The sequence below is a fragment of the Flavobacterium ovatum genome, assembly GCF_040703125.1.
GTDB classification, from domain to species: domain Bacteria; phylum Bacteroidota; class Bacteroidia; order Flavobacteriales; family Flavobacteriaceae; genus Flavobacterium; species Flavobacterium ovatum.
On record NZ_CP160035.1, the window covers coordinates 288,358 to 346,028 of the forward strand.

The window sequence follows — 57,671 nt, forward strand, 5'->3', positions numbered from 1 at the left end:
GAAAACTTAGAAGAACTAGACCGTTTTTGTGAAGCCATGATTTCAATTCGTAAAGAAATCGAAGAAGCTTCTATCGAAGATAAAAATAACGTTTTGAAAAACGCACCTCATACATTAGCAATGCTTACTTCCGAAAATTGGTCTTTGCCATACAGCAGAGAAAAAGCAGCTTTCCCGCTACCCTATATTGCCGACAACAAATTCTGGCCGTCTGTACGTCGTGCCGATGATGCTTTTGGAGATAGAAATTTAGTATGTAGCTGTGCTCCTATTGAAGCGTATATGGAAAGTTAATATCCAAACAATACTCAAAAAACGTCTCGATTACTCGGGACGTTTTTATTTGCTGTTTTTTTTTCGAAAATACAATCCTGATTAACTCGTTTCAATTTTGTTACTAAAACAACGAAAACACAAACAATTGCACAACAAAACAAGGTTTCAAAGTGGTAAGAATTTTAAATTTACAATTATGCATCCATAGTAATTTGTTCTTCATATAATCCTTACATTGCCTTAATTATTTCACAACACACCCATGACCATAAAAATAACAGGCTCAGGAAGTTACATTCCTGATAACAAAATATACAATACCGATTTCTCCGAGCATAAATTCTTAAACGAAGATGGAAGTCCGTTTAAATACCCTAATGATGTTATTATTCATAAGTTCAAAGGGATTACAGGAATTGAACAAAGACGCTATGCCGAAGACCAATACAACTCATCGGATTTAGCTTTTTTCGCAGCTCAAAAAGCAATTGCAAACGCAAACATCGACCCAGAAACAATTGACTATATCATTTTTGCTCACAACTTTGGCGATGTTAAAAAAGGGGCACTTCAGTCTGATATGTTGCCTAGTTTAGCGACTCGTGTCAAAAATAAATTGCAAATCAAAAACCCAAAATGCGTGGCTTACGACTTGCTTTTTGGATGCCCAGGATGGATTGAAGGCGTATTGCAAGCCAATGCCTTTATCAAATCAGGCATGGCTAAACGTTGTTTAGTTATTGGCTCAGAGACTCTTTCGAGAGTAGTTGACGACCACGACCGTGACTCCATGATTTATTCTGATGGTGCTGGAGCAACGATTATCGAAGCTTCAGAGGATGAAACTGGATTATTGGCCTACGAAAGCGCTACTTACGCCATTGATGAGGCAGGTTACTTATTTTTCGGGAAATCATATAATACCAATTTGGATCCAGACACCCGTTACATCAAAATGCACGGACGTAAAATCTACGAATTTGCACTCAGCAATGTTCCTACTGCCATGAAAAGCTGTCTAGATAAAAGTGGTGTTGCCATTACCGATGTCAAAAAAATCTTGATACACCAAGCCAACGAAAAAATGGACGAAGCCATAGTAGCTCGTTTCTTCAAACTATACGACCTACCCACGCCAGAGAATATCATGCCAATGTGCATTCAGGAGTTAGGAAATAGCAGTGTTGCCACAGTACCAACACTTTTCGATTTATTAGTCAACGGTCAAATCGAAGGCCATGAAATCAGCAAAGGCGATGTGGTGATTTTTGCCTCAGTTGGCGCAGGAATGAACATTAATGCGTTTGTTTACAGATATTAAAAAGATAAAAATTAACCGCAAATTGCACAAATTTCCACAAATTACTCTGTGAAAATTTGTGCAATTTGTGGTTATAAATTTTCAGGAGCTAATTAAGTCCCGACACTTTGCCCCTATCTAGGCTAAAAAAGCAACACAAAACACATTTATCACTATATTTGCACCACAATTTCCAATTCAAAATTGGAAGCAACGGAAATCAAACCACTAATTTAATGAACGATAAATCAGTTCGTTCTTGGCAATAACTATGTACGAAAAAACATTTCCCAACAAGCGATTCAAACACACTCTAGAATTTTTACAAAAACACGTTTCAACTTCCGAAACTATTTTTGATTTAGGAGTTCCCAATCCCTTTTCCAAAATCATGGTCGAGAATGGCTACACCGTCAAAAACACAACTGGAGAAGATATTGACAAAGACCAAACCGCTTTACAAACGGAACAATATACAGTCTTTACCGCTTTCGAAATATTCGAACATTTACTAAATCCATTTACAATTTTAGAAAATGTAAAATGTGATAAATTGTTAATTTCAATTCCGTTGCGACTTTGGTTTTCATCAGCCTACAGAAGCAAAATAGACATGTGGGACAGACATTACCACGAATTTGAAGACTGGCAATTGGACTGGTTACTCGAAAAAACAGGTTGGAAAATCACCGCAAGAGAAAAATTCACACATCCGGTCAAAAAAATAGGTTTCAGACCTCTTTTGCGTTACTTCACACCAAGATACTATATGGTTTACGCTGAAAAAGCAAAATAGATTAACGAATTTCGACTAACTATTTTTGATTTTTGATTTTAGTGCGACATCAGCATTCTAGAATCATTAATCTAAAATCTAAAATTTTTTAAATGAACTACTACCTAGTCATTCCCACTCATAACGAAGAAGCATTCATTTCCTTAACCTTAGATTCTTTGGTAGGGCAAACCGTTCCTCCAACAAAAGTGATTGTGGTCAATGACAACTCTACTGATGGAACTGAGGAAATCGTGAAATCATACGCCGCAAAATATCCTTATATCACTTTGGTCAACAAAAAATCTTCGGCTGTACACATGCCAGGAAGTAAGGTGATTCAAGCGTTTCACGAAGGCGAAAAACACATCGATGACAAATACGACATTCTAGTAAAAATTGATGCCGATTTAATTTTTCCGCTTAATTATTTCGAAACTATCATCAATCATTTCAAGTCCGATGACCGCATCGGAATGGCAGGTGGATTTTGCTATATCGACAAAAACGGCGAATTTGTTTTAGAAAATCTAACCGATAAAGACCATATTCGTGGCGCCTTAAAAGCGTACCGAAAAGAAACCTACAAACAAATTGGCGGCCTAAAACCAGCCATGGGTTGGGATACCGTAGACGAATTACTTTGTAAATTCTACAACTGGAAAGTCGTGACCGACCAATCGCTAAAAGTAAAACACCTCAAACCAACAGGTGCAAATTATAACAAAACAGCACGCTACAAACAAGGCGAAGCTTTTTACACCTTAGGATACGGTTTTTTGATTACTGCAATTGCATCGGCAAAACTGGCAATGATGAAAAAAAAACCATTGCTTTTCATTGATTACATCACCGGATTCATGAAAGCCAAAGTAGCCAAAACACCTTTATTAGTTACGGCAGAACAAGCCAAATTCATTCGTAAGTACCGCCTACAAAAAATGAAAGAGAAGCTTTTCTAGGAAAAAGGCATAACTCATAACTTATAACTCCTAACTATTTTTGTAATTTAGCCCATATTCACATATTATGATGCTCATTCGATACATATCACAAATAGGGAAATACTTCCTAATGATAAAGGAAATTTTCAGCAAGCAAACCAAATGGTCGGTAATGCGAAACCTTATCTTTAAAGAAATTGACGACTTAATCATTGATTCACTTGGAATTGTGGCCTTCATTTCCTTTTTCGTAGGTGGAGTTGTTGCTATTCAAACGGCTTTAAACTTAACCAATCCCTTAATTCCAAAATACCTAATCGGATTTGCTACACGTCAATCGATCATTCTAGAGTTTGCGCCTACTTTTATCTCTGTAATTATGGCGGGAAAAATGGGATCGTTCATCACTTCTAGTATTGGAACGATGCGCGTAACCGAACAAATTGATGCATTAGAAGTTATGGGTGTCAACTCACTAAACTACTTGGTTTTTCCAAAAATAATTGCCCTACTTTTATATCCTTTCTTAATCGGCATTGCCATGTTCCTCGGAATCCTAGGTGGATGGATTGCTGGTGTTTATGGAGGTTTCACCTCGGCCGACGACTTTATTACTGGCGCGCAAATGGATTTTATTCCGTTTCACGTAACCTATGCCTTTATCAAGACACTCATATTTGCCCTTTTATTGGCAACCATACCCTCCTTTCACGGCTACTATATGAAAGGTGGCGCACTGGAAGTAGGTAAAGCAAGTACCGTATCTTTTGTATGGACATCCGTTAGCATTATCTTATTCAATTATATTCTAACGCAATTATTACTGAGCGCATGATAGAAATAAAAAACATAGAGAAATCGTTTGGCGAGAACAAAATCCTAAAAGGTATTTCCACCGTTTTTGAAACAGGAAAAACCAACCTTATCATTGGGCAAAGTGGTTCTGGAAAGACCGTTTTACTGAAAAGTCTTTTGGGAATTCACACGCCAGAAGCTGGACAGATCATCTTCGATGGCAGAGTATATTCCGATTTAGAAGAAGTCGAAAAACGAGAATTACGTACCGAAATCGGAATGGTTTTTCAAGGCAGTGCTTTGTTTGATTCGATGACCGTATGCGAAAACGTAGCTTTCCCGTTAAAAATGTTCACCAACGACGACAAAGAAAAGATTGCCGATAGAGTTGAATTTGTTCTCAAAAGAGTTAACCTTATTGATGCTCACAAAAAATTACCTTCGGAGATTTCTGGCGGAATGCAGAAACGTGTTGCCATCGCCCGTGCGATTGTCAACCATCCCAAATACCTTTTTTGCGACGAACCCAACTCTGGATTGGACCCAAACACTTCCATCCTTATTGATAACCTCATCAAGGAAATCACCGAAGAATACAACATCACCACCGTGGTCAACACCCACGATATGAACTCGGTTATGGAAATTGGCGACAACATCCTTTTCCTAAAAAACGGACTTAAAGAATGGCAAGGTAACAAAGACGAAATTTTCTATACCGATAACGAAGCCGTAACCGCATTTGTGTATTCGTCCAACTTATTCAAAAAAGTTCGCGAAGCGCATTTGAAGAAATAAAATTAGGAGCAGGAAATCAGATTTCATAATTACGATTCCTCCCGCTATTCACTATAATCTTTTGTTCCGGAAGGCCGTCACAAAAGGATTTTCGTTTCTATCGGGGCTAAAAAACAACTTATTATTTCCATAACAAAAAAAGCACTGTACGTTTTATGCGACTGTGCTTTTTTTGTATTTATAAAAGTAATATCTCATTACTTCAAATGGTCAAAACTGTTGCTTTAAAATAATATATTTTGAACAAAGCTCCCCTAACAGGTTCATAACTTAGTCCTAATCTTCTACTATAATGTAATACCACTTTGTCCGTCTGAGCTTGTCGAAGACTTTTCTCAAAGGGAAGCTTTTTTGGATTGCACTTCGACAAGCTCAGTGTGACAGATTTAGTATGAAATTAATGTTTTACTATTAATTTAACCTAATGAGTAAACTACCTACAAAAAAAAACTCTACCTTACTCCAAAGCCAATTTAACAACAGCAATTAGAATACCAACCAAACCACCAACAACGGCGCCATTGAGTCGAATATACTGCAAATCATTACCCACTTTGTCCTCAATTTGATCGACTAATTCCTTATTGTCTAATTTAACGAGACTGTCACGAACCATATTCCCTATTTCACCGTGAAACTCGGTAATCAAGTTCGAAATCGTATCTTTTATCCAACGGTTGACATTTGCTTGTGTTTCTGGATTTTGTTCTAAGTCGGATAATATAGCATTCAGCTTGGAAATCACAAATTGCATCAGCGGCGTTTCATCATTCTCCAATTGTTCGGTAAGTGTTTGTTTGAAATTCACCAATAGCTTCTGAATCATTTTTTCGGAATCGGCGTTTTCAGTAAAACCATTGATAAAATTATCCACCAATTTTTTGCTTTCTTCGTCTCCCGTAGCCAATTTGTGTGCAAAATCCAGTATCCAGTTGTCAAATTTATTTCGAATAGGATGCTCAGGATTGGATTGCGCTTCTATAATAAAGTCCTGCGCCTTTGCAAGCAAATCATCGGCTATGACATCCAAATCTATTCCGCCACTAGTTTTTGCTAGAAATAGTGTGAATTTTTTAAGCATGCTTTTGTCGCCATATTCCGTAGCGGCAAATTGTAACTTATCGAGTAACATTTCCTTGGTCTCTGGATTTTCAATCGCTTTTGAGCCAGCCTGAATCATCAAGTCCCAAATCTGGTTGTGGTCGCCGTTTTTAATCGATTTCTCCAACCATTCTCCCATAGTAGCAGCCAAATCCAATTGACCAATTTGCTTCGTAAAAATCGTCTTTAAATTCGCCGCCAATTTTGGACTATCTAAATCATCCGCAAGTATCAAAACTATTTTTTGAACGACTTCAATAGACTTCTTTTGATTGTCTGGCTTTTTCAGAAACTGAACTATCTTTTCGACTAAATTAATTTCGCTCAACTTGCCCGAAATCACTTCTGGCGAAAGCCATTTATTTGTCACCAAATCAACAATTCCCTCCGTTAGTTTCTCTCGATTTTTAGCGATGATATTAGTATGCTTCCGCACAATCGGAATTGGAATCTCCCGAAACAAAGCACTGACCGCAAACCAATCAGCAAAGCCACCAATAGTTGCCGCCTCAAAACCTGCTATAACGATTTTCCAACCTGGATGGACTAGGAAATCCATGCGGACAAGCAGTTCGAACAGCACTAAGCCTGAGAAAGCGATTATAAGTGATATGGAGCCTAGGTTGTTTTTCATAAGTTGTTTGCTTTTAAAAAGCATTGCTTTATTTCACTAAAATACAAATTTCTGCAAGCTCTAGATTCGAACAAAGGTGAATTAATTTTGAATAGAATATTTTAAATCTTATTCTCCGCATTTTATTTGACAAAGTGATTTTACGATGAAAGCAAATAGAAAACTAAATTACCTCCCTAGCCCCGGTTAAGGCGGTATCCTCGTAACGGAGTGGAGAGATATAGCCGAAGACGGGAACCCAACTCTCCTGAAAAAGCCTAAACTTTCGCTCCAAATTTTAAACCTGAATAATTTCTACCTCGGCATTGGGGTTGAATAAATAGGTTTTGCCAGAACTAATTTCGATGCACTCGAAGCGTTTGGTGCGAACGGCCATTTTCTTAAAAACTTTTCCGTTTTTGATTCGGAATACGGTGCCGTAGGGGATTTCGAAAACATAATTTTTGTCGTCACTTTGCTGGTCAAATTGTTTGAGTGCCAAAGACAAGGTGGTGTCGGTGTCGCTGCTGGCGGAAGGATTTCTGAAATGCCTCGCCAAAAGTGGCAACAATTGGTTGGGGAAAATTTCGGGACGAATGTACGGCACCATCAACTGCTGAAAGGTGTGTTTCCACTCGTTTCCGTGGGGTTTGATGTTGCGACCGTATTTTTCGAAAGCTACTAGATGCGCAATTTCGTGAATAAGGGTAATCAAAAAACGGTACTTATTCAAACTGCCGTTGACGGTGATTTCGTGTTTTCCGTTTAAGGCTTTGCGGTAATCACCATGTCGAGTCGATCGCTCGTTAACGATTTTTAGATGCACGCCATGTGTCACAATCAACTCAAAAGCGGGTACGACGGCGAAATCTGGAATGTATTTGGTTAAGGTTCCTTGCAAATTAGTTATGAGTTATGAGTTGCTGGTGCGTATAAGTTGTTGTCTTTATTTTTCGAGGTTTTTCTTGGTGGTTATGATGATACTTCTAATTATTTTAAGCACTTCATGACTTTGATTATGAATTTTTTGAAATTCTTCGTGAGAGATATAATCTGTTGCTTGTAGTAGTTCTAGCCAATACATAGTTTCATCACACTCTTTTTGAGCGATAGCTAATTTATGTATAAAATCAGGTTTTCTTTGTGCATTTACAGCTTCACGAACATTTGCACCCACAGAGGTTATGGAACGTAAAAACTGCTTGCTCATGATATATTCTTTCTTTTCATTCACAATATGTTTATAGAAAAAAACGCCACTCACTGCCAAATCAAAACTCTTGGTTTTAACGATGCTATCACTCATAATTTATTACTAATAATTAATTAACTCTTATTTTTAACGATGCTGTCACTCATAACTAATAATTCATAACTAATTTAAGGGTTCGATGATGTAACTTGTATCACTCTTCCATTAAAATATTTGTTTCCTGTAAGGGTAAAATCATAGATGTAATTGGCCATTTCTTCGGCAGAAACTGGTGCTTGATAACCCGGAAAAGCTTCTTGAAGCATTTCGGTTTGAACAGCTCCTAAAGCTAATACATTGAATGCAATTCCTTGCTCTTTATATTCTTCGGCCAATAGTTCTGAAAGGGTAATTACCGCACCTTTACTAGAGCTATAAGCTGCTAATCCTGGGAATTTTAGACTCCCTTGGATTCCGCCCATCGAACTAATCGTAACAACATGGCTTCCTTTTTGGAGGAACGGCAAGCATATTCGGGTCAAGTTAGCTACTGCAAAAACGTTGACTTTATATACGTTTTCAAAATCAGTTTGCGTTAAGTCTGCAAATGGTTTATTGACCAAACTTCCTGCGTTGTGAATAACGGCATCTACATTTTTCCAGCTAGTCGCTATGAAATTGGTGATTTTATCTAAATCATTTTCTGTCGACAAATCAACCGATAGACAAGTGATGTTTTTGTGTTCTATTAAGATACGAGGTGTTTTTCTCGAAAGTGCCAAAACTTGATGCCCTGCATTGGCAAATTGCAATGCCAATTCATAACCAATTCCACGACTGGTTCCGGTGATAATAATGTTCTTCATAAAACAAAAATACATAAATTCGATTAATACCAAACGAAATTAAGAACAAGTACTAGCTGTTCGCTTTCAATTATCCACAAAAAAATAAAAGTTGACACGAATTTCACAAATTGCCACTAATTTCAACAGGGAGAAAAGACTAATTCCACGAATTTTGCTCGAGCTGATAGTGTATTCGATTGACTATGAAAATTAGAATCATCAAACACATTTGAAAAACATATAATAGTCAACTGTTTTTTTGTCACATAGAGGAGTAATTTTTATTCTAAAAAATGCAATATAAAATGACGTTATATGAATGTTTGTACTTCTAATTCCCCTCTTGAGAGGGGCTAGGGGTGTGTTTTTTTAAGTATTCGTAATTCAGGTATTTAAAGCAAAACGTCATAGGTAGCGAAGTCGAGATGCTGTTGTGGTTCTCGACTTCGCTACCATTGACGTTTTTATGTATGTCGCTAAATATCAATTAGTTGCAAATTTAATTCTTTAGTTTTTTTTGTTAGAAATCTAATTTGTTGATCTTTTTGATGTTGTAAATATATTTCTACTCCTTTTTCGACATATTGCATTCCATTATCAAATGTTTTATAATAGAGTTCTGCTATTTTTCTTGCACTTGCCTTGATTGCTATTGCTGCTCCTCTTCTTGCTTTAAGTTTTCTTGCAAAAGCTCCTAAACCTGGTTGCTTGCTAACTAATAAGCTTTGAGCTGCTTGTTTGAATATTTGACCTGATCTTGTCATCGCTTTTTTTTTGCTTCTTTTGTTCATTTTCCCTGATTGATGCTTTCCAGGAGCTAATCCCAACCAGGATACAAATGCTTTAACATTTGGCCACTGCTTTATGTTATTACCTAGTTCTGCTGTTAATCGCATTAGACTATAATCAGTAAGTCCTGGCAAGACAGTAGGGTTTGCACCATGAATTCCCATTAACAAATTATGTAAGTTTTCTATATCAGGCTTGTTATGTCTAATCGGTTTTATTTTATTATCGTCTTGATAATCATTATTCGTTTTGTCCTTAAATTGTATAAGTATTTTTTCAATTTCCTTATCACAATGTTGCACTTGGTTTAAATAAAGCAGGTATCCATCATGTGCCTGTTGCAGTTCAAAAATATATTCCTCTTTGTAATTACCTTCCAAAGCCAATAAAATATCTGCTGCTTTTCTTTTGCGTAAATCTTTAGTGCAATAACTTAATAAAACTTGCGGATCTCTTTCTCCTTCTAAAATAGCTTCTATCATTTTCATTCCACTTGCACCATGGGTTTGGGATAAAACATCTTTAAGACGAATATTCATTTGTACTAATGCTTTATGCATATGAAGTATATGTGAAGATCCCATTTGTAATTTATCTTCACGCATACGAGTATAAACTCTCAACTTTCGAACAATATCATCAGGAACAAAACTTTTCCTTAGTAAACCGTAACTAAATAACTGTTGTATCCATTGGCAATCTTGTACATCAGTTTTTCTACCAGGTAAATTTTAACTATCTGCTGGATTAACTAAAGTAACATCAAATTCCATTGCTTCTAAAATATCATAAAGAGTAATCCAGTATACACCTGTTGCCTCCATTGCTACATGAGTTATAGAGTGTTCCCGCAAATAAATACCCAACTCTCTATAAGATCTTGTAAAAGTTCGAAAACTTCTTACTTCTTCTGATTCAATGGCAACAAAAACTTTTTCACTACCAATATCGATACCAGCACAATTTTTAATAATTTTCTCTAAACTACTCATCGCTCTCGAATTAATGAAATAGAAATAGGCTCAAAGTATACTATGTGAAAGATATTACTACCATGGGGGAAATTCATCTTAAGCGAACTCACCAATATTGCATACTATAATACTTTGAAACAAAACTCGAACTCAGGTAATTAACACTAATTTGATTTACTGTTACACTGCCTAATTCTAAATCAGGTTATTAGCAAAGGTAACATCATTTTATATTGTATTTTTTGAAAAAAATTATACCTCGAACTGACAATAGGACTTATTTCTCATCATTCTTGACATTATAATCAAAATGAGATAAATTTAAGGCTAAAATAATACGCTATTAAGAGATTAACTTAATGGTTACCAATTTCTATTTACACTTACTAGCTTAAAATTATTTATTGTTTTGTAATTCACCTCTCCTACAACAAAACAAAACCTATTTTCTATGGTTCCAAATGGATTTTATTTGAAAAGTACTTTTGAAACACTTTATAGGATTGAATTATAGCCATTACAACAAAAAACACTGGAAAAATAACAGGAATTAAGTAATCGGTCAAAAAGGCAATTTGCTTGGATATTTTGTCTAGAAAATAAATAATGAACAACATTCCGATAAATACGCCTACCATCGTGCCTCCAACATAATACAACTTTAATCGTTTATGAATACTAATGTATTTGCCGTTGATGAAATAGAGATTCCACACTAGCCAAAACGGAACTTGTAAAAAATTGAGACAGTTCAAGAAAACACCCAACCAAAACATATTCCAACCTTGATAATTTTGCAAAAAACCACTGCTATGACCTGTTTCGGTTGATTGATTATAAAAAACAAAGGCGATGATTAGAAAAAAAAAGATTCCGAAAACATCAATCCACTTCATAAGTTTTTTATTTCTAACCAACTCATTGGCAAAAATCAAAGTGTAATAACAAACAACGGCTTCGATAGCTATAATTCCGAGAATAAAGAGCGACACTGCTTTTAAGCCTAAAGTTCCATAAACTTCAAGCCCAACAATATTAAGAAAACCCAAAGGCAAAGAGCCCAAAAAGCTAACTATAAAACCTACCGCTATATTTTTAACTACTTGCATGGATTAAAAATTAACTATTTTGGCGGATTGTTCAAAATGCAATCGCATTTCTTGCATGCCTACTTTGTGAGGTAAAAACGGAATTCCGTTTTTATTATTCAGCATACTTATTTGGTACATATATTTAAGATGTCGCGCCAATTCTTTCCATGCAAAAAATAACGAATGCTTTGGGTCATAGATGTGTGTAGGCTCACTAGCTGCTCCGTTTAGCTCTACAATAGAAAAGTTTTTTCCTTGTTTAAAATCTTCTAAACTATCATACATAACATCCAATCGTCCAAAGTAAAATCCTGGAATTTGAACACAAACATCATTGATTACAGTTTCTAATTCTGGCGTAATCCAATCACTTCCATCTACAAACTTGGCGCCTCGAGCATGATTACCATAGGGAACTAGGTTTCGTTTTTCGCCTAGAGGCAAAATTGTGCCTAGTTCATTTCCGTATTCCTTTTTTAAAACTTCATATTGTAAAGCATAACGCGGATTTTGGCTAATCAATATTGCAATCGTAGCTTTTCCATCTCCGGTCACGACCAAAAATTCTTTGGAAACGATTCCTGTAATTTTGCCTTTCGCTTCATTTGGAAACCGCACATAAAAAATCCCAACTTCATTTTCAAACGGAATCAAATCTTGGATTAAGTAGTCAAAATCAGCTTTTTGACTGTAATTGAATAAGTCATTAAGCGAATTGATTTTTTTTACTGCAGAACCTCTTAGACCTATATCGGGTTTAGCAATGAAGGGAAACTGAATTCCTGACTTCATTCGAGCTTCATCTAGTTTTGGCCACGTAGTTCTTTCCTTTATCAATTCCGTTTTAGGGTAATATTGTTGCGGAATTAAATCATAAATTTCTTTTTTGGACTCCATAATAAACCCACCATTTTTTATCGAAGGATTGGAGGCGCTAAAAAAGAAGAAAGACTTTGCTTTGATGATATAAAAAACCAACAAAAACCAAATTGGAATATAGACCAATTGATATGGCCAATATTCCCAATGGGTAATTTTATGAAAAAAAAGTGGAATGCGATTGTAGATTGTCAATGGGCTAACTTTTTAATAATTGCAATTGAGGTATTGTATTCTTGGTTGTGTATCAAATCATAATGTTTCATTTCCAATGTATTGTGTTCCAAAACAGATTGTGTGATACTCAACGTCTTTAGTTCATTGTTGCGATTGATTATCAAACCATTTTCGGGATTATCAGCATCTGTATAGCGATGAAACTGATACAATTCTTCCTCGGACACCTGTTCTTTTTTATCCAGAAATTCATGAAATAATTCAGCTCTTTTTGCTCGAATTGCCGCAGGATACAAAGTAGACGATGCCCAAATGTGTTTTTTATCGGTATCCAAAGACAATGTTTCTTTCTGTTTTCCATCCCAACGCAATTGATACAAATTTTCTTCTTGGTACAAAACCAAAGTAAACGGTTCGATGTTGTCTAAATCAATCCCTTTCCAAAAATCGACTGCAGATTGACTACCTATTATATCCAAAACAATCAATCCCCTACTCATTCGATAAGGAGGAGCCATTTGATGTTTCTCCTGAGCGCCATTAAGTAAAACTAAAATCGTTCCACATTGGTCCGCAACATACCAAGTCCCTCCAGCTTTGGGGTCTTTGGGATAGATAACAATTTTATCTTTTATAGTATATTTTTTTGGATGAATCGCATTCAATCTTACAACACTTTCGTCACGATTGGAGGTAACAATTACTTTATTCCCAGATTTTACAAAACTTACTGTGCACATTGTTGCCTGTATTCAATTGTAGAGGGAGCGACTCCAAAGTTTTCATTCAAAACAATTTTGCAATTCTGAAGTACGCCTACTTTGATTAAGGCTTGATGATGAATACAATGTTCTAGGTTGTACAACAATTCCCGATAATAATTAGTTTCGATACTTAGTTCATCACCATCAATAATCTGTTGTAACTGCATTTTTTTATCGCCTTTGTCTACCGCTTTTTGAATATTTTCAATTTGTAGAATTGCAAACTGTGTATCGGTTTGGATTTGATGATTGCGTTCTCGTTTATCATAATTCACAACACCCAAATCATAATTATTTTGCAAACATTGAAACATTTCTATAATATGCCTTGTGTGTTCGCCAATACTAGAATTACTCAAGGTAGCGCATGACTTTGAATACTCTTCATTGGACAATTCATCCAACAAATGAACTAATTCATTCAAACTATTATTTACAGACTGTTTAAGCATATTGGGGTAAATTTTCTAAGTGATTTCTCTATTCTTGTTATATAGACTTTCAAAAGCCCAAAAACTGACAACTTTCAGAATAAAAATAAACAAAACGATTATTTTATAAATTTAAGCTTTTTTATTGAGTAATTTTCTTCCAATTAGAATTGGCTTTTGTTTTTAAATTTGCTTCGTCTTTATTCCAATCTTTCAAAGTGTTATTGAAAAAAGCATTGTAGAACAAATATAACTTTCCGTCAACAATTTTAAACGTTTTAGGGTCTATCGAAACTTTCTCACCAGAAAGTCCCATGGCATAAGCACACCAACCACCATATTCTGGTTCGTATTTGTTTGGAGTTTTTAAAAACAACTCCTTGTTCTCTGAAGAGGAAAAAAGATACCGCACTCCTTCATTATTGGTCGAATATTCTTTTTTGCCTTTCATCGCTTTTGATTGAGTAAAATAAGCAACAGGGTCATAGCCTTGAATGGCTGCCTTTTTTTCTAAGTTAAATTCCGCTATTCGTTTTTTTCCTTTTTGAGCGAAAGAAAAAACAGTAAACAAACTCAGTACCAAAATGAAGATGACTTTTTTCATAACTCCTTAATTTAATAACTCGATGAAGGTTTTATTATGGTGAAATTACTTTACACTTTCCCTTATCTACTTTCATATACGAGAATATTCAAACCATAGTTTTTATAAATTGTAAAAAAAATAGAATTGAACATTTAACAAACCAAAAAATCCCCCTTTACGGCTGCAAAGATGGATTTTTCTATAAATTTAAGCATTCTATCCTAAGAAATCAATGTTCTCGAAATCACAATTTTTTGAATCTCCGAGGTCCCTTCGTAAATCTGAGTGATTTTGGCATCACGCATCATACGTTCCACATGATACTCGGACACATAACCGTTTCCTCCGTGTACTTGAACAGCCTCAATGGTCACATCCATCGCTGTTTGAGAAGCATATAATTTGGCCATTGCACCCGATTGTGTAATGTCTTGCCCTGCATCTTTTTCGGTTGCTGCTTTGTAGCACAACATTTTGGCAGCCATAATTTGAGTCGCCATATCAGTCAATTTGAAAGCTATGGCTTGGTGTTTAAAAATCTCTTTACCAAAAGCTTTTCGCTCTTGCGAATATTTCAATGCTAATTCATAAGCGCCAGTTGCGATTCCAAGAGCTTGTGCCGAAATTCCGATTCGTCCTCCGTTCAACACTTCCATAGCAAATTGAAATCCGAAACCATCGGCTCCAATTCTATTTTCTTTGGGCACTTTTACATCATTGAATAGTAATGAATGCGTATCAGACCCTCTAATTCCCATTTTTTTTTCTTTGGGACCAATATCAAAACCAGCCCAACCTTTTTCGACAATAAAAGCATTGATTCCTTTATGTCCTTTTTCAACATCTGTTTGCGCCATTACTATATAGGTAGAAGCCGTTGAACCATTTGTTATCCAGTTTTTGGTTCCGTTCAATAAATAATAATCACCTTTATCAATAGCAGTTGTTTTTTGCGAAGTCGCATCCGATCCCGCTTCGGGTTCTGACAAGCAGAAGGCACCTAATACTTCTCCTTTAGCCAGTGGCACCAAATATTTTTGTTTTTGTTCCTCATTACAGTATTTCTCCATTCCGGCACAAACCAAAGAATTATTCACTGACATAATCACAGCCGCAGAAGCATCTACTTTTGCCAATTCGACCAAAGCCAAAACATAAGATAGATTATCCAAACCCGCGCCGCCGTATTCTGGAGAAACGACCATTCCCAAAAATCCCAGTTCTGCCAATTTCTTGACTTGCTCGGTGGGGAATATAGAAAATTCGTCCCTTTCGATTACTCCGGGCAACAATTCGGTTTGTGCAAAATCCCTAGCAGCTTGCTGAATCATTAACTGCTCTTCTGATAAATTAAAATCCATGTATTCTATTGGTTTTTCGATTAAATAGTACTTTAAAATAAAATTAAAGTATCTGATTTAGAATTCTTAATTTTACCTTTCAGAAAATTAGCGTATTTATTTGACTAAAACAACTATGCGTGCATAATAATTTTTTTCGAAAACAAATCTTATGACAAACAACGACACTTATCATGTATTAGGTATCATGTCTGGAACTTCACTTGACGGAGTTGACTTAGCCGAAATACAGTTTACCATCAAAAATAATCAGTGGCATTTTGAGATTTTGAATAGCGAAACCATTAGCTATAATGGTTCCTGGCTTTCGATGCTAAAAAACGCGGTCACTTTTTCACACGACCAATTGCAGGAACTCAATAAAGACTATACTTTATTATTGTCTTCCATAATCAATGATTTCATCAAGAAACATACGATTGAAAATCTAGATGCCGTTTGTTCTCACGGACATACTATTTTGCACCAACCACAAGATGGTTTTACTTTGCAAATTGGAAATTTACCCGAAATTGCCAAACTTTTAAACCAAACCGTTGTCTGCGATTTCAGAGTACAAGATGTAGAGTTAGGCGGACAAGGCGCCCCTTTAGTTCCTATTGGAGACGGAATTCTATTTGCGAGTTATGACTACTGCATGAATTTAGGTGGTTTTTCGAATGTCTCCTTCGCCGAAAATGGCAAGCGAATTGCGTTTGACATTTCGCCTGTCAATACTATTTTGAATTTTTATGCAAACAAACTAGGATTAGATTATGACGACAAAGGAGCAATTGCAAGAACGGGAGAAGTAAATTCAGATCTTTTAGAAGAACTTAATGCCCTTGGTTTTTACAAACTAAAACATCCTAAATCATTAGGTTTCGAATTTGTCAAAGAAATCGTTTTACCGATTATGGAAACTTATGACATCTCCATAAAAAACAAATTAGCTACATTTATTGAACATGTCGCTATCCAAACTTCTTTGGCATTGCCAACAAAAAAAGGAACGCTATTCGTAACTGGAGGCGGCGCTTACAATGCTTTTTTAGTCGAAAGAATTCAAAATCACTTACCCAAAATGCAAATCATTATTCCAGAAAGTGAAATATTGGAATACAAAGAAGCTTTGATTTTTGCATTATTGGGCGTTTTAAAACTACGTAATGAAGTCAATGTTTTGAGTAGTGTTACGGGGGCATCAAAAGACCATAGTTCTGGCATAGTTTATGTAAAGTAAAAACAGATTTTAAAAATTAATCCCTTTAATAAATAAGAAATTCGAATAGCAAATTATAAAAATCCATGAGGTATTTGTTTTGGTATTTTAACCTATAACTTACAATTTTTATAATATCTTAGCGTTTCAATAAAAAAGAAAAAAGTATATGAGTTTATTGTTACAAGCAGACACTTTATCTGTTGCAAATGAAAATTTAGCCGATGCGGTTCCAGTTGAAAAAACCTTATCTATAATTGAGTTGTTAACTAGCGGCGGATTGGCTGGTCAAATCATTATGACTGCCCTTTTTCTAATGTTATTTGTAGCCCTTTATCTTTATTTCGAAAGATTGATGGCTATAGGCGAAGCATCCAAAATGGACAGTAGTTTTATGAGTCAAATTAGAGACAATATCCGTAACGGACGTATCGACAACGCAAAAATGACTTGCGCTCACTCAAAATCCCCGGTGGCTCGATTAATCGAAAAAGGAATTTCAAGAATCGGAAAACCTCTTGACGACATCAATACAGCAATCGAAAACGCTGGTAAACTAGAAATTTACAAACTAGAAAAAAACATAAGCATCCTAGCCACTATATCTGGAGCAGGTCCTATGACAGGTTTCTTAGGAACAGTTGTCGGAATGATTCAGGCGTTTCACAAAATGGCTTCTGCTGGAGGACAAATCGAAGTTGGCGCCCTTTCAGAAGGAATTTATACCGCTATGACAACGACCGTAGTTGGACTTGTTGTTGGACTTATCGCTTATATTGGTTACAACCACTTAGTTGTCAAAACCGATAAAATTGTACACCAAATGGAAGCCAATGCAGTAGATTTCTTAGACTTATTAAATGACCCCGCTTAATTATGAATATTAGAGGAAGAAATAAAGTAAGTGCCGAATTCAACATGTCATCCATGACCGACATTGTGTTCTTGTTGTTGATATTCTTCATGCTTACATCGACCATGGTTACGACTAATGCTTTGGATTTAGTTTTACCAAAAGCCAAAGGAAAAACCGATAGCAACAAAAATATCTCTGTAAGTATCAACAAAAAATTAGAATTTTTTATTGACAAAGAGGCTGTACCAGAGGCTGAATTAGAAACAAGGCTCCTTGGACTTTTTACAGCTGATAAAGAAAAAGCTATTATACTAAGAGCTGAAGAAGGTGTACCAATCGAAAAAGCGGTCAACGTTTTGGACATTGCCAATCGAAATCAAATTAAAGTTGTTTTAGCGGTGAGACCAAAATAAAGGCAGCCGTTTTTCCAAAACAAGATTCACAATAAATGAAATATTTAGAAACAGACGAAGAGAAAAAATCATTTGGTATCACAACTGTTATTTTTGCGATACTACTTATTTTGTTCTTTTATTTAGGTTTAAAGTCACTTGACCCGCCACCCGAAAACGGAATTGCCATCAATTTTGGTACCACCGAATTTGGAAACGGAAAAATTCAACCTACAGAAGCGATTCAGTCGGCTCCAAAGCCTACAGCTGCACAACCTGCTGCATCCAAGGTTGAAGACGTACTTTCGCAAGAGGTCGAAGATGCTCCTGTGATGAAAACCGCCAAGAAAGTACAACCTACAAAACAAGTTACTGAAGCCGAGCAAAAACCAAAACCGAAAGAAAGTCCGAAACCTTCCAAAAGTACAACTGATGCTTTATCTAGTCTTATCAATGGACCAAAATCGGACGGTAAGGCCAAAGGAGGCGAAGGAAACGACAGCCAAGCGGGCGACAAAGGAAGCATCAATGGCGACCCTTATGCCAATTCGTATTACGGTTCAGGTACTGGCGCTGGCGGCGGAAGCGGCTGGGGACTTAACGGTAGAAACATAAGCTCTAGAGGATCAGTGGTTCAAAAGTGTAATGAATCAGGAACTGTTGTAGTGCAAATCACTGTAAACAGAAACGGAAATGTTATCGCTGCCAAATACACCAAAGGAACCACCAACACCAACCCGTGTTTGGTAGAACCTGCCTTGGAAACTGCCCGAAAATATAGATGGCAACCCGACAGCAATGCTCCCGAAACCCAAATTGGGTTCATCACCGTCAATTTCAAATTAGGACAATAACCTATTTCAATAATTAGGGCGTGCCAGCAATACAAAAGGCCAATCTAGCAACCGCTTAGCTTTTGTATTGCTGTCGAGCTATCCATTACTCTCCTCAACAAGTTCCGCTATCGCTGCACTTGTCTGCGGGCTTTTCTCCCGACGCTTCGGGACTATCTCTCACGCAAACTCTGCACGTGATACGATTTCTTTCTTCATGCTATTTTACCTTTGAATTTACCTATGTATAAACATTTTTCTATAACCATTTAGAGATTAAGAACCAATAAGCCTAAATTTCCTTAATTCCTTAATGGTAAAAAGTAATTATTTCAAAACGGTAAATTTAAAAGCAAACAAGTAGTACGCAACAATTGGTCACGCTGAACGCGTCTCAGCAAAGTTGCTCAGCAAACAGGAAACGCCTTCAGCTTCACAAACTAGACAGATTAGATTGTCAAAAACCAGAACCAAAAAACTCTTGGACAAAATTATATTCACGATTAGTATTACAATCTGAATCGTCATGCTAGTTTGCGTGAAGGATTACTTCACTTTACATTTATTTTTCATAGGAGTTCAGTGAACTTCGTTTGCAGTGGAGCTCTTTTTTTATTTGGTTTTTCTCCAAATAAAAAAAAGCGGGAACGAAAAGCCTGACCCGCAGTTTTTACGAAGGGGCACGCCCAAAATATTCACATCAGTTTCCTAAAATTCGATTTGAGCACCACCAAAAGAAATTGTACTTTTGGATTCAAAATCACAATCAATGAATTACCAAGAAACCACCGAATGGATGTTCAACCAGTTGCCCATGTACCAAACACAAGGCGCAACAGCCTATAAGGAAGATTTGAAAAACACTTTGGAACTCATTGCGCATTTGGGAAATCCACACCAAAAACTGAAATGCATACACGTTGCAGGTACCAACGGCAAAGGCTCGACATCGCACATGTTGGCATCTATTTTGCAAGAAGCAGGATATAAAGTGGGACTTTATACTTCACCACACCTGAAAGACTATAGAGAACGCATCAAAATCATTGCCCCCGACGCTTCGGGGGAAATAAGCGAAGATTTTGTTTGCGAATTCATCGCCAAAAACAAACCTTTTTTTGAGAGCCATGACATCAGCTTTTTCGAAATGAGCGTTGGACTTGCCTTTGAATATTTTGCCACAGAAAAAGTTGATTTCGCCATAATAGAAGTCGGCATGGGCGGACGATTGGACGCTACAAACATCATTACTCCGTTGGTTTCAGTAATAACAAACATAGGTTTGGATCACACGCAATTTTTGGGCAACACGCTAGAACTAGTTGCTGCCGAAAAAGCAGGGATTATCAAGTCTAATATTCCCGTGATCATTGGAGAATACACTGTAGAAACAAAACCAGTCTTCGTTAAAAAAGCAGCAGATTGCAATGCACCAATCTATTTTGCATCGGAAACCATTTTAGAAACCTATCCTTCCGATTTGTTAGGAGACTATCAAATACACAATAAGAAAACAGCTCTACAAACTATTGCCGTTTTGAACGATTTAGGAGGATTAACTGCTAATAAGGAGAATTGTATCGCTGGATTGTCGAAGGTCGTTCAAAACACAGGTTTATTAGGCAGATGGCAACAAATAGGCAGCAATCCAAAAACGATTTGCGACACCGCACATAATAAAGAAGGACTTTCGATAGTTTTCAACCAAATTCAGAAAGAGAATTTTAACAGCCTTCACATTGTTTTTGGAGTAGTTAACGACAAAAACCTAGAGGCAATACTTCCATTGCTTCCAAAAAACGCAAAATATTATTTTTCGAAACCCAATAATCTACGAGGCTTAGCAGTTGAAACCCTACATCAAAAAGCAACCGAAACAGGATTAAACGGACACTCATATAACTCAATTACAGAAGCTTACCAAGCCGCCAAAACAGCTGCAAAGCCTGATGATTTCATCTATATTGGCGGTAGTACTTTTGTGGTTGCAGAAATAATTTAAATATTTTTTCATTTTATAGTTGCACATTCAAAAAAGAGTCTTATATTTGCACTCGCAATCACAAAACGATAGCAACCTAGTAAAATAGGGCGATTAGCTCAGCTGGTTCAGAGCACCTCGTTTACACCGAGGGGGTCGGGGGTTCGAACCCCTCATCGCCCACAAAACTTCAACAGAAATGTTGGAGTTTTTTTTTGGACTAAATTGTACAAAAAAAAGCCATCTCAAATAAATGAAATGGCAAATTGTTATTACTACATAAAGAAATCTACAAAAGTTCCAGCGTTCGCTCCAAAGCCATACCCCTAGACCCTTTAATTAGCATCATACTATTTTGAAATTTTAAAATTTTAAATGATTCTGCAAAACTTTCAAAGTTTTGATAGAACTCAAAATTAGACTTCACAATCTTATTTTTAAAGAAAGCTTCACCAACAAAAAAACATCTCACATCGTCAGTAATAACAGTTGACTCAACAATAGCTTTATGCTCTTCTAAACTTTCGTCACCAAGCTCAAACATATCACCCAACACCATTACTTTATTTACATTTTCGAGTTGAACAAAGTTAACAATCGCAACCGCCATACTACTTGGATTCGCATTGTAAGCATCCAAAATGATTTGATTATTACCTTTGGTAAGCATTTGAGAACGATTATTCTCAGACACATAACCCTCTAAAGCTTCTTTTATAGCCAAATCGTCAACTTTAAAATACTTTCCTATTGTAAGCGCTGCGTTTATATTATTAGCATTATACAACCCAATCATGTGCGATTTGATTTCCACAGCATTAAAAGCTACTTCAACAAAAGGATTAGCTTTGACAGAAGATATATTAACATCAGCGCTGGTTTTTTGAATACTAAAAGAAAAAGATTTCAAATCCTTACTTTTCTCTACTTGAATAGAATCTTCTAGGTTTACAAAAGCAAGCCCATCAGCTTTATTAAGATATTGATACATTTCGCTTTTCCCTTTTATCACTCCTTCAACACCTCCAAAGCCTTCTAGATGTGCTTTTCCAAAATTGGTAATATAGCCATAATTAGGAGTTGCTAACTCACAAAGAAATTCAATTTCTTTTTGATGATTAGCACCCATTTCTACTATCCCTATTTCTGTATCTTTAGTAAAAGACAACAAAGTCAAAGGAACCCCAATATGATTATTCAAATTCCCTATCGTTGCTTTTGTATTAAACTTTTGCGCTAGTACTACTTGAATTAATTCTTTGGTGGTTGTTTTACCATTACTCCCTGTAAGAGCAACAATAGGTAGATTAAGGTATTCACGATGAAACTGAGCTAGTTTTTGCAAAGCCACTAAACTATCTTCAACCAAAATAGTTCTATTATCAATAAAACAAGAATTATCATCAATAATCACATAAGAAGCACCTTTCTTCAAAGCTTCTTTGGCAAAAGTATTAGCATCAAATCGCTCTCCCTTAATCGCCACGAACATAGAACCTTCTTCTATTTTACGCGTATCAATTGAAACCGATTTACATTTTAAAAACAAACTGTGAATAGCACTAATATTCATTTCAAATGGATTTTAAAAAATAAAAGCCCTAATCAAAGGGCTTTTATTTTAATATATTACTTTAAACTAATTTCTTGGCGACTTTCTTTTTTCAGACTTAGGCCCTACTTTAGACATTGCACATCTAAAACCAATGTAATCTGTAGCCATATCTTGTGGAAAATATCTTCTTTGAGCTGGATCCAACCAATACGCTCTATCTCTCCAAGATCCACCTTTATAAACTCTTACTTCATCATTTATAAGTGTGGTTCTTTTACTTGACTTATCATATCTTCTTACCATACTTCCTAAACTGTCAGTGGTAACATTATGTCTTGGTGAATTATACATACTTCTATCATCCTTACCTTTTACAGTATTGGATTCTGACGAGCCAAAATTATAATATATAGAAGATTGCTTGTCTCCATCTCTATAATTGATATTATTACTTTTGTCAAAGTTCTGTCTCAAATAAGTTTCTTGTTCATCAACAGGAACCTGAACAATTTGACCTGGGAAATTTCTCGAAATAATCTTACCGTTACTTAGCGTATCGTATTTGATGTTTTCTTTAGTAACGATATCAACTTTACCATCTTTCCCTATTTTATTCTTGGTATACATGTTACCCCTGAAATAATTAAAGTCATTGGCCTCATTATCTACTATAGGTCTATAAACATCTGCAACCCACTCAGCAACATTTCCAGCCATGTCATACAATCCAAAATCGTTTGCTGGGTATTTTTTTACTTCATTAGTAATATCAGCTCCATCATCTGACCAACCTGCTATACCACCATAATCACCGTTACCTTGCTTAAAGTTAGCCAGCTGATCTCCTTTAGACTGTCTCTTTCCTGAACGAGTATAACTTCCAGACCAAGGATACTTCTTTTGACCCTTATAAATATTATATTCTCTTTGCCCAACATCTGCGGCTGCTGCATACTCCCATTCTGCCTCGGTTGGCAAACGATATTCAGGCAACACAATACCCGAACTACGCTGAGCATAAACATTTTTTTGCTCCGCACCTTTTGCTTGTCTCCCTTGAGGTCTTTTAAGAACTACATCATCGTTTTTACCTCCGTAAGCTGAAGTTGGAGAATTTATATAAGTTTCCGTATCAAATATACTCTCAGCATCAACTTCGTCAGTTTTAGCATTCTTCTTTAAAAAACCATTTTTCTCTAAGATAGCCTCATTTACGCGGTTAGTTCTCCATTTACTAAATTCAACAGCTTGAATCCAATTCACTCCTACAACTGGATAACCAGCATAAGCAGGGTGTCTTAAATAGTTGTTAGTCATTGTTTCATTATAACCCAATCGATTTCTCCAAACTAAAGTATCAGGAGACGCTCCTGTATAAATATGTTTGTAATTTTCTTCTGTGGGAGGGAACACATTTTTCATCCAATCTAAATATTCTAGATACATAAAATTAGTCACCTCTGTTTCGTCCATATAAAACGACTGAACATGCTGTTGAGTAGGAGTATTATTCCAATCATGCATTACGTCATCCTGAACTTTACCCATTGTAAAAGTTCCTCCTTCCACAAATACCAAACCTGGCCCTGCAATTTGAGCTTTTTTACTCGCTACTCTTTTCCCGCTTACATCCCATCCAGTTGCTCTTGAAGAACTACTAGAACTAGATTTTTTACTACAACTAGAAAAACTTACAACAATAATTGCCATTGACAAAATAAATTGTAAGATTATATTTTTGTTTACTTTCATACTCTTTTAAAGGTAATAATTTAAAGTGATGCAATATAATAATTAACGATTAACCTACAACACCATTACAAAAAAATTATTCTGAAAACATTATCAACAATGATTCACGCTTTTCAAACGCAAAAATATACTATTTATTATTTATTTTCATATTAAATGATTTATTTTTACCCATTATTATTACTTAAATTCAATCTCAATTTAATAAAAAATGAGAAAAATACTTTTTTTATTTACAGTTTTTATCACTTTTTTGTCAACGGCACAAACTAAAGGGGACGTAACCATTAACTGGCTTGATAAAACTGAAATGAATTACGGTCAATCCAAAATTAATATTCCTCAATTTTCCGGAAATATTTTTCAATATGATAATTCTAAGAAAATGATCCTCCTGACGGTAAAACTACCCGAAAACACTGCATTTGATGAAAATAATTTCACAATAACGAATATTGTTTACGAAAATATTAGCCTAAGCCAGTTAGGAGATATCCTACTCAAGAACATCCCGAACAACCCATCCTCATCATTAACAACAACATTATCTAGAGATATTCCTCAGTCCTTTTTATCCATATCACCAATAATCAAAGATGAATTTGGTTTCAAAAAAATCATCTCATTCACCTATCTCATTAATCCAAAAAATATTTTTTCAACAGAAAAAAATCTTACTAATAAAAGCTCAAACACCAAGTCGATTACAAATTCTGTACTGGCAACTGGAGATTGGTACCGATTTTATATTGAAAAATCAGGGGTATATAAGATACCCAAAAGTTTCCTAGAACAACTTGGCATCAACCTAAATAATGTTAATCCTAAAAAAATTAAACTTTACGGAAATGGCGGAAAAATGCTACCCTTGGCTAACTCTACACTTTACCCTAATGATTTAACAGAAAATGCGATCCAAGTAATTGGTGAAAATGATGGGAAATTCGACAATGAAGATTATATCCTTTTTTATGGTGAAGGCACAGATACTTGGAACAATGAAAGTCAGACTTCAATAAATATTTATGACAAGAAGTCCTATTACTACATAAACATACAAGCTGAAGACGGCAAAAGAATTCCTGAAAAACTCCAACCTACAGGTAGTACCACGATGACTATAAATACTTTTGACTATACACAATTTCACGAACTTGACTTATACAATATTGCTAATCTAGGGCGACAATGGTTTGGCGAATCATTCGAAATAAAAAACATCCAAGATTTCAGCTTTAACATCCCTAACATTGACAACTCGACCGCTACGACTATTAAAGTTGTGGCCGCAGCAGCTGCATTCACACCTACATCATTCAAAATAACCGCAAATGACTCTAACATCGGAACACTTAATCTGTCCCAATTATATGTAAATAACGAAGACACTAAATACACTTATAGCACCTTCAACTCTACCTTTAACGGGTCCGAAATCATCAAAATCAAACTTACGTATAACAACAATGGAGTTGCTGGATCAAAAGGATATTTAGATTACATACAGCTAATTGGTAAAAGAAACCTGAAAGGTTACGGAAGTCAATTTCATTTTCAATTCAACGGATCAGCTTCTAACCTCGGAATTGCAACCTACAGTATCTCAAATGCAAAGTCAATCTCTGAAGTTTGGGACCTTACCGATATATACAATATAACTAAATATCAAAATACAAACCAAGAAACATTTTCTTTTAAAACGAACTTAGGCGAATTAAGAAAATACATAGCCGTTGATGTTGCCGATTTTTTGACACCTTTAAAAGACAACAACCCAAAGGTTGTCAATCAAAATATCAAAGGAACAATTTTCAAAAACAACCAGGGACAATTCCAAGATATTGATTATGTAATTATTACTCCAAACTTCTTAATAAACCAAGCTGAAAAACTAGCTAGCTTCCACCGTTCTTACTCTAATTTAAACACCAAGGTAATTACGTTAGAATCTATTTACCAAGAATTTTCATCCGGAAAACAAGATATCGCAGCTATTCGAAATTGCATTAAATATATCTATCAAAACAGCTCGTCGAATGACAAAAGAATAAAATACATTAACTTATTTGGTGATGCATCATTCGATTATAAAAACACAATACCCAACAACACTAATATTGTTCCTATTTACCACGCTTTAATAGGCAATACTATTGGCGAATCATCTTTTGCTTCTGACGACTTTTATGGATATATGGACAATGCTGAAGGTAACATTACTAATTCATTCGGAGGAATTGATATAGCCGTTGGTCGAATGGTTGTTTCTGATACTAAAAAAGCTGACGAAATGGTCAACAAAATTTTAGAATATCATGACGAAAAATCATACGGAAGCTGGAGAAATAATTATGCTTTAATAAGTGATGACTCTGACAAATCATCAGACGCAACCTTACAATTCAGACAAAACAAACTAGCAGATGAAATCTCTTTAAAAAAACCATTTATAAATATTGAAAAAATATTCTTAGATGCCTACACTCAAGAAACTTCAGCTGGAGGAAATAGATACCCCAAAGCAAGAACTGACATCTTTAATGCCTTCGAGAAAGGAGCTCTTATTTTTAATTACCTAGGACATGGTGGAGAAGACGGACTTTCAGGAGAAAGAATTTGGGAGAAATCAGATGGAGAAAATCTAAGCAATCAATATAGATATCCCTTATTCATAACGATCACTTGTGATTTTTCAAGATTTGACAACCCTTATAAGCAAACAGCAGGAGAGTTCACTTATTGGAACCCAAAAGGAGGAGCTATTTCAATGCTTACCACAATTCGTGCTATATCACAGACTTCGGCTGAAAATTTTAATGACACTATATCTAAATACCTTTTAGCGTATGATTCTAACGAATACACAAGTATTGCAGAAGCTTTAAGGCTAGCAAAAAACAGCAGTCCAAGTTCTTCCTCAAACGTTGTTTTCTATATCGGAGATCCCGCTTTAATGCTTGCAGTTCCAAAACCTAAAATCCGACTTACCAAAGTAAATGATGTTCCAATTACTCAAGCAATAGACAATCTAAAATCCTTGGCCAAAATAAAATTAACTGGAGAAATAACAGATGAAAATAATAATGCTATAACAAATTACAATGGTGAAGTTTTTACCAAAATATTTGACAAAACCATAATAAGAAAAACACTTAATAACGACGGTAATAGCCCTCCAATCAACTTCAACACCTTAGGTGAGACTATTTTTAGAGGTAATGCTTCTGTAATAAATGGACAATTTGAGTTTAGTTTTGTTGTACCTAGAGATATTAGAATTCCATTAGATAATGGTAAAATTAGTTTTTACGCAAAAAAAAGCCAAGCACTTGAGGATAAATCAGGCCTAGATACTAGTATCAAAATTGGAGGTGTAAATGAAAATGCTCCCGAAGACAATATTAATCCAATTGTTAAGTTATTTATGAATGACGAAACTTTTGTTTCAGGTGGCATAACAAATTCATCACCATTTATCCTAGCGCTTCTAGAAGATGAAAATGGAATAAATACGGCAAGTGGCATTGGACACGACATCACTGCTGTATTAGATGGAGACGTGAGTAATCCTTATATTTTAAATGATTATTATCAAACAAATTTAGATGATTACACTAAAGGAACAGTACGTTTTCCATTGCGAAATATCGCATCAGGATTACATACAATAACATTCAAAGCCTGGGACGTTTACAACAACCCTTCAACAATTGAAGTGCAATTTGTTGTTGTAGGGGACGAAACCATAACTCTGACCAATGTATTGAACTACCCAAATCCGTTTGTAAATTATACCGAATTTTGGTTTACACACAATAGACCATTTGAACCTTTAGATGTTCAAGTGCAAATATTCACCGTTACAGGAAAAGTAGTTTGGACTAAAAACCAAGTTATAACAACCAATGGCTTTTTATCAAAAGAAATCACATGGGACGGTAGGGATGATTTTGGGAATAAAATTGGAAAAGGTGTCTATGTTTATAAACTAACTGTTAAATCGAATTTAACTAATAAAAAAGCTGAAAAAATCGAAAAACTTGTTATCCTTTAATAAAATACTATATTTGTCAAATAAATTTTACACTAAAAAATGAAAAAAATAATTCTTGTTACCAGCTGTTTACTAGTATTTTCATTCGGAAAAGCTCAAGAAAATAGAGTAATCACTACTGGTGTACCTTTTTTATTAGTTTCGGCTGATGCAAGAGCGGCAGGTATGGCTGATATAGGAGTAGCTACATCAACAGATGCATTTTCACAACAATGGAATCCAGCTAAATATGCATTTGCAACAGACAAACAAGGAGTTTCACTTAGTTACACTCCTTATCTTACCGACCTTGCAAATGACATTGCCCTTGGACAACTAACGTATTACAACAAAATCAATGAGCGTTCTGCTTTTGCGACTAGCCTTCGTTATTTTAGTTTTGGTGAAATTGAATTACGCCAAACTGGAGAACCTAATGAAATTACAAATAAAGTTTCCCCAAACGAACTAGCAATAGACGGATCGTACTCATTAAAGTTAAGTGAAACATTCTCCATGGCAGTTGCTGGAAGATATATTCGGTCTTCACTCAAAGTAGCTGACAGTAATAATGATGCATCAGCTGCGAATTCATTTGCAATTGACGTTGCAGGTTTCTACGAATCTGAGGAAATAGCTTATACTGATTTCAATGGTAGATGGAGAGCTGGATTCAACATCCAAAATTTAGGACCAAAAATCAGTTATGACAATGATGACATAAGTTCTAATTTTCTACCCGCAAATCTAAAAGTAGGAACTGGTTTCGACTTTATATTTGATGACTATAATAAAATTGCTGTTAACGTAGAGTTCAACAAGCTATTAGTACCTACACCACAATTTGGGGTTGATTTAAATGGTGATAACATAGTTGATAGTGATGACACCACAATTGCTAAAAATGACTATCGCTCTATAGGTTGGACCTCTGGAATTTTCAAATCATTAGGAGATGCTCCAGACGGAATAAGTGAAGAATTAAAGGAAGTAACCTATGCTTTAGGTGCTGAATATTTATATCAAGATTCCTTCGCAATGCGTTTAGGCTACTTTAATGAAAGTGCTCTAAAAGGAGCAAGAAAATACTTCTCTCTTGGAGCAGGATTTAAATACACAACTGTAAAAATTGACGTATCTTACTTATTTTCAGCATCAAAAGTAAAAAACCCATTAGAAAACACCTTGCGTTTTTCACTTACACTTAACTTCGGTGACAAATACGAAAGATATTAAGGTTTAATACAATACTCTATATAAAATCCAAATTTCATCTCTTTGAAATTTGGATTTTTTTATAAAAATTAAAAAAATGAATAAAATAACGATTACTAGTCAATTTACAGTCTATAGTAATTCAAATGAATTATCAGAAGAAACTCAAAAACTATTAGAAAAAGCAATAGAAATAAGGAGAAAAGCATACGCACCTTATTCTAAATTTAAAGTTGGGGCTGCAGTATTATTAGACAATGGAGAAATTGTTGTAGGTTCCAACCAAGAAAATGCAGCATACCCTTCAGGTCTTTGTGCCGAAAGAGTCGCTATATTTCAAGCGGGATCAATATATCCAAGTGCAAAAATTAAATCTATCGTTATTTCTGCCGCATCTGAGCAAAACACTACAAAAACTCCCATCCCTCCTTGTGGAGCATGTAGACAATCGATCGCAGAGTACGAAATAAGACAAAATACAAATATTGAAATCTATTTTACTGGAGAAATGGGCGACATTTACAAATCAGACTCCTTAAAAAACTTACTCCCGTTATTATTTAACAAAAACATGTTGTAATAATACTAAAAATCAGCATTAAAATTTTAGTTCTTAATTGTAATGTTCTATTTTTGCAATTCGCAATTTTGTACCATCATACTATTTTGCGACAAGATTACAATTGACAATACAATAAAAACTTTAGCAAAAGAATAATCTAGATGAAAGAAGTTACAAAAGAGGTTTATTTGAAGTGGTACGAAGACATGCTACTTTGGAGAAAGTTTGAGGACAAACTTGCGGCATTATACATTCAACAGAAAGTTAGAGGTTTTCTACACTTGTATAATGGTCAAGAAGCAGTATTAGCAGGTGCATTACATGCTATGGATCTGACAAAAGACAAAATGATTACTGCTTATAGAAATCACGTACAGCCAATTGGAATGGGTGTTGATCCAAGAAGAGTAATGGCGGAACTTATGGGAAAAGTAACAGGTACTTCCAAAGGTATGGGAGGATCAATGCACATTTTCTCAAAAGAACACCGTTTTTATGGTGGACACGGAATTGTAGGTGGACAAATTCCTGTAGGAGCCGGACTGGCTTTTGGAGACAAATACAATAATACAGGAGGAGTAACCATGACCTATTTTGGAGATGGAGCTGCTCGTCAAGGATCTCTTCATGAATCTTTTAACATGGCTATGTTATGGAAACTACCAGTAGTTTTCATCGTTGAAAACAACGGATACGCTATGGGAACTTCAGTTGAAAGATCCGCAAATCATACTGACATCTGGAAATTAGGTTTAGGATACGAAATGCCTTGTGGACCAGTTGACGGAATGAATCCAGTAAAAGTTGCTGAAGCAATGACAGAAGCTATAGAAAGAGCACGTCGTGGTGATGGACCAACATTTTTAGAAATGAAAACGTACCGTTATAGAGGACACTCAATGTCTGATGCTCAGTTGTATCGTTCTAAAGAAGAAGTAGAAGAATACAAAAAAATAGATCCAATTACACAAATTTTAGACGTAATCAAGGAAAAAAAATACGCTACACCAGAAGATATCGCTGCAATTGAACAAAGAGTAAAAGTTAAAGTTCAAGAATGTGTTGACTTTGCAGAGAGTTCTCCTTACCCAGAGGTTCAGCAACTATACGATGTAGTGTACGCACAAGAAGATTATCCATTTTTACCTCATAAATTATAAAAAAATATGGCAATTAAAGTAACAATGCCTCGTTTGAGCGATACTATGACGGAAGGAACGGTAGCGACTTGGCTTAAAAAAGTAGGTGACAAAATAAGTGAAGGTGATATCCTTGCTGAAATTGAAACTGACAAAGCAACAATGGAATTTGAGTCTTTCAACGAAGGAACTCTTTTATATATTGGAATCCCAGAAGGAGAAACTGCTCCTATTGACTCATTACTAGCGATTATCGGTGATGAAGGTGAAGATGTTTCTGCACTTATTGCAGGTGACGCTCCTGCTGCTCCGGAAGCTGCCGCTAAAGAAACAAAACCAACAGAAGCTAAAGCTGCTCCTGCTGCATTGCCAGAAGGTGTTATTGTAGTAACGATGCCTCGTTTAAGCGATACCATGACAGAAGGTACTGTTGCAACTTGGTTGAAAAAAGTAGGTGATGTTATTGCCGAAGGCGATATCCTTGCTGAAATCGAAACAGACAAAGCAACTATGGAATTTGAGTCTTTCAACGAAGGAACTCTATTATATATTGGAATTGAAGAAGGAAACTCTGCTCCTATTGATAGCTTACTAGCTATTATCGGACCTGCAGGAACTGATGTTTCAGGAATTGCTGAAGGTTACACAGCTGGAGGATCTGCTCCTGCTGCTGCAACTGAAGAAGCTAAACCTGCTGCCGCTGCTACGGCTACAAAAGCTCTAGAGCCAGCTGCTACAGCTACTGCTGATGGTGGAAGAATTTTTGCTTCTCCTCTTGCTAAGAAAATTGCAAGTGACAAAGGGGTTAATTTAGCACAAGTTAAAGGATCAGGTGAAAATGGACGTATCGTAAAAAACGATATCGAAAACTTCACTCCTGCTGCCGCTGCACCTGTTGCTGCTGCAAAATCTGACGCTCCTGCTGCAGCTGCACCAAAATTATTCGTTCCTGCTGGCGAAGTAGTTACAGAAGAAATTAAAAACTCGCAAATGCGTAAAATCATTGCGAAACGTTTGGCTGAATCATTGTTCACGGCACCTCATTACAACTTAGTAATTGAAGTGACTATGGACGATGCAATGAAATCTAGAGTAACGATCAATAGCGTTCCTGATACAAAAGTATCTTTCAACGATATGGTGATCAAAGCTTGTGCATTGGCATTGAAAAAGCATCCTAAAATTAACTCTCAATGGTCTGCTGACGCAATTACAATCAATCACCACGTAAGTATTGGTGTTGCTGTTGCTGTCGAAGACGGATTGGTTGTTCCTGTATTGAAATTCACTGACGCTATGAGTTTATCTCAAATCGGTGCTAGTGTAAGAGATCTTGCTGGAAGAGCTAAAAACAAAAAACTAGGACCTGCTGAAATGGAAGGAAGCACATTTACAGTTTCTAACTTAGGTATGTTTGGAATCCTTGAATTTAATTCAATTATCAACCAACCAAACTCTGCAATCCTTTCTGTTGGAGCAATAGTTGAAAAACCAGTTGTTAAAAACGGACAAATTGTAGTAGGAAACACAATGATGCTTTCACTAGCTTGCGACCACCGTACAATCGATGGAGCAACTGGAGCTCAGTTCTTACAAACATTAAAACAATACATTGAAAACCCAGTAACGATGCTTGCATAATCACTGAGTTATTACAATAAACAAACCCCCCGTTAGGTCTAGACTTAACGGGGTTTTGTGTTTTATAATTTGATCAAAATTAGGAGCAGAAGATTTGTTTTCATCAGAAAGTTGGGTTCCCGCTTTACGCTATATCTTGCGGGGGCATCCCGAAGGCTCGGGAGCTGCCCCCACAAGGATGTCGCTTCAATCGGGGCTAATTAGAGCGATTTCGTTCACAAACCAAAGCAGCAAACGTTTAGAAATTATATCCAATTTTGGCTTGAATATCAGCATAATTTTTTAAATGCTCACAATTACAACCATTCGATTTACTAAAAATATTATATTCAAGACCAAATCCAGCGGAAAACTCATAACTAAACTTCTTAGCAAAACCACGTCTTATTCCGAAGCTTGGAATCATAGAAATAGTATTAACTATTCAGATACCGTCATCCGTTTTATAAATAGAATTTCGGTTGGCAGAAAAATCAGTTTTTAGCGAAAAGTAGTTGGAACTGTTATTCTCAATATTTCTACCCAAACGGTTTCTTCTATCGATTCCATAATAAAAACGAGGTTCAACCACCAAACTTAATGGGATTAATTTTCCAGAAACACTAGTATCGGGAGCTCTATCATAACTATAAGTCGTATAGTCGACACCTAATTCCGTACGTAAAGCCAACTTTCTATCCAATTTGAATTCATAAAAGACATCTGCTTTTACAATTCCGAGTTCCACACCATACATTTCTTTGACAACAGTTACTTCTCGTGCATTTGCACAAGAGCCCATAAAGAATAGCGTTAACCCTACCAACAATTTTTTCATTTTCTACGTTTTAAATTGAAATGTAAAAACAGAAACCGCCCGCAGTAAAAAACTTACTTTTTATTTTTTTCTTCAATCCACCTTGACATATATTTTGTACTATTGAAACTATGATGTTGCAAAAGGTTTCCGTAAAAATTTGATTTTCGATGTTGGGACAAATTGGCCAATAAATTTGAAATCTTTGTCTTGAATTGGGATTCAAAAAGACTTTTGTCATAACACTGGGAAATAATTTCAACTCCCTGTTGTTGCGCCTGAATCCAAAGTTTTTCATTATTATACAATTCGACCGCTTTTTGAGCAAAAAAGACTTCTTCATTTTCTATAAAACCATTCCAAGGTAAATCCTCATGCATAGCTTCTGCACCGATGGCTGTTGTTACAGTAGGAGTTCCGTATTGCATCGATTCGACCAGTTTTCCTTTTAAACCAGCACCAAAACGCAAAGGAGCTAATAAAACCCGAGCTTCAGAAATTACCTTTTGAGCATTTGCAGCACGCCCTTGAATATGAAATCCTTGTTTGGGATTATGAAGCTGTAGCACTTTTTGTGATGGATAAGCACCGTAAATATGTAGTTCGGCATCAGATTGTTGTTGCTTTATAAGGGGCCAAATTGTTTCTTTGAGATATTGAACTGCATTCCAATTGGGCTCGTGTAAAAAGTTTCCAATGAAGACATAGTTTTTTCTTTGTTGGAAAGGAATAAAATTTGAATCAGCATTAGTATCTAATAAAAACGGAAGGTAAAACAGCAACTTTTCATCGACTTTGAAAACGGATTTGAGAATATCCATTTCGAAATTGGAAATCATTAATGACAAATCACATCTTAAGATACTGGCAATTTCGCGTTTGGAAACTTCTTCGACTAATAAATCTTCGATTTGAAAAATTCTTTTTTCTTTGAAAGCTTTTTGTCTGGCCAATCTCAAACAGTGCAAATCTTCTGTATCAAGCAATCGTAAAGCTGCTGGGCAACTTTCGACAACACGCCAACCAAATTGCTCTTCCATCATGAATCGGTCAAACAAAACGATGGTTGGAATTAATTCTTTGACATAAGCGTCAAAGCTGGAGCAATTGAGCTTGATGGTCTTTTTCTCCACTCCAAAATCTTCTAGATTAACCATAAAATCACTATCCATGGCTGGACTTGAAAAAACGACATGATACCCTTCTTCCTTAAAACAAGAAATAAGTTGTAACATTCTATATCCTGCGGCAGATGAATTGGGCTCTGGCCAAACGGACCCTATAATTAAAACTGTTTTGTTGACTTTTTCCATTCCTGCAAAATAAGTGTATTTTGATGAAATTCCCTTATTATGAAATACATATTAACTTGAGATTTCAAATTTAAAATGGAAGACAAAATGGATTTTCGAGCAGGATTTTGCGTGAGGGACAGCAGCGGAAATCCTTTTTTGGGGCTTTTTCTGCCCCAAAAAAGATTGAAGCGAATTGCCCGACCCGCGTTTTTTCAGCGGGGCACGCCCAAAATATCCAACTGGGGATTGAAGGACTAAACACTATTAATTAGAAAGAAAACACTAATTTTGCAGCAACTAAAACGACTGGAGATGTTAGGATTAAAATTGGTCACAGACCCAAGATGGGTAAATATAGTAGAATCGAATATTGAAGAAATATTGACAGACCACGCTTGGTGCGAACAAAAAGCGGCTTCGAATGCGATAAGTTTGATTACCCAAAATTCGGAAAAAGAAGAATTGGTAACCGAATTAATGGTCATTGCTAGGGAAGAATTGGAGCATTTGCAAATGGTACACAACTTAATCAAAAGCAAAGGACTGATTTTGGGAAGAGAACGCAAAGACAGTTATGTAAACGAACTTTTTAAGTTCATGAAAAAAGACGGTAGTCGCAATGATGCTTTGTGCGAGCGATTGTTGTTTTCGGCTATGATAGAAGCGAGAAGTTGCGAACGCTTCAAGGTTTTGTCTGAGAATATTGCTGACCCAGAATTGGCTAAATTCTACAAGGATTTGATGATTAGCGAAGCGGGACATTATACCACGTTTTTAGGCTTTGCTCGAAAATATGCGGACCATGTTGATGTGGACAAACGCTGGAAGGAATGGATTGAATTTGAGACTTCTATTATCGTGAATTACGGTAAAACCGAAACTATACATGGATAATTAAAAAAGGCGAATTCTAAATTGATTTCGCCTTTTTTGATTTAGATTATTTTTTCACGATCATAAATTCAGAACGTCTGTTGATAGCGTGTTCTTCCTCTGTACATTCTTTACAATTTATTTTTAATTCTGATTTTCCAAATCCTTTTCCCGAAATTCGGCCTGAAGATATTCCTTTGGAAATTACATACTGTACGGTAGAGATTGCTCTTCTTTCAGATAGGTTGTCATTATACTTATTAGTCCCTCTTGAGTCAGTATGAGATTTAACAGCGATAACTAAATTTTTACTATGTTGCATAACGTAAACCAATTTATCAAGTTCAGCAGCACCTTCACGTGTAATATTATTTTTATCAAATTCGAAATAAATTGGATTTAAAACAATTTCATTATCTTTTATGATAATATCTATTGGCTCAAGGTTAACTAGAAGGGTAGATTTTGCTTTTTTAATTTTATCTACTATAATTGTTTTATATATAAAACCATCTTTATAAGCTTCAATTTTATACGCCTTATTATTTTCAACATCGCATAAAGCTTCTCCTGATGCATCAGTCATTTTTGTTCCTAATACATTATTATATTCATCCAAAATTATCACTTTCACATCAGTCAAAAGTCCTTTAGTTTTTGAATTAGTAACTATCGTTAAAATTTTAGCTGTTTTTACGGGACTTGAGCTATATATATGGTCATTCCCTGAACGATTACTTGATAAAAAACCGATATTTTTTTCCTTATTGAAAGAAAAAGCAAAATCATCTTTCTCAGAATTAACCGGCTTGCCGACATTCAATGGTTGACTATTTTTATTTAAATCAACTGAAAAAATATCCAAGCCTCCAAAACCAACTAAACCATTCGAGGCAAAATATAAAATATTATCATCTGAAATAAAAGGAAAACTTTCATCTCCAACAGTGTTTATTTTATTGCCTAAATTTTCAGGCAAGCCATAACTTCCATCTGTATTAATAGCTACTTTCCAAATATCTATACCACCAATTGAACCTGGCATATTAGATGAGAAATATAGCGTTTTACCATCATTGCCAAGCGAAGGATTACTAGTTGAGTATTCCTTACTATTAAAAGGTAAAGATTCAACATTAGTCCATTTCCCATCCACATGAGTAGCCTTGTATAAATTAACCTGCCCGATTTTCAACTTTTTGACTTTATCTTTAACATATAAATTATCTTTAAAGCTTTCACTAGAAAAATAAATCGTATTTCCGTCACTAGAGATCGAAACAGGTCCTTCATGATATTTAGTATTCAACTCACTTACTAAAGTTGGGTCTAAAAATGAGCCATCCTCATTATAATTAGACTGATAAATATCTAGAAAAGGCTCATTTTTCCAACCATAAAATGCATTTTTCTCATTTCTAGAGCTGGTAAAATACAAAGTATTACCATGTAACAAAGCACCAAAATCAGATTTATCTGTTGAGTTAATCGATATTTTTTCGATATCAAATAACTTATCGATATCAATCAATTTTGGAAGATAATCCGGATTCTTCATAAAAGCTACAGCTCTTTCGTCTGAAGGTTTCATGGAAGCAAAAACTTTCATTTGCTGATTAGACTCGCTGTATTTTAAATTAGACTTTAAAATCTGAGCATAACTATAATAGGTTTCAGCATCTAGTTTTGAATGAAGTGCTCTTGCGTACCACTTTTCAGCCTCAATCGTATTGTATATGTTATAATAACAATCACCTAACTTTTTACAGACATAAACATCTGTATTTCCTTTTTCAGTCAAATGAAGATATTCTTGAATAGCTTTTACATATTCATATCTATCAAATAATTTATCTGCAGTCTTTGTATCTTTATTTTGTGCAGTGACAAAAGTCATAATTAGCACAAAGAATAATAGTAGGATATTTTTTTTCATTAATTAGTATTTTTTAATATTAGAAAAACCTAGGAGAACGCGATACCTTTTTAGCAGAGAATATATCATATAATAGAATAAACTCATGTGAAGAAGGTGCGGTTGTTTTTAAATCAGATATTATATGATCGTAAGCATATCCAATTCGTAATTCAGGAGAAACCGCAAAATTAATCATCGCTCCAAAACTGTCTTGTAACCTGTATGTAGCACCTATTTCAATTTTTTCATTATATAAGAAATTTGCTGAAAGATCTAAAGAAGGAGAAACATTAAACGCCGATTTCAACATAAAAAAAGGTTTAAATTTAAGATTACTATTTAAATCAAAAACATAACCTCCTGTTAAGAAATAATGTAAGACGTCTGAACCATACTCTCTACCATTATAATCAAGATGAGCAGAAGCCATCATATTAGGTATAGAAAAACCTAAGTAATACTTGTCAGAATAGTAAAACACACCAGAACCAAAATTAAAAGTAACATCATTTATATCTTGCCCAAACACTCCTTCTGACGGATCTGGCAAACTAGACTGAATATCTCTCAGTCCTACTCTATGAAAGGTAGCACCTGCTTTCAATCCAAAAGCAAGTTTATGTGTTTCATTTAGGTTTAAAGTATACGAGAAATCACCGTAAACGTTTTGTTCTTCTACTGGACCAATTTTATCAGAAATAAAAGAAAGACCTAAACCTACATTGCGACCTGCTTTTCCATGGCCTGAAAAGGTAAATGATGTTGGAGCATCTTCAATATTAACCCATTGTTTTCTATACAACATTCCAAGAGAAATTGACTCTTTTGAACCTGCATAAGCAGGATTCATAACATTCATATTATACATATATTGTGTATAATGAGGTGTTTGCTGTGCTATAGTTTCCATATAGCTGATCAGAACCAATAAAGAAGTTAAAAATATTTTGTTCATATCTATTTGTTTTTTCATTTTGTCAATTGTTAGAATTGACATAAATCTGTTTAATTCTCCGTTATCTAATTAGATATATCCAACCTGTTTTTGATTTCCCTGTATTAAAATCAATCACATAATAATAGGTTGCACTTGGTAATTCTTCTCCTTTATTTGACTGTCCTTTCCACTGATCTTTGTAATTATGTTGATCAAATACACGTATTCCGTATCTGTCAAATATTTGAAGATATTTAACATCCATTACTTTTAAATCTAAGAAATCATTAGACCCATTTCCGTCTGGTGAAATACCTTTTTGGATGTTGCAGAAAACAGATTCAATTACTACATTATTAGTTGTTGCACACTGAGTAGTACTTGAGCTAACCTTCAATGTAAAAGTTAACGGATAACTTACTATTCCAACCATTGAGTTCACAACATTAGTAACATTTAACTCGTCAGAATTTGTACCAACAATATTATTCAAATTATCTCTCCATTCATAATCTACAGTATTTGTATCATATGAATTATTCAGCGGACTAGCAGTTACTACATAATCTTTATCTACACAATTCCCTTTTGTTTCAAATTGAATTTGTGGCGGAATTGGATTAACTGTAATACTTGCAGAAGAAGTACAAGTCCCTAATGTAGCTGTTACGGTATAAGTTCCAGCAGGCGCAGTAACCATATCCACAGACCTTACGACCCCAGTTGAAGGGCTTATTGTATAGGAATAAGATGCGCTATAATTGGAAATCTTAAAGCTTCCTGATGAAGAAATACAACTTGGCTGAACTAATGAACTAATGGTTGGCTGAGGAGGTGTTACTGGTTGAACATTGACAACCTTACTTGATGAAGGTATAGAAGAACAAGCCCCCAACGTTGCCGTAATTGTATAACTTCCTGCTGGAGCAGTCACTGTACTTCCTGTGAATGTAACACCTGCTGATGGACTAGCTGAATAAGTATAACCACTATTGTAATTCGAAATGGTAAAACTTCCAGTAGCAACAGTACATGTTGGTTGTGTAACACTACCTGTTAATGGCTGGTCTGGAGTCACTGGCTGAGTATTTATTATAACAGTTGTTGAAGAAAAACAAGCTCCTAAAGTAGCCGTTACCGTATAAGTTCCAGAAGGCGCTGTAACTGAACTTCCTGACATGGTTACTCCTGCAGTTGGTACTACCGTATAAGTATAAGTATTACTATGATTTGAAATTGTAAAACTTCCTGTAGAAACAGTACAACTTGGTTGAACTAATGAACTAATGGTTGGCTGAGGAGGTGTTACTGGTTGAACATTGACAACCTTACTTGATGAAGGTATAGAAGAACAAACTCCTAATGTTGCCGTAATTGTATAACTTCCTGCCGGAGCAGTCACTGTACTTCCTGAGAATGTAACACCTGCTGACGGACTAGCTGAATAAGCATAACCACTATTGTAATTCGAAATGGTAAAACTTCCAGTAGCAACAGTACATGTTGGTTGTGTAACACTACCTGTTAATGGCTGGACTGGAGTCACTGGCTGAGTATTTATTATAACAGTTGTTGAAGAAAAACAAGCTCCTATAGTAGCCGTTACCGTATAAGTTCCAGAAGGCGCTGTAACTGAACTTCCTGACATGGTTACTCCTGCAGTTGGTACTACCGTATAAGTATAAGTATTACTATGATTTGAAATTGTAAAACTTCCTGTAGAAACAGTACAACTTGGTTGAACTAATGAACTAATGGTTGGCTGAGGAGGTGTTACTGGTTGAACATTGACAACCTTACTTGATGAAGGTATAGAAGAACAAACTCCTAATGTTGCCGTAATTGTATAACTTCCTGCCGGAGCAGTCACTGTACTTCCTGAGAATGTAACACCTGCTGACGGACTAGCTGAATAAGTATAACCACTATTGTAATTCGAAATGGTAAAACTTCCAGTAGCAACAGTACATGTTGGTTGTGTAACACTACCTGTTAATGGCTGGACTGGAGTCACTGGCTGAGTATTTATTATAACAGTTGTTGAAGAAAAACAAGCTCCTAAAGTAGCCGTTACCGTATAAGTTCCAGAAGGCGCTGTAATTGAACTTCCTGACATGGTTACTCCTGCAGTTGGTACTACCGTATAAGTATAAGTATTACTATGATTTGAAATTGTAAAACTTCCTGTAGAAACAGTACAACTTGGTTGAACTAATGAACTAATGGTTGGCTGAGGAGGTGTTACTGGTTGAACATTGACAACCTTACTTGATGAAGGTATAGAAGAACAAACTCCTAATGTTGCCGTAATTGTATAACTTCCTGCCGGAGCAGTCACTGTACTTCCTGAGAATGTAACACCTGCTGACGGACTAGCTGAATAAGCATAACCACTATTGTAATTCGAAATGGTAAAACTTCCAGTAGCAACAGTACATGTTGGTTGTGTAACACTACCTGTTAATGGCTGGTCTGGAGTCACTGGCTGAGTATTTATTATAACAGTTGTTGAAGAAAAACAAGCTCCTAAAGTAGCCGTTACCGTATAAGTTCCAGAAGGCGCTGTAACTGAACTTCCTGACATGGTTACTCCTGCAGTTGGTACTACCGTATAAGTATAAGTATTACTATGATTTGAAATTGTAAAACTTCCTGTAGAAACAGTACAACTTGGCTGAACTAATGAACTAATGGTTGGCTGAGGAGGCGTTACTGGTTGAACATTGACAACCTTACTTGATGAAGGTATGGAAGAACAAACTCCTAATGTTGCCGTAATTGTATAACTTCCTGCTGGAGCAGTCACTGTACTTCCTGAGAATGTAACACCTGCTGACGGACTAGCTGAATAAGTATAACCACTATTGTAATTCGAAATGGTAAAACTTCCAGTAGCAACAGTACATGTTGGTTGTGTAACATTACCTGTTAATGGCTGGTCTGGAGTTACCGGAGGACTGTTTATAGTCGAACTTGTAGACGAAGAGGAAGAACATATCCCTTTTACAGCTTTGATTGTATAACTACCCATAGGTGCAGATATAGTATTTCCTGTTATAGTAACACTAGTAGATGGTGTAGCAGTATAAGTATAACTAGAATTGTAATTTGTAATAGTAAAACTACCATTAGCATCACCACAAGATGGCTGCGTTACACTGCTTACTGTTGGAGTCGGCAATGGATTATTAAAATCTACAATAATATCAGCAAAAGAAGAAGGGCAAACACTATTAGATATCGTCCAAGTAAACACATATTGTCCTTCAATACTAACCGATGCTGATGAACTTCCACTTGTATCATTACTGAAAATGACAGCTCCAGGACCCGATTTAAATGTCCATTTTCCACTACCCACTGTTGGAGTATTTCCTCCCAAAGAAGAACTAATTAAAGTACAATTATTTTGATTAGGACCTACTGTTGCTGTGGTCGGCTTATCTACAAAGTTCATTTGCAAACTAGATTCTTTATAACAAGGCTTTAAAGCATCTCCCGAAACAACTACAGGATTAGGACTTTCATTATTATAATCCACGAATCCAACACCATAATCACCTGTTTTCAATGTTTCTGGGCTTAAAAATGAATTGGTTACAATATCATCCTGCATCGTAAGCGCAAAAAATTTAATATCTCCCACAGTGTACCCAACAAGAGTCTTTAACACCCCAACTTCGAAACCTAAATTATAATCGTTAATACCAGTATTTCCAGAATTAAAGCCAAAGAGACTATTAGGTAGTCCAGTTAATGTAACTTTTGTAGATGTACCCAATTTCAACTCTATAACATCCGCAAAATAGGTAGCTCCACCATCATTAGATTGTATTGCTATACAATAATCCGGAAAAAAATAAGAATCAAAAATGTTATATGGATTATTATTGTTGAAATAATTAAATCCTTTTACCAACTGAGGCGTAATAGGTTCGTCTCCATAATTAGCGATATTAAAACCTCCAGGTTTAGTATCCAAAAACAACAACATACTTTTATCACCGCCTAACTTACCTGAGATACCAAAAACTAACTCATCCTCAGTAGCACTTATTTTGATTGAATTAACATAACCATCAATTGCATTAGGTGACAGTGCTGCAGACATAAAATTATCTTCCAAAGCTCCCGTACCCCATGCGGCATCAGTAATTAAACCATCATACACAACACCATACCTAGAACGAACTTTAACTGTTTGACCATTAGTTAAATCACTAGTAGAAAAAGTATTACTAGTTGACATTGCCTGTTTAACAATTCCATCAACTGAAAATTCATAATAATTTCCACCACCAGTAGCTGTAAAATCTATTTTAGTACCTTGGCAAATAGGACTTGCATTCGGCGACATTGACAAAGTAACTGCCGGAGGATTTACATAAACAGAAGCAACAACAGGAACCCGAATACTAAAATCAGCACCCGAACGTGTCCGCACATAATAAGTAGTAGTAGATCCCACTAATGGAGCATAAATACCTCCTGTATGCAAGATAGCAGAGGAAGTTTGACTGGCGTACCATTCTATAACATCTCCACTACCTCCAGAAGCGTTAAGGAAAACTTGTACCGTAGCCTGAGAAGCATCTTTACAAGCACTTCCAGGAGTGGTTAGTGGCGGAGGAATTATTGCTTTTATACCAACCGATTTGGCAGTAATATTCTTTTTTTTAACAGTGTCCAATACTTTAGATTGTAAAGCCATCTCATTATTAAACACAGAACTAGAAAAGTCATTAATTAACTTCTTAGCGGCTAATTGTTCACCTAAAAATAAATATATTAAGAAGACAATAAGTATTTTTTTTTTCATAAAAAGTAATTTATTTTAGTAAAAAGTAATTATTTTACTAAAAGTAAAAAAATATTTTTACTAAAAAGAATGCTCAGTTAAAAAAACATCATTAAATACTAACAGAAATATGTTAATAACATCACAATTAAATAAGAACACAAGTGTAAATCTGTAAATAATTATTTAGATCTAAAAAACAAATTAGGATTAATAATACAAAATTATAATTAAAGTAGTGTTTCATTAACTGTGTGAACTGAAAAGACACAATTAAAATACATAGTTATGATAAAAAGCCAAATTATATCTTAAGTTTCTGTGATCCTAAGTTAGCATGTCCAAAACATTCAGAAATCAATTTAGAGGAGTACGAAAAGTGGATTTCTTTCTCTTTAGATTAACTAAATTATTTGCCTAATCCCCAACTTTTGTTCTTGATCCTTTTTGTGTATCGCTATTTCAGGACGGGATAGATATAAAGCAAAAAACCCTTATCCAATTAGGATAAGGGTTTTTAAAGATCCTGAAATAATTCAGGATAAAGAAAGGCGACGACATACTCTCCCACATAACTGCAGTACCATCTGCGCAGGCGGGCTTAACTACTCTGTTCGGGATGGGAAGAGGTGAGCCCCGCCGCAATAACCACCTTAAGGTCGTTTTGCAATGGGTAAACTAGCTTTTAGCTAATCAACATTACATAATATCTTAACATACTGAGATAAAGAAAAAAGTATTTATTAGAAAGTTTCCCCAGTGCACTTTCGTGCACTGGAAAGGGTGTACATAAGCTTACGGATTATTAGTACTACTCGACTATGACATTACTGCCTTTACATCTATAGCCTATCAACGTGGTCATCTCCCACGATCCTTAAAAGAAATCTCATCTTATGGTGGGTTTCGCGCTTATATGCTTTCAGCGCTTATCCCTTCCAAACGTAGCTACTCTGCGGTGCCACTGGCGTGACAACAGATACACTAGAGGTTTGTCCAATTCGGTCCTCTCGTACTAGAATCAGATCCATTCAAATTTCTTGCGCCCACAGTAGATAGAGACCGAACTGTCTCACGACGTTCTGAACCCAGCTCGCGTGCCACTTTAATGGGCGAACAGCCCAACCCTTGGGACCTTCTCCAGCCCCAGGATGTGACGAGCCGACATCGAGGTGCCAAACCCCCCCGTCGATATGAGCTCTTGGGGGAGATCAGCCTGTTATCCCCGGCGTACCTTTTATCCTTTGAGCGATGGCCCTTCCATGCGGAACCACCGGATCACTATGCTCTACTTTCGTACCTGATCGACCTGTATGTCTCTCAGTCAAGCTCCCTTATGCCATTGCACTCTACGCACGGTTACCAAGCGTACTGAGGGAACCTTTAGAAGCCTCCGTTACTCTTTTGGAGGCGACCACCCCAGTCAAACTACCCACCAAGCAATGTCCTCCGCATAGCGGAGTTAGGCTTCAGACAAACAAAGGGTTGTATTTCAACAATGACTCCACAACGCCTAGCGACGCCACTTCACAGTCTCCAACCTATCCTACACATCATTTGTCCAAAGTCAATACTAAGCTATAGTAAAGGTGCACAGGGTCTTTTCGTCCCACTGCGGGTAAACGGCATCTTCACCGTTACTACAATTTCACCGAGCTCATGGCTGAGACAGTGTCCAGATCGTTACACCATTCGTGCAGGTCGGAACTTACCCGACAAGGAATTTCGCTACCTTAGGACCGTTATAGTTACGGCCGCCGTTTACTGGGGCTTCATTTCAATGCTTCTTCTTGCGAATAACATCTCCACTTAACCTTCCAGCACCGGGCAGGTGTCAGGCCCTATACTTCATCTTACGATTTTGCAGAGCCCTGTGTTTTTGATAAACAGTCGCCTGGACCTCTTCACTGCGGCCAGCATTGCTGCTGGCGACCCTTCTCCCGAAGTTACGGGTCTATTTTGCCTAATTCCTTAGCCATGAATCTCTCGAGCACCTTAGAATTCTCATCTCGACTACCTGTGTCGGTTTGCGGTACGGGTACTATTAACCTGAAGTTTAGAGGTTTTTCTTGGAAGCCCTTAGGTGCACTATCTCTTTGTCCGAAGACGCCGAGTACTATCGTATTTCCCCAAGCCGCGTGGATTTGCCTGCGCAGCTTATAGGTAGGTACTTCAACGAACTATTCCGTCAGTTCGCGGCACTTTCATCACTCCGTCACCCCATCACAGTTAACAGTAGTACGGGAATATTAACCCGTTGTCCATCGACTGTCCCTTTCGGGTTCGCCTTAGGTCCCGACTAACCCACAGCTGATTAGCATAGCTGTGGAAACCTTAGTCTTTCGGTGTGCGGGTTTCTCGCCCGCATTATCGTTACTTATGCCTACATTTTCTTTTCTAACTAGTCCAGCATACCTTACGATACACCTTCAACCCTGTTAGAATGCTCCCCTACCACTTACAATAAATTGTAAATCCATAGCTTCGGTAATATACTTATGCCCGATTATTATCCATGCTCGTCCGCTCGACTAGTGAGCTGTTACGCACTCTTTAAATGAATGGCTGCTTCCAAGCCAACATCCTAGCTGTCTATGCAGACAAACCTCGTTCTTTCAACTTAGTATATATTTGGGGACCTTAGCTGATGGTCTGGGTTCTTTCCCTCTCGGACTTGGACCTTAGCACCCAAGCCCTCACTGTTAGTGAACATTATATAGCATTCGGAGTTTGTCAGGAATTGGTAGGCGGTGAAGCCCCCGCATCCAATCAGTAGCTCTACCTCTATATAACTTTATAACTAACGCTGCACCTAAATGCATTTCGGGGAGTACGAGCTATTTCCGAGTTTGATTGGCCTTTCACCCCTACCCACAGATCATCCCAAGACTTTTCAACGTCAACGGGTTCGGTCCTCCACTTTGGGTTAACAAAGCTTCAACCTGTCCATGGGTAGATCACACGGTTTCGCGTCTAACACTACTGACTAAAGCGCCCTATTCAGACTCGCTTTCGCTACGGATCCGTGGCTTAACCACTTATCCTTGCCAGCAACGTTAACTCGTAGGCTCATTATGCAAAAGGCACGCCGTCACCCCACGAAAGGGCTCCGACCGCTTGTAAGCGTATGGTTTCAGGATCTATTTCACTCCGTTATTCACGGTTCTTTTCACCTTTCCCTCACGGTACTGGTTCACTATCGGTCTCTCAGGAGTATTTAGCCTTAGCGGATGGTCCCGCCAAATTCAGACAGGATTTCTCGTGTCCCGCCCTACTCAGGATACCACTATCTATTATATTCATTACTTATACAGGGCTATCACCTTCTTTGGCTTTACTTTCCAGTAAATTCTAATTCTTCATACATAAAATGTCGTGGTCCTACAACCCCAACATTGCCGTAACAACATTGGTTTGGGCTAATCCGCGTTCGCTCGCCACTACTTACGGAATCACTTTTGTTTTCTTCTCCTCCGCCTACTTAGATGTTTCAGTTCAGCGGGTTTGCCCACCTATCGGTGTACTAGATCTTCAATCTAGTGGGTTGCCCCATTCAGGTATCTACGGATCAATCGGTGTGTGCCCGTCCCCGTAGCTTTTCGCAGCTTATCACGCCTTTCATCGCCTCTGAGAGCCAAGGCATCCCCCATACGCCCTTATTTTGCTTATTGTACCAATCTTAAAATTAATTAAGACCGTTTTTGTTTGTCTTTTACTATTAATAGTAAAAAACGCTTTCTACTTTTAATATTTTTCTTATCTCAATATGTCAATGAACTTTTTCTTTCTACTTTCGTAGATAGATAGTGGAGAATAACGGAGTCGAACCGTTGACCCCCTGCGTGCAAGGCAGGTGCTCTAGCCAGCTGAGCTAATTCCCCATTTTTTTAAGTATGAGTTATTAGTTTTGAGTTATGAATTCATATCTCATACATTCTCAACTTCTAAAATTTCCTTTAAGTTTTTTTAAACTTATAAATTATATTTAATAACTTATAACTTTAAATTAGTTGTCTCGGACAGACTCGAACTGTCGACCCCTACATTATCAGTGTAGTACTCTAACCAGCTGAGCTACGAGACAAGGTGATTTGGGATTTATGATTAACGAGTCTTGATTTCAGATTTTTAAACCCTTTATCAATAATCTAATTTACATAATCTTAAATCGTTTATCTTTAACTTAAATTTTATTCAATTTTTTTAAATTAACAGCAAGAGTAATAAATTCTTAATATTCTAAATCCTTTAGATTCTTCGTCTTTTTCCCTACCGTGCTTATTAATAAGCTAACACTAAGGCTCTAGAAAGGAGGTGTTCCAGCCGCACCTTCCGGTACGGCTACCTTGTTACGACTTAGCCCTAGTTACCAGTTTTACCCTAGGCAGCTCCTTGCGGTCACCGACTTCAGGCACCCCCAGCTTCCATGGCTTGACGGGCGGTGTGTACAAGGCCCGGGAACGTATTCACCGGATCATGGCTGATATCCGATTACTAGCGATTCCAGCTTCACGGAGTCGAGTTGCAGACTCCGATCCGAACTGAGAACGGTTTTGTAGATTCGCTCCTATTTGCATAGTGGCTGCTCTCTGTACCGTCCATTGTAGCACGTGTGTAGCCCAAGGCGTAAGGGCCGTGATGATTTGACGTCATCCCCACCTTCCTCACAGTTTACACTGGCAGTCTTGTTAGAGTTCCCGACATGACTCGCTGGCAACTAACAACAGGGGTTGCGCTCGTTATAGGACTTAACCTGACACCTCACGGCACGAGCTGACGACAACCATGCAGCACCTTGTAAATTGTCTTGCGAAAAGTCTGTTTCCAAACCGGTCAATCTACATTTAAGCCTTGGTAAGGTTCCTCGCGTATCATCGAATTAAACCACATGCTCCACCGCTTGTGCGGGCCCCCGTCAATTCCTTTGAGTTTCAAACTTGCGTTCGTACTCCCCAGGTGGGATACTTATCACTTTCGCTTAGCCACTGAAATTGCTTCCAACAGCTAGTATCCATCGTTTACGGCGTGGACTACCAGGGTATCTAATCCTGTTCGCTACCCACGCTTTCGTCCATCAGCGTCAATATATTAGTAGTAACCTGCCTTCGCAATTGGTATTCCATGTAATCTCTAAGCATTTCACCGCTACACTACATATTCTAGTTACTTCCTAATAATTCAAGCCCTACAGTATCAATGGCCATTTCCCGGTTGAGCCGGGAGATTTCACCACTGACTTATAAGGCCGCCTACGGACCCTTTAAACCCAATGATTCCGGATAACGCTTGGACCCTCCGTATTACCGCGGCTGCTGGCACGGAGTTAGCCGGTCCTTATTCTTACGATACCGTCAAGCTAGTTCACGAACTAGTGTTTCTTCTCGTACAAAAGCAGTTTACACACCATAGATGCTTCATCCTGCACGCGGCATGGCTGGATCAGGCTTGCGCCCATTGTCCAATATTCCTCACTGCTGCCTCCCGTAGGAGTCTGGTCCGTGTCTCAGTACCAGTGTGGGGGATCTCCCTCTCAGGACCCCTACCCATCGTAGTCTTGGTAAGCCGTTACCTTACCAACTAACTAATGGGACGCATGCTCATCTTTCACCGTTGTGACTTTAATAATGTCTCGATGCCGAGTCATTATACTATGAGGTATTAATCCAAATTTCTCTGGGCTATCCCTCTGTGAAAGGTAGATTGCATACGCGTTACGCACCCGTGCGCCGGTCTCTAGGTCCGAAAACCTATACCCCTCGACTTGCATGTGTTAAGCCTGCCGCTAGCGTTCATCCTGAGCCAGGATCAAACTCTTCATCGTATATTGTGCGTTTGAATAAATTCAAACTATTAATTGTCGACTCAGTTTCTATCGGTTATTATTCGAATCTCTCGATTCTATTACTCTTATTCTTGTGCTCTAACATCTCTGTTAAAGCGGCTGTCAATTCAATATGTCTAGGAACGTGTTCTTATCTTGTTTTTCCGTTTCGTTGTCATGTTAAACATGTTTCTCGAAGCGGGTGCAAAAGTAGAAAACTCTTTTGTTTCTCGCAAGAAAAATTTAAAGTTTTTTTTTAGAATTTTATTCCTAATCTCTTTATTCTTTCTTACCAGTATCTCAAGGAACTTTCATCGTTTTGCGGGGTGCAAATGTAAAACGTAAATTCTAATCTCACAAGCTTTATTTGATATTTTTTTTTGAAGAAATTTTCTTCTTTATATATCATTTGCTTGTCAGTCTGTCAGTGAACGTAATCGTTGTTGCGGGTGCAAAAGTAGTGAGTCTCTACCGTTAATCAATACTTTTTAATAACCTTTTTTTAATCTTTTTTTTAATGAGCTGGAAAAGTGATATTTGAGATTTGCTGTTTTTTAGTTTTGTAGGGTTTTGGAGTTGTTTAACGATTCGTTTCAGCCGTACTCTATTTTATTATTGGCCGTTTTTCAGTCGTTCCTACACACGGCTTACTGATATTTCTCGTCTTGAACCTATATCAATATCGTACCTACGGCACTTTAATGAGATTTCGAATTGATTTTCTACCGATATCTAATGCCTAACGGCATTACAAAAGCCTTTTGAATCACTTCTCTATCAACTAAACCTATTATTAACTTCTATTTTGAAGCTTTGGGGTACATAATATATTATATGACTGTCCGCATTGCGGACTAAACTAGAAAATAGTACGCGGATGAAACGGATTCGCTTAAGCGAAAACACAGATATGTACGGATTTCTCAATCTTTATCTTTAGAAATCGGCTAAAATCTGTTTTATCTGCGTGCCATTATTGTTTTGGTATAAGTAGCGGATAGTCATAATATATTATATCTACTCCACTTTAGAGACTCTGAGACTTGCCTTTCTTACTATATTTAATATCTACGGTGTTATTAAATGTATTTTGATTGATTTCTTTAGCGACAACCAATACTTAATGGAGTTATTAAAAGTATTTCAGTTTCCGATTTAGACTAGCATATAATCATCCCTCACTTGAATCTAAGCAATAATACATCTAAAAACATCCATTATGTCTCTAAAAAAAACAAATCACCACTCTTAGCCCCAATTGAAGTGGAAATTCTTGACTGAAAAACGCCGATTTTTTCTTGTTTAAAAAGAGCGACCAAAGGAAGCTCCTTTTTGAACTTAGAAAAAACGGCGTTTGAAGGAAAGATTGTAACGGAAAGCGGGAATTAGCTTCTAATCAAATCGAATAGCTTTAACAGGTGATATTTTTGTTATTATATAAGACGGAATTAGCAAAACTACAAAGCAAACCCCAACTGTAAGCAAGTTCAACGTGACTATATAACCAATATTGATATACACAGGAGCTTCGTTGACATAATAATTCTCGGGATTGAGTTTGATTACTCCAAAATACTGCTGAATTAGTAGTATCGCTATTCCAATTAAGTTCCCCCAAAACAATCCACGAAATATTAGATAAGTCGCGTTGTATAGAAAAACTTTTCTAACACTCCAGTTACTGGCTCCAATCGCTTTTAATATTCCGATCATTTGAGTGCGTTCTAATATAAGAACCAAAAGTGCTACAACCATATTAATAGTTGCGACTAGAATCATAACTACTAAAATAACGATGATATTGAAATCAAACAACTGTAACCATTCAAAAATATAACTGTATTTCTCTATAATCGTTTTTGAATTTAAAGTAGACCCTATTTGTTTATAAACTTCTTCTCCTTTTTGGTTTATCTGATTAAAGTCATCTACAAAGACTTCAAAAGCTCCGACTTGACCTGGTGTCCACTTATTGATTCGTTGAATATGACGAATATCACCTATAATATAAGTTGCGTCAAATTCTTGAAAACCTGAATTAAAAATGCCGACTATCTTAAATCGACGACTATTAGGCATTTTGTTCTGACCTTCTTTCATGAAAAAGGTATTAAAAGCATCACCCACTTTGAAATTAAGACGATTTGCCAAAAATTGTGAAACAACAACTTCTTCATTCAACTTGTTAGTATAATCAGGTAGTTTGCCCGAAACCAAGTATTCCTTTATATAATGCCAATTATAATCTTTCCCCACTCCTTTATATACTATTCCTTCAAAGGCAGTTTCTGTTCGAATAATTCCAGCCTTACTTGCCACTGCCTGAACATGATTGATCCCTTCGACTGATTTAAAATCTGGATAAAAGTCCTGTTTAAGAGAAACTGGTGTAATGGTAGTATTAGACTCGTTACTATCAAAATTTGAAATTAAGATATGACCATTGAAGGCAGAAACTTTTTCACGTATCTTTTGCTGTAGTCCAACACCCGTAGCAACTGACACGATCATCATAATCATTCCTATTGCTATCGCCGCAATAGCAATTTTTATAATAGGAGCAGAAATACTGCTTTTGTTATCTTTTGCAGTTACCAATCTTTTGGCAATAAAATATTCTAAATTCAAATTGAAATGTATTTGTACAATGGCAAATATACACAAGATACTACCATGGTTATTTTAATTAAAGTGGCAACTTTTTTTTCATCTCTTCGATAATATTATAAGCAGCAGGACATACAGGTAAATTCTTAAGTGTAAGATCTGTAATTTGCTGAAACTTTTTCCTATCGGTATGCGGAAACTCTCTACATGCTTTTGGCCTTACATCGTAAATGAAACAACTATTATCAGAATCTAAAAAATTACAAGGAACCGATTGCAACACATAATCCTTATCTTCATCAATACGTAAATATTGCTCTATAAACTGCTGTGGTTTTTGTTTGAGGTATTTAGCTATTCTTTCAACATCGGCATCAGTAAACAGCGGACCGGTAGTTTTGCAGCAATTAGCGCAGTCCAAACAATTCGTTTTTTTAAATTCGGTATCATGTAAATCCTGCATGACATAATCTAAATTCTTTGGCGTCCTTTTTTTAAGCTTATCAAAATATTTTTTATTCTCTATATGCTTATCTTTGGCTAACTTTTCGAGTTCGTTTAATTGTGGTTTCAAATTTGAAGCTTTAAATTTCACTACAAAGTTAAACAACTTTTAGTCCTTGCAGTTTACAATTTAAATTAAAAATAATGAAAGACCTTTTTGGCCGAGCAATACTAGATTTTCAAACCAATAACCACCCAGAAGATTTAATTACTTCTACCTCTATATCAGAAGAAGACGAAATGGATGTTTCATATTTATTTCGCACTTTCGCCGAAATGCCCAAAATAGAACAAAAGGCTTTGGAGATCGCTAAAGGAAAAGTTCTCGACATTGGTTGTGGCGCCGGCAGTCACAGTCTGTACCTACAAAGCGAAAAAGGGTTAGAGGTTACTTCTATAGATATTTCGAAAAATGCTATTGAAGCTTGCAGACTAAGAGGACTAAAAAGTGCAACTGTACAAGACTTCATGACTCTAAAGAATGAGCAATATGATACCATTTTACTTTTAATGAATGGCACAGGTATTTGCGGGAAATTAAAAAAACTACCTGCATTCTTAGAAAAACTAAAATCCTTGCTTTTGCCAGGTGGCCAAATATTGATTGACAGCTCCGATATCATCTATATGTTTGATGAAGATGAAGACGGAGGCAAATGGATTAACTCTGAAAACGAATATTATGGTGAGTTAATTTTTGAAATCTCTTATAAAGGAGAGAAAGAACTTCCTTTAGACTGGCTTTATTTAGATTATAATACATTGCAAAATGCGGCTCTTGCCAATGGACTAGAATCTAAATTAATTTTGGAAGGTGAGCATTATGATTATTTAGCAAAGCTCTCCATATAGTTAATAAAAAATGCCAAACTAAAATTATAGTTTGGCGTTTTTTTTAGGGAATATTTAAATATTTATGTGTTTGCAATGACACTCGCCACTTAGGGTTTTTCATCACATAGTCTACAATAAGAGGGGTCATTTCTTCTTTTTTACTCCATTCCGGCTGAAGAAACAAAATAGCGTTATCATTTACTAATTGAGCTTGTTCTTCTGCAAAAATGAAATCATGTTTATTATAAATAATCACTTTTAACTCATGAGCAGCGGCGTAAACGGTTTCAGTTGGTAATTTGTTTTTTTTAGGCGAAAGACAAATCCAATCCCATGTTCCCGATAAAGGGTAAGCTCCCGAAGTTTCAATATGCGTTTTTCTGTTATTGGCTTTTAATTTTTCAGTTAACACACCCATATCCCAAGTCAATGGTTCGCCACCAGTAACCACAACTGTTTCAGAATATTTACTAGCATTTTCAACAATAATATCAACAGCGGTAGGAGGATGAAGTTCCGCATTCCAACTTTCTTTAACATCACACCAGTGGCATCCTACATCACAACCACCAATTCTAATAAAATAAGCAGCAGTACCTGTATGATAACCTTCCCCTTGAATGGTGTAAAACTCTTCCATCAAAGGAAGCATTGCTCCTTTATTAACTTCTAATTGTATTTCTTTTGATAACATTCTAAAAATTTGAGATGCAAAGATAGTTATAAAAAAGAAAGAACTCCCATTTCGCATCGATTGAAATAAAAACTCATAAAAAAACCGGCAACAATTGTTGCCGGTTTAAAAACACTAGAGCACTAACTCTTTATTTTAATGATTTTATTGATTGAATAGCATATGCATTTGTTGGGTCAATAGCCAAAGTTTTATTGAAAAACTCTACTGCTTTTACTTTATCCGTATTAGCATAACCTGCTGCCATTGTATTGAAAGATTCAATTAACTTACTTACTACAGTTGATTTTGCTAGCTCTTCAGGTCCTTTTTGAGTAACCAAATCAACATATTGTTGGTAGTATTTAATCATTAATTCATCATTCCCCAACAAAGATTGCGTTCTTGCACGATACACATATACATCTTGAGTAGCAGGAGAAGCTTCAATAACATTACCAAAAGCGATATCAGCTTTCTTTAATGCGATAGTATCTTTTACAGCTCCACTTTTTGTATTATCAAAATAAATAGAGTTACCAAGGTAAAAATTATCTAATAAGTAATTTTTAGATTCTTTGTTTGATGTAGCAATTTCAAAAACAGCAGATGCTTCTTTAAACATTTTTTGCTCATATAACTTTTTCCCAATATCACCAATCTCAGTTGTAAGACTTGGTTCCATATCTACAGCTTTCTTGATAAACTCAACTGCCTCATTAAATATTGCTAAATCTAATGAATTATCAGCTTTTGTAGCTATCTTCATTTTGGCCAAACCTAAATACATATAATCCATTGCAATAATCTTATTATCAGGAGTATTAATGTAAGAATTCAAAGATTTAATAGCTCCCTCAATGTTACCATTTTCATAAGCAGAATAACCCAAATATCTTAATATTCTTGGATTCACTTTGTCTAATTGCTTCATTTTGTTAGCTTCAATTTCCAAAGCTTTGTAATCTTTAGCTAAAATCAGGAAATCAGCATGACGCATACGTGAAGCTAATGAATAATCAGTCATACTCATATATTTCTCATAGTAAGACAAAGCTTTTTTAATATATTCATCATATTTAGATGGTTGATTATTTCCCCATAAATAATACGTCTCTGCTAACTCACGGTAAACAGGTCCGTAACTCGGACTTGCCGCAATAACATCATCATAAGCTCCTACAGCTTCGGTATAGGCTTTAGCTCCTTTAAGCAAAACACCTAATTGCATTTTAGCTCTAATCAAAGAACCATCGGCCTGGAAAGCATTTCTGTAGCAACGATAAGCATCATTCTGATTTTTGTCGCCATAAAAAGCATCTCCCAAAGCTAAAAGTACTTGAGGTTCTTCACCATTTCTTTCTTTAGCTAGATCAAGCGTTGCAATTGCATTTTTATAATTAGGATTAGTAGAGTTCATATAAGCACGAGCTATGTAAACATATTCTTGAAAATCCCTTCTACCCATTTCCTTTTTTGCTAATTCAAATTTTGCATTTGCACCAGCTAAATCACCTTTATCAAGACTTAATTGTCCAAGTCCAATATAATTCAAGTGAGCCTCTTTCTTAGCATTCAATCCTTTATCATAAGCAATCTTAGCTGAATCAGCAATACTTTGAAAAAGATATACATTACCCAAAAGAAAAAAAGCTTCACCTTCAGACTGATCGGATTTCACTATTGACTTTAATGTTACTTTAGCATTCTCAAATTGTTCTGCATCAATAGCTTTTTTAGCCTGACTTATATCTTGACCTTGAACTATTGAAACAGAAGCCAAAAAGGCTAAACTTAAAATTTTTATTTTTTTCATTTTAACATTTATTAATTTATTCATTTTCATCTCTTTTTTTTTGATTAATCTAAAATCAAAAGTTTTCTACCAGGAATACGAATTGGAAGCAATCCTGATTTCAAAATAATCCTTTGACCAATATCTCCAGCCACAAAGGATGCGAATCCCATACCTAGGCCAGAGTAACCTTGACAATTGATTATAAACAAATCACGTGCCAAAGGATAGGTCCCCTCTGCAATATTATTTTGAGTAGGCGCAAAAAAACCTTCTTTACCAATCCCTTTTACGCTTAACACATTAATTTTTTTTAGATAATCTTTAATCTCTTCAGTAGGTTGATACAACCAATTAAGACCAACAACGCCAATGATACCATCATTTTCTGAAACAAATTTCAGAACATCTTCATTTCGTTTAACGGAATAAATTCCTTTCTCAGGACTAGACTCTAAACCTGCCAATTCATTCATATAACGAACCGTACTAGAATTTGGATTATCAAAAACCAATCCTTTAATCCTATTATTAGACACCCCTTTCATAAAATCAACTACATCCTGTAATGCAATCAAGGTATCCTTGTTTTTTTTATTGGAAATAAATGCAATCGCATCTGTACCAATTTTTGTTGTTTTTGGAGTAATTTTTATACTCTCGAAATACTTTATTTCTGAATCGTTTAATTTTCTAGATAAAACGATAATTCGAGAAGTATCTTTAACAAATGCTAAGGAAGCTTCTTTTTCAGATTTAGAGTCTAACACAATTCTGGCATTGTATTCACCTTCAAATACTGCAATTTGATCTTCTATGATTGGTTTTAATGTTTCGTCTACAATAACCGTTACTTCACCTTTCAAAATTGTTTCATTATCTCCGGAGAAATTTTTACAGCAAAAAAACAAACTAGAAAACAGAATAACAAATACAACTGAAAAACTTAATGTTAATTTCATATATCTAAAATTTATTTATTCAATAACATCAATACCGCTAACTTTACTCTTTATTGTCATTAATAATCCGAACGAATCGAATAAAAGCATAAACAATCAATAACACTCCAAAAGCTATTCTATAATTCATACTCATATCAATTGGGAAATTCTTCATAAATATAATAAATAATCCCAAAATAAAATAGAGCATAAAAAACAAAACACCTATAAAAAGAAGAAATCGCTCTTTGAGCGATTTCTTCTGAAAATTTCTATGAATTTTATCCAACATCACTCCGCTGTTTGAATAGTAATTGGTAAGGAGTAAAGTACCCTTACTGGTTTACCATTTTGAACTCCAGGATTCCATCTTGGGCATTTAGTCAAAACTCTAATTGCTTCTTTTCCTGTTCCAAAACCAATATCTCTCAATACTTTGATATCAGTTAACGAACCATCTTTTTCCACTACAAAAGTAACATAGACCTTCCCTTTAAGCCCTTCTTCTTCAGGTGCTCTGTAGTTTTTACCTACATAAGAATAAAACTTTTCCATACCACCCGGAAATTCAGGTTTAACCTCAATACCTGCAGTGTTATAAATTTGATTATCCTCTTCAACCACTTGACTAACTTTAGGTCCAGTTCCGACAGGAGCAACACTTAAGACAGCATCTGGATCTCCTTTTATTGTTTGGTTTCCAATTTTCTTCTCCTTAATTTCCACAATCTTAGGTGGCTCTTCAGTCACCTCTTCAGCTTTTGCCACAACTGGCTTAACAAACTTCACTTGATCCACTTGCGGTGGTGGCGGTGGTGGTGGTGGAACGAACTTTTTCACCTCTTCCTTCTTAGGTTTAGGAGGTAATTTAATAGCAACGATCTTTGTATCTAATGCTATATCGTCGTTTGATTTCTCAGGCAACATACTCAAGATAAGCGGCGTGCTTACAGCTAAAGCAAACAATATAGAACCAATAATAAGAGATCTTACTGTGGTTTTACCATTTTCTTTTCTTAAAA

Annotated in this window: 43 protein-coding genes, 3 tRNA genes, 3 rRNA genes and 1 pseudogene (2 of these 50 only partly in view); 19 read left to right on the plus strand and 31 right to left on the minus strand. The window is 36.1% G+C overall.

The window, feature by feature from the left end:
* The 6 genes from gcvP to ABZP37_RS01320 all read left to right on the plus strand — a co-directional run.
* Positions 1 to 294, plus strand: partial view of an aminomethyl-transferring glycine dehydrogenase gene (gene gcvP, locus ABZP37_RS01295; protein ID WP_366184962.1) — the end only. 2,556 nt of this gene lie to the left of the window's left edge; 294 of the gene's 2,850 nt are visible here — the last part of the coding sequence; its start codon lies beyond the left edge, outside the window; its stop codon occupies positions 292 to 294.
* 244 nt (positions 295 to 538) lie between these two features.
* Positions 539 to 1,597 carry a ketoacyl-ACP synthase III gene (locus ABZP37_RS01300; protein ID WP_366184964.1) on the plus strand — a complete coding sequence of 353 codons (1,059 nt, stop codon included), beginning with the start codon at positions 539 to 541 and terminating at the stop codon, positions 1,595 to 1,597.
* A 250-nt stretch (positions 1,598 to 1,847) separates the two neighbouring features.
* Positions 1,848 to 2,372 carry a methyltransferase gene (locus tag ABZP37_RS01305; protein WP_366184966.1) on the plus strand — a complete coding sequence of 175 codons (525 nt, stop codon included), beginning with the start codon at positions 1,848 to 1,850 and terminating at the stop codon, positions 2,370 to 2,372.
* A 92-nt stretch (positions 2,373 to 2,464) separates the two neighbouring features.
* Positions 2,465 to 3,313, plus strand: coding sequence for a glycosyltransferase family A protein (locus ABZP37_RS01310; protein ID WP_366184968.1), 849 nt, complete (start codon positions 2,465 to 2,467; stop codon positions 3,311 to 3,313).
* Positions 3,314 to 3,380: 67 nt separating this feature from the next.
* Entirely contained in the window at positions 3,381 to 4,130 is a 750-nt protein-coding gene (locus ABZP37_RS01315; protein ID WP_366184970.1) for an ABC transporter permease, read from the plus strand.
* A complete protein-coding gene (locus ABZP37_RS01320; protein WP_366184971.1) occupies positions 4,127 to 4,888 on the plus strand; it encodes an ATP-binding cassette domain-containing protein in 762 nt (253 codons plus the stop codon). Before ABZP37_RS01315 ends, ABZP37_RS01320 begins: the two co-directional genes overlap by 4 nt.
* Before the next feature lie 457 nt (positions 4,889 to 5,345).
* Here the strand turns inward: ABZP37_RS01320 and ABZP37_RS01325 are convergent, their stop codons facing one another.
* From ABZP37_RS01325 to ABZP37_RS01380, 12 genes and pseudogenes are all read right to left on the minus strand, one after another.
* Positions 5,346 to 6,623, minus strand: a complete 1,278-nt coding sequence (locus ABZP37_RS01325; RefSeq protein WP_366184973.1) for a DUF445 domain-containing protein — start codon at positions 6,621 to 6,623, stop codon at positions 5,346 to 5,348.
* Positions 6,624 to 6,900: 277 nt separating this feature from the next.
* Positions 6,901 to 7,503 carry a SprT-like domain-containing protein gene (locus ABZP37_RS01330; protein WP_366184975.1) on the minus strand — a complete coding sequence of 201 codons (603 nt, stop codon included), beginning with the start codon at positions 7,501 to 7,503 and terminating at the stop codon, positions 6,901 to 6,903.
* Positions 7,504 to 7,548: 45 nt separating this feature from the next.
* Positions 7,549 to 7,908, minus strand: a complete 360-nt coding sequence (locus ABZP37_RS01335) for a four helix bundle protein (protein WP_366184976.1) — start codon at positions 7,906 to 7,908, stop codon at positions 7,549 to 7,551.
* A 74-nt stretch (positions 7,909 to 7,982) separates the two neighbouring features.
* Positions 7,983 to 8,660 (minus strand): SDR family oxidoreductase, encoded by a 678-nt coding sequence (locus ABZP37_RS01340; protein ID WP_366184977.1) that lies wholly within the window; start codon positions 8,658 to 8,660, stop codon positions 7,983 to 7,985.
* A 458-nt stretch (positions 8,661 to 9,118) separates the two neighbouring features.
* A pseudogene (locus ABZP37_RS01345) lies at positions 9,119 to 10,138 on the minus strand (transposase); the annotation flags it as partial.
* Between the two features lie 24 nt (positions 10,139 to 10,162).
* Positions 10,163 to 10,423: a transposase gene (locus tag ABZP37_RS01350; RefSeq protein WP_366184979.1), complete on the minus strand. Its 261-nt coding sequence runs from the start codon at positions 10,421 to 10,423 to the stop codon at positions 10,163 to 10,165.
* A 431-nt stretch (positions 10,424 to 10,854) separates the two neighbouring features.
* On the minus strand, positions 10,855 to 11,514 hold the full coding sequence (locus ABZP37_RS01355; RefSeq protein WP_366184981.1) for a hypothetical protein: 660 nt from the start codon (positions 11,512 to 11,514) through the stop codon (positions 10,855 to 10,857).
* Between the two features lie 3 nt (positions 11,515 to 11,517).
* Positions 11,518 to 12,570 carry a D-alanine--D-alanine ligase gene (locus ABZP37_RS01360; RefSeq protein ID WP_366184982.1) on the minus strand — a complete coding sequence of 351 codons (1,053 nt, stop codon included), beginning with the start codon at positions 12,568 to 12,570 and terminating at the stop codon, positions 11,518 to 11,520.
* Positions 12,567 to 13,292 (minus strand): NRDE family protein, encoded by a 726-nt coding sequence (locus tag ABZP37_RS01365; protein WP_366184984.1) that lies wholly within the window; start codon positions 13,290 to 13,292, stop codon positions 12,567 to 12,569. Before ABZP37_RS01365 ends, ABZP37_RS01360 begins: the two co-directional genes overlap by 4 nt.
* On the minus strand, positions 13,280 to 13,768 hold the full coding sequence (locus tag ABZP37_RS01370; protein ID WP_366184986.1) for a DinB family protein: 489 nt from the start codon (positions 13,766 to 13,768) through the stop codon (positions 13,280 to 13,282). Before ABZP37_RS01370 ends, ABZP37_RS01365 begins: the two co-directional genes overlap by 13 nt.
* Before the next feature lie 121 nt (positions 13,769 to 13,889).
* Positions 13,890 to 14,351, minus strand: coding sequence for a YHS domain-containing (seleno)protein (locus ABZP37_RS01375; RefSeq protein WP_366184988.1), 462 nt, complete (start codon positions 14,349 to 14,351; stop codon positions 13,890 to 13,892).
* Positions 14,352 to 14,554: 203 nt separating this feature from the next.
* The gene (locus tag ABZP37_RS01380) at positions 14,555 to 15,694 is read right to left on the minus strand and encodes an acyl-CoA dehydrogenase family protein (RefSeq protein ID WP_366184990.1); all 1,140 of its coding nucleotides are present in this window, start codon (positions 15,692 to 15,694) and stop codon (positions 14,555 to 14,557) included.
* Between the two features lie 151 nt (positions 15,695 to 15,845).
* Between ABZP37_RS01380 and ABZP37_RS01385 the strand changes: the two genes are divergently transcribed.
* The 6 genes from ABZP37_RS01385 (at position 15,846) to ABZP37_RS01410 (ending at position 21,140) form a co-directional block, all read left to right on the plus strand.
* Positions 15,846 to 16,916 carry an anhydro-N-acetylmuramic acid kinase gene (locus tag ABZP37_RS01385; protein ID WP_366184992.1) on the plus strand — a complete coding sequence of 357 codons (1,071 nt, stop codon included), beginning with the start codon at positions 15,846 to 15,848 and terminating at the stop codon, positions 16,914 to 16,916.
* A 148-nt stretch (positions 16,917 to 17,064) separates the two neighbouring features.
* Positions 17,065 to 17,769 carry a MotA/TolQ/ExbB proton channel family protein gene (locus ABZP37_RS01390; RefSeq protein ID WP_366184994.1) on the plus strand — a complete coding sequence of 235 codons (705 nt, stop codon included), beginning with the start codon at positions 17,065 to 17,067 and terminating at the stop codon, positions 17,767 to 17,769.
* Between the two features lie 2 nt (positions 17,770 to 17,771).
* Positions 17,772 to 18,164, plus strand: coding sequence for a biopolymer transporter ExbD (locus ABZP37_RS01395; protein WP_366184996.1), 393 nt, complete (start codon positions 17,772 to 17,774; stop codon positions 18,162 to 18,164).
* A gap of 35 nt (positions 18,165 to 18,199) precedes the next feature.
* Positions 18,200 to 18,997 carry a TonB family protein gene (locus ABZP37_RS01400; RefSeq protein WP_366184998.1) on the plus strand — a complete coding sequence of 266 codons (798 nt, stop codon included), beginning with the start codon at positions 18,200 to 18,202 and terminating at the stop codon, positions 18,995 to 18,997.
* 748 nt (positions 18,998 to 19,745) lie between these two features.
* Positions 19,746 to 20,978, plus strand: a complete 1,233-nt coding sequence (locus ABZP37_RS01405) for a folylpolyglutamate synthase/dihydrofolate synthase family protein (protein WP_366185000.1) — start codon at positions 19,746 to 19,748, stop codon at positions 20,976 to 20,978.
* 87 nt (positions 20,979 to 21,065) lie between these two features.
* Positions 21,066 to 21,140: transfer RNA gene (locus tag ABZP37_RS01410), tRNA-Val, on the plus strand.
* A 106-nt stretch (positions 21,141 to 21,246) separates the two neighbouring features.
* Here the strand turns inward: ABZP37_RS01410 and murF are convergent.
* Both murF and gldJ read right to left on the minus strand, forming a co-directional pair.
* Positions 21,247 to 22,530 carry a UDP-N-acetylmuramoyl-tripeptide--D-alanyl-D-alanine ligase gene (murF, locus tag ABZP37_RS01415; protein ID WP_366185002.1) on the minus strand — a complete coding sequence of 428 codons (1,284 nt, stop codon included), beginning with the start codon at positions 22,528 to 22,530 and terminating at the stop codon, positions 21,247 to 21,249.
* A 66-nt stretch (positions 22,531 to 22,596) separates the two neighbouring features.
* A complete protein-coding gene (gldJ, locus tag ABZP37_RS01420; protein ID WP_366185003.1) occupies positions 22,597 to 24,264 on the minus strand; it encodes a gliding motility lipoprotein GldJ in 1,668 nt (555 codons plus the stop codon).
* Between the two features lie 211 nt (positions 24,265 to 24,475).
* On the opposite strand from gldJ, the gene porU reads away from it, so the two are divergent.
* The 5 genes from porU to ABZP37_RS01445 all read left to right on the plus strand — a co-directional run bounded on the left by porU (position 24,476) and on the right by ABZP37_RS01445 (position 32,854).
* Positions 24,476 to 28,318, plus strand: coding sequence for a type IX secretion system sortase PorU (porU, locus tag ABZP37_RS01425; RefSeq protein ID WP_366185005.1), 3,843 nt, complete (start codon positions 24,476 to 24,478; stop codon positions 28,316 to 28,318).
* Positions 28,319 to 28,357: 39 nt separating this feature from the next.
* Positions 28,358 to 29,533 carry a type IX secretion system outer membrane channel protein PorV gene (gene porV, locus ABZP37_RS01430; protein ID WP_366185007.1) on the plus strand — a complete coding sequence of 392 codons (1,176 nt, stop codon included), beginning with the start codon at positions 28,358 to 28,360 and terminating at the stop codon, positions 29,531 to 29,533.
* A 76-nt stretch (positions 29,534 to 29,609) separates the two neighbouring features.
* Positions 29,610 to 30,092, plus strand: coding sequence for a cytidine deaminase (cdd, locus tag ABZP37_RS01435; RefSeq protein ID WP_366185009.1), 483 nt, complete (start codon positions 29,610 to 29,612; stop codon positions 30,090 to 30,092).
* Between the two features lie 143 nt (positions 30,093 to 30,235).
* On the plus strand, positions 30,236 to 31,234 hold the full coding sequence (pdhA, locus tag ABZP37_RS01440; protein WP_366185011.1) for a pyruvate dehydrogenase (acetyl-transferring) E1 component subunit alpha: 999 nt from the start codon (positions 30,236 to 30,238) through the stop codon (positions 31,232 to 31,234).
* A gap of 6 nt (positions 31,235 to 31,240) precedes the next feature.
* Positions 31,241 to 32,854: a 2-oxo acid dehydrogenase subunit E2 gene (locus ABZP37_RS01445; protein WP_366185013.1), complete on the plus strand. Its 1,614-nt coding sequence runs from the start codon at positions 31,241 to 31,243 to the stop codon at positions 32,852 to 32,854.
* 238 nt (positions 32,855 to 33,092) lie between these two features.
* Here the strand turns inward: ABZP37_RS01445 and ABZP37_RS01450 are convergent, their stop codons facing one another.
* From ABZP37_RS01450 to ABZP37_RS01460, 3 genes are read right to left on the minus strand one after another with little or no spacing between them, the layout of a single operon-like run.
* A complete protein-coding gene (locus ABZP37_RS01450) occupies positions 33,093 to 33,260 on the minus strand; it encodes a hypothetical protein (protein ID WP_366185014.1) in 168 nt (55 codons plus the stop codon).
* Positions 33,261 to 33,278: 18 nt separating this feature from the next.
* Positions 33,279 to 33,671 (minus strand): hypothetical protein, encoded by a 393-nt coding sequence (locus tag ABZP37_RS01455; RefSeq protein ID WP_366185015.1) that lies wholly within the window; start codon positions 33,669 to 33,671, stop codon positions 33,279 to 33,281.
* Positions 33,672 to 33,724: 53 nt separating this feature from the next.
* Positions 33,725 to 34,963, minus strand: coding sequence for a glycosyltransferase (locus ABZP37_RS01460; RefSeq protein ID WP_366185016.1), 1,239 nt, complete (start codon positions 34,961 to 34,963; stop codon positions 33,725 to 33,727).
* A 294-nt stretch (positions 34,964 to 35,257) separates the two neighbouring features.
* Here ABZP37_RS01460 and ABZP37_RS01465 point away from each other — a divergent pair, with 294 nt between their 5' ends.
* The gene (locus tag ABZP37_RS01465) at positions 35,258 to 35,839 is read left to right on the plus strand and encodes a tRNA-(ms[2]io[6]A)-hydroxylase (protein WP_366185018.1); all 582 of its coding nucleotides are present in this window, start codon (positions 35,258 to 35,260) and stop codon (positions 35,837 to 35,839) included.
* 46 nt (positions 35,840 to 35,885) lie between these two features.
* On the opposite strand, the gene ABZP37_RS01470 is transcribed toward ABZP37_RS01465, so the two are convergent.
* From ABZP37_RS01470 to ABZP37_RS01515, 10 genes are all read right to left on the minus strand, one after another.
* Positions 35,886 to 37,754 (minus strand): OmpA family protein, encoded by a 1,869-nt coding sequence (locus ABZP37_RS01470; RefSeq protein ID WP_366185020.1) that lies wholly within the window; start codon positions 37,752 to 37,754, stop codon positions 35,886 to 35,888.
* Positions 37,755 to 37,773: 19 nt separating this feature from the next.
* Positions 37,774 to 38,691, minus strand: coding sequence for a type IX secretion system membrane protein PorP/SprF (locus ABZP37_RS01475; protein ID WP_366185021.1), 918 nt, complete (start codon positions 38,689 to 38,691; stop codon positions 37,774 to 37,776).
* 61 nt (positions 38,692 to 38,752) lie between these two features.
* On the minus strand, positions 38,753 to 43,492 hold the full coding sequence (locus ABZP37_RS01480; protein WP_366185023.1) for a gliding motility-associated C-terminal domain-containing protein: 4,740 nt from the start codon (positions 43,490 to 43,492) through the stop codon (positions 38,753 to 38,755).
* Between the two features lie 525 nt (positions 43,493 to 44,017).
* Positions 44,018 to 44,127, minus strand: a 5S ribosomal RNA gene (rrf, locus tag ABZP37_RS01485).
* A gap of 129 nt (positions 44,128 to 44,256) precedes the next feature.
* Positions 44,257 to 47,142 (minus strand): 23S ribosomal RNA (locus ABZP37_RS01490).
* Between the two features lie 136 nt (positions 47,143 to 47,278).
* Positions 47,279 to 47,352: transfer RNA gene (locus ABZP37_RS01495), tRNA-Ala, on the minus strand.
* Between the two features lie 129 nt (positions 47,353 to 47,481).
* Positions 47,482 to 47,555, minus strand: a tRNA-Ile gene (locus ABZP37_RS01500).
* A gap of 223 nt (positions 47,556 to 47,778) precedes the next feature.
* Positions 47,779 to 49,292: ribosomal RNA gene (locus ABZP37_RS01505) — 16S ribosomal RNA — on the minus strand.
* Together the 16S, 23S and 5S rRNA genes with 2 tRNA genes alongside form the textbook arrangement of a ribosomal RNA operon.
* Positions 49,293 to 50,684: 1,392 nt before the next feature.
* Positions 50,685 to 51,920, minus strand: a complete 1,236-nt coding sequence (locus tag ABZP37_RS01510) for an FtsX-like permease family protein (protein ID WP_366185025.1) — start codon at positions 51,918 to 51,920, stop codon at positions 50,685 to 50,687.
* A 58-nt stretch (positions 51,921 to 51,978) separates the two neighbouring features.
* Positions 51,979 to 52,473: a YkgJ family cysteine cluster protein gene (locus ABZP37_RS01515; RefSeq protein ID WP_366185026.1), complete on the minus strand. Its 495-nt coding sequence runs from the start codon at positions 52,471 to 52,473 to the stop codon at positions 51,979 to 51,981.
* Between the two features lie 74 nt (positions 52,474 to 52,547).
* Between ABZP37_RS01515 and ABZP37_RS01520 the strand changes: the two genes are divergently transcribed.
* Positions 52,548 to 53,255 carry a class I SAM-dependent methyltransferase gene (locus tag ABZP37_RS01520; RefSeq protein WP_366185028.1) on the plus strand — a complete coding sequence of 236 codons (708 nt, stop codon included), beginning with the start codon at positions 52,548 to 52,550 and terminating at the stop codon, positions 53,253 to 53,255.
* A 43-nt stretch (positions 53,256 to 53,298) separates the two neighbouring features.
* Here ABZP37_RS01520 and ABZP37_RS01525 read toward each other — a convergent pair whose 3' ends face one another.
* From ABZP37_RS01525 to ABZP37_RS01540, 4 genes are all read right to left on the minus strand, one after another.
* A complete protein-coding gene (locus ABZP37_RS01525) occupies positions 53,299 to 53,931 on the minus strand; it encodes a 7-carboxy-7-deazaguanine synthase QueE (protein WP_366185029.1) in 633 nt (210 codons plus the stop codon).
* 130 nt (positions 53,932 to 54,061) lie between these two features.
* Positions 54,062 to 55,726 (minus strand): hypothetical protein, encoded by a 1,665-nt coding sequence (locus ABZP37_RS01530; protein ID WP_366185030.1) that lies wholly within the window; start codon positions 55,724 to 55,726, stop codon positions 54,062 to 54,064.
* Between the two features lie 44 nt (positions 55,727 to 55,770).
* Positions 55,771 to 56,667, minus strand: coding sequence for a substrate-binding domain-containing protein (locus tag ABZP37_RS01535; RefSeq protein ID WP_366185032.1), 897 nt, complete (start codon positions 56,665 to 56,667; stop codon positions 55,771 to 55,773).
* A 273-nt stretch (positions 56,668 to 56,940) separates the two neighbouring features.
* A protein-coding gene (locus ABZP37_RS01540; RefSeq protein WP_366185033.1) for an energy transducer TonB crosses the window boundary here: on the minus strand, positions 56,941 to 57,671 show its 3' portion. 76 nt of this gene lie beyond the right edge of the window; only the last 731 of its 807 coding nucleotides appear in the window; its start codon lies beyond the right edge, outside the window; its stop codon occupies positions 56,941 to 56,943.

What these genes read in the sequence shown, in the direction of transcription:
- ABZP37_RS01300 (WP_366184964.1), top strand. Translation starts at nt 539, where the DNA reads ATGACCATAAAAATAACAGGCTCAGGAAGTTACATTCCTGATAACAAA.
- ABZP37_RS01305 (WP_366184966.1), top strand. Translation starts at nt 1,848, where the DNA reads ATGTACGAAAAAACATTTCCCAACAAGCGATTCAAACACACTCTAGAA.
- ABZP37_RS01310 (WP_366184968.1), top strand. Translation starts at nt 2,465, where the DNA reads ATGAACTACTACCTAGTCATTCCCACTCATAACGAAGAAGCATTCATT.
- ABZP37_RS01315 (WP_366184970.1), top strand. Translation starts at nt 3,381, where the DNA reads ATGATGCTCATTCGATACATATCACAAATAGGGAAATACTTCCTAATG.
- ABZP37_RS01320 (WP_366184971.1), top strand. Translation starts at nt 4,127, where the DNA reads ATGATAGAAATAAAAAACATAGAGAAATCGTTTGGCGAGAACAAAATC.
- ABZP37_RS01325 (WP_366184973.1), bottom strand. Translation starts at nt 6,623, where the DNA reads ATGAAAAACAACCTAGGCTCCATATCACTTATAATCGCTTTCTCAGGC.
- ABZP37_RS01335 (WP_366184976.1), bottom strand. Translation starts at nt 7,908, where the DNA reads ATGAGTGATAGCATCGTTAAAACCAAGAGTTTTGATTTGGCAGTGAGT.
- ABZP37_RS01340 (WP_366184977.1), bottom strand. Translation starts at nt 8,660, where the DNA reads ATGAAGAACATTATTATCACCGGAACCAGTCGTGGAATTGGTTATGAA.
- ABZP37_RS01350 (WP_366184979.1), bottom strand. Translation starts at nt 10,423, where the DNA reads ATGAGTAGTTTAGAGAAAATTATTAAAAATTGTGCTGGTATCGATATT.
- ABZP37_RS01355 (WP_366184981.1), bottom strand. Translation starts at nt 11,514, where the DNA reads ATGCAAGTAGTTAAAAATATAGCGGTAGGTTTTATAGTTAGCTTTTTG.
- ABZP37_RS01365 (WP_366184984.1), bottom strand. Translation starts at nt 13,292, where the DNA reads ATGTGCACAGTAAGTTTTGTAAAATCTGGGAATAAAGTAATTGTTACC.
- ABZP37_RS01370 (WP_366184986.1), bottom strand. Translation starts at nt 13,768, where the DNA reads ATGCTTAAACAGTCTGTAAATAATAGTTTGAATGAATTAGTTCATTTG.
- ABZP37_RS01375 (WP_366184988.1), bottom strand. Translation starts at nt 14,351, where the DNA reads ATGAAAAAAGTCATCTTCATTTTGGTACTGAGTTTGTTTACTGTTTTT.
- ABZP37_RS01380 (WP_366184990.1), bottom strand. Translation starts at nt 15,694, where the DNA reads ATGGATTTTAATTTATCAGAAGAGCAGTTAATGATTCAGCAAGCTGCT.
- ABZP37_RS01385 (WP_366184992.1), top strand. Translation starts at nt 15,846, where the DNA reads ATGACAAACAACGACACTTATCATGTATTAGGTATCATGTCTGGAACT.
- ABZP37_RS01390 (WP_366184994.1), top strand. Translation starts at nt 17,065, where the DNA reads ATGAGTTTATTGTTACAAGCAGACACTTTATCTGTTGCAAATGAAAAT.
- ABZP37_RS01395 (WP_366184996.1), top strand. Translation starts at nt 17,772, where the DNA reads ATGAATATTAGAGGAAGAAATAAAGTAAGTGCCGAATTCAACATGTCA.
- ABZP37_RS01400 (WP_366184998.1), top strand. Translation starts at nt 18,200, where the DNA reads ATGAAATATTTAGAAACAGACGAAGAGAAAAAATCATTTGGTATCACA.
- ABZP37_RS01405 (WP_366185000.1), top strand. Translation starts at nt 19,746, where the DNA reads ATGAATTACCAAGAAACCACCGAATGGATGTTCAACCAGTTGCCCATG.
- murF (WP_366185002.1), bottom strand. Translation starts at nt 22,530, where the DNA reads ATGAATATTAGTGCTATTCACAGTTTGTTTTTAAAATGTAAATCGGTT.
- gldJ (WP_366185003.1), bottom strand. Translation starts at nt 24,264, where the DNA reads ATGAAAGTAAACAAAAATATAATCTTACAATTTATTTTGTCAATGGCA.
- porU (WP_366185005.1), top strand. Translation starts at nt 24,476, where the DNA reads ATGAGAAAAATACTTTTTTTATTTACAGTTTTTATCACTTTTTTGTCA.
- porV (WP_366185007.1), top strand. Translation starts at nt 28,358, where the DNA reads ATGAAAAAAATAATTCTTGTTACCAGCTGTTTACTAGTATTTTCATTC.
- cdd (WP_366185009.1), top strand. Translation starts at nt 29,610, where the DNA reads ATGAATAAAATAACGATTACTAGTCAATTTACAGTCTATAGTAATTCA.
- pdhA (WP_366185011.1), top strand. Translation starts at nt 30,236, where the DNA reads ATGAAAGAAGTTACAAAAGAGGTTTATTTGAAGTGGTACGAAGACATG.
- ABZP37_RS01445 (WP_366185013.1), top strand. Translation starts at nt 31,241, where the DNA reads ATGGCAATTAAAGTAACAATGCCTCGTTTGAGCGATACTATGACGGAA.
- ABZP37_RS01450 (WP_366185014.1), bottom strand. Translation starts at nt 33,260, where the DNA reads ATGATTCCAAGCTTCGGAATAAGACGTGGTTTTGCTAAGAAGTTTAGT.
- ABZP37_RS01455 (WP_366185015.1), bottom strand. Translation starts at nt 33,671, where the DNA reads ATGAAAAAATTGTTGGTAGGGTTAACGCTATTCTTTATGGGCTCTTGT.
- ABZP37_RS01460 (WP_366185016.1), bottom strand. Translation starts at nt 34,963, where the DNA reads ATGGAAAAAGTCAACAAAACAGTTTTAATTATAGGGTCCGTTTGGCCA.
- ABZP37_RS01465 (WP_366185018.1), top strand. Translation starts at nt 35,258, where the DNA reads ATGTTAGGATTAAAATTGGTCACAGACCCAAGATGGGTAAATATAGTA.
- ABZP37_RS01470 (WP_366185020.1), bottom strand. Translation starts at nt 37,754, where the DNA reads ATGAAAAAAAATATCCTACTATTATTCTTTGTGCTAATTATGACTTTT.
- ABZP37_RS01475 (WP_366185021.1), bottom strand. Translation starts at nt 38,691, where the DNA reads ATGAACAAAATATTTTTAACTTCTTTATTGGTTCTGATCAGCTATATG.
- ABZP37_RS01480 (WP_366185023.1), bottom strand. Translation starts at nt 43,492, where the DNA reads ATGAAAAAAAAAATACTTATTGTCTTCTTAATATATTTATTTTTAGGT.
- ABZP37_RS01520 (WP_366185028.1), top strand. Translation starts at nt 52,548, where the DNA reads ATGAAAGACCTTTTTGGCCGAGCAATACTAGATTTTCAAACCAATAAC.
- ABZP37_RS01525 (WP_366185029.1), bottom strand. Translation starts at nt 53,931, where the DNA reads ATGTTATCAAAAGAAATACAATTAGAAGTTAATAAAGGAGCAATGCTT.
- ABZP37_RS01530 (WP_366185030.1), bottom strand. Translation starts at nt 55,726, where the DNA reads ATGAAAAAAATAAAAATTTTAAGTTTAGCCTTTTTGGCTTCTGTTTCA.
- ABZP37_RS01535 (WP_366185032.1), bottom strand. Translation starts at nt 56,667, where the DNA reads ATGAAATTAACATTAAGTTTTTCAGTTGTATTTGTTATTCTGTTTTCT.